Raw genomic sequence first — 57,671 nt, 5'->3', positions numbered from 1 at the left:
TCAGCACGACCGAGCCGATCCGGTCCAGCCGGACGCTCTCCGTCGAGGTCGTCGCGAACGGCACCGCGGGGCTGCCCGCGTCACCGGACTGCTCGTCGGTGTGGCTCACCACGAACCGGGTCGGGGTCAGCACCAGCACCGTCACGTGCCGGCGCACCTCGTTGGAGTCGAAGGTCGTCTCCTGGTGCACCAGGTAGGAGCTGATCGGCTCCGGGCCCACCGCGGACTCCACCGCCTCGGACACCAGGGCCGGGTAGTAGCCGCTGCGCTCGATCGCCGAACGCAGGTCCTGAGTGGTGGTGGTACCGGTCTTCGCCATAACTCCATCCTGGCATGGTCCGCCGACGAAGCGGGCGGCACGGCGCCGAGCTTCGGACATCAGCGCCAACGGGCAGGCGCAACCAAGGAAGGTTACAGCGTGCTCATCGCGCGCGGGCCCAGATCGCTGCGGACGGGCAGCGGTGCGACCCGAACCCGTGCCCCCAGGATCGCCAGCCCGTGCGGGGCGACGACCACCGGTTCGAGGTCCACCGAGGCGATCTCCGGGACGTCGTCCACCAGCTGCGAGACCCGCAGCAGCAGTTCCTCCAGCGCGTCGGTGTCCACCGCCTCGGCACCGCGCCAGCCGAACAGCAGCGGCGCCGCCCGCACCTCGCGGATCAGCCCGGCGACGTCCTGGTCGGTCGCCGGGACGAGCCGGTGGGCCACGTCGCCGAGCAGTTCGGCAGGGGCTCCGGCCAGGCCGAAGGACAGGATCGCGCCGACGGCCGGGTCGACCGTGGCGCCGATCACGGTGTCCACGCCGCGCGGGGCCAGTTGCTGCACCACCAGTTCGGCCCCGGCCGCGCCGCCGAGCAGGGCGTCCAGCTCGCGGTGGGCACGGCGCAGGCCCGGCTCGCCGGTGAGGTCCAACCGGACGCTGCCCAGGTCGGGGCGGTGGCGCAGGTGCGGGGCGGTCGCCTTCAGGGCCACCGGGTAGCCGAGCTGATCGGCGGCCCGGACCGCGGCCTCCTCGTCCGGGGCGGGCAGCGTGGGCGAGACGTCGATGCCGTAGCGGGCCAGCAGCGCCCGGGCCTCGGCGTCCGGCAGGGTGATCCGGGCGCCGCCCGGCTGGGTGCGCGCGGCTGTCGCGGCCCTGGTGCTCAGCGCCGCCTCCACCAGGGCGCGGGCGCCGGGCTCGTCGATCCGGTCCAGCTCCGGGACGCGCGCCGTCTCCTCCGCCTCGGCGGTACGGCGGCGCCACTGCGCGTAGTGCACGGCGTGCGCGAGGGCGCGCACGGCGCGCTCGGGCGCCGCGTAGGCCGGGATACCGCCGGGGCGCAGCCTGGTCGGCAGGTCGGTCAGGGCCAGGTGGGCCAGCACCAGGGGCTTGCCCAACTCCCGTGCACGCTCTCCCGCTTCGAGCAGGGCGGTGGCGATCTCCGGGTCGTCCGAGCCCATCTCCGGGTCGTCCGGGCCGGCCAGTCGGCCGCCCATGAAGGCGTGGGCGGAGGTGCCGATCGGGGGGATGGCGACGGCGATCACCGCGTCCACGGCGGGGTCGCTGAGCGCGACGTCCAGTGCGATCCGGAAGTTCTCGCCAGTGGCGGCGGTGGTGAGGTCGACGGGCGTGCACGGGCGCAGCCCGGCACTCAGGCAGGCGTCGTAGGTGAGCAGGCCGAGCGAGTCGGAGTTGCCGACCACCGCGACCCGGTCGCCGGGCGGCAGCGGCTGCTGGGCGAGCAGCTCCCCGGTGTCGAACAGCTCGGTGATGGTCGCCACTCTGGTCACCCCGGCCTGTTCGAACAGCGCGTCCACGGTGGCGTCGCGCAGACCGGTGGCGGTGGCCGGAACGGCGTGGCCGGGCGGCAGACTGCCGGTGTGCCGGGCTCCCTTGACCACCACCACCGGCTTGGCGGCGGCCAGGCGGCGGGCGATCCGGGTGAACTTGCGGGGGTTGCCGAAGGATTCCAGGTAGAGCAGCACCACCTCGGTGGCGTCGTCCTCGGCCCAGTACTGCAGGAAGTCGTTTCCGGAGACGTCCGAGCGGTTGCCGACCGAGGCGAAGGAGGAGACGCCGAGGCCGCGCCGGTGGGCGGCCTCCAGCAGGGCCACGCCGATCGCGCCGGACTGGCAGAAGATCCCGAAGCCGCCGCGGTCGGGCAGGTGGGGGGCGAGCGAGGCGTTCAGCGGGCGGTCGGGGTCGGTGTTGATCAGGCCGAAGGCGTTCGGGCCGATCACCCGCATCCCCGCCGCGCGGGCCTGGCGGACCAGGGCGCGCTGGCGGCCGCGGCCCTCCGGTCCGGTCTCCGCGTAGCCGGCGGTGACCACCACCAGACCCTGCACGCCGTGCGCGCCGCACTCGGCGACGGCCGCCGGGACGGCGCTCTCGGGAACGGCGATCACCGCGAGATCGACCGGCCCGGGAATGTCCAGAATCGAACGGTGGACCGGCACGCCGTCCAGCTCGGTGCCGGGCGGGGCGCCGCGGTTCACCGCGTAGACGGCGCGCGGGGCGTGCTCGGGCTCGTACCGGCTCGCGAACTCGGTGTCGAAGCTGCCGAGCAGGTCGCGCAGGAGGGCCCGGCCCACGGTCTGCGGGTTGCGGGAGACACCGATCACGGCCACCGAGCGCGGGGTCAGCAGCCGCTGCACCGAGCGGGCCTCGGCGCGGTGCTCGCGGGCGCGCATCACGGCGAGCGAGCGGTCGGTCTGCTCGAGGTCGAACTCCAGGTGCACCACGCCGTCGGTGAAGCTGCGGCGCTGGGTGTAACCGGCGTCGGTGAAGACCTTCACCATCTTGCGGTTCTCCGGCAGCACCTCGGCCTGGAAGCGGCGGATGCCGCGTTCCTGGGCCACCGCGGCGATGTGCTCCAGCAGGGCGGAGGCGACCCCCCGCCCCTGGTGGGCGTCCTGGACCAGGAATGCGACCTCGGCGTCCGTGCCGTGCTCGGAGGGACGGCCCTCGGCGTCGATCCGGTCATAGCGGACGGTGGCGATGAAGTGGTCCCGGACCACCACGGCGAGACCGACCCGGTTCACGAAGTCGTGGTGGGTGAAGCGGCGGACGTCCTTGTCGGACAGCCGCGGATAGGGGGCGAAGAAGCGGAAGTACTTGGACTGGTCCGAGACCTGCTCGTAGAACTCGACCAGTCGCCCGGCGTCGTCGGGAGTGATGGGCCGGATCCGGGCCGTGCCGCCGTCACGCAGCAGGACGTCGGCTTCCCAGTGCTGCGGATAGTCGGGTTGCGCGGGGTTCGCCACCGCGGGGTCTTCCACATTCGTCAGGTTATCCGGCGGCGGGCCGAATGGCGCCGGGCGCGTGCTCACGGCAGGGTGGACAGGACCACTGGCCGGGCCTTATGCCCCGAAAAGAAACAATCACAACTCCCGAACGCCACGCCTCGGAGGGGTTGCCTGCGTGCAACACTGGTCTAGACAACACGGTCGTTTCCCCCGCTCCCCCGAGCACGGCCGTGACCAGCTTCACCGGAAAGGCACGTCTCATGGCTGAGCGCCGCGTCACCATCGGTTGGGCCGAGGGCCTGCACGCCCGTCCCGCCTCCATCTTCGTCCGGGCCGTCACGGCCACCGGCGTGCCGATCACCATCGCCAAGCCGGGCGGCAACCCGGTCAACGCCGCCTCCATGCTCGGCCTCCTCGGCCTGGGCGCCCAGGGCGGCGAGGAGGTCATCCTGGCCTCCGACGCCCCGGGCGCCGACGAAGCCCTCGACCGCCTCGCCAAGCTGGTCTCCGAAGGCCTCGACGAGCTCCCCGCCGCCTGAGCCTCACAGCTGCCCGATCAGGGTGCCGCCACATCGTGGCGGCAGCCCGATCTGCTCTTCGGGCCCCGGACTCAGCCCTTGACGCAGACCACCTGCTTGAGGTGCGCGACCACCTCGACGAGGTCCTTCTGCTGGTCGATGACCTTCTCGATGTTCTTGTAGGCGCCCGGGATCTCGTCCACGACACCGCTGTCCTTGCGGCACTCCACGCCCGCGGTCTGCTCGGCCAGGTCACGTGTGGTGAACCGCTTCTTGGCGGCGTTGCGGCTCATCTTGCGGCCCGCGCCGTGCGAGGCGGAGTTGAACGAAGCCGCGTTGCCCAGGCCGCGGACGATGTAGGAACCCGTCCCCATCGAGCCCGGGATGATCCCGAGGTCGCCGGAGCCGGCCCGGATCGCGCCCTTGCGGGTCACCAGCAGGTCGACGCCGTCGTACCGCTCCTCCGCCACGTAGTTGTGGTGGCAGCTGATCACCTCGTCGAAGGTGACGTCCGCCTTGGCGAACTCACGCCGGACGACGTCCTGGAAGAGCGCCATCATGACCGCGCGGTTGTGCTTCGCGTACTCCTGCGCCCAGAAGAGGTCCTGGCGGTAGGCGGCCATCTCCGGGGTCTTCGCGAGGAACACCGCCAGGTCCTGGTCGACCAGGCCCTGGTTGTGCGAAAGCGATCGGGCGACGCCCATGTGGTGCTCCGCCAGCTCCTTGCCGATGTTCCGGGAGCCGGAGTGCAGCATCAGCCACACCGAACCGGACGTATCGATGCAGACCTCGCAGAAGTGGTTGCCGGCCCCGAGCGTTCCCATCTGCTGCATCGCCCGCTCGCGGCGCCACTTGACCTCCTCCGCGACCCCGTCGAAGCGCTGCCAGAAGTCGTCCCAGCCCGCCGCGCGGAAGCCGTGCAGCTTGGCCGGGTCGACCGGGTCGGTGTGGAGGCCCCGGCCGACCGGGATGGCCTGCTCGATCTTGGAGCGCAGGCCGGAGAGGCCGTCCGGGAGGTCCTCGGCGGTGAGGGAGGTCTTCACCGCGCTCATCCCGCAGCCGATGTCGACGCCGACCGCCGCCGGGCAGACCGCGCCCTTCATGGCGATGACGGAACCGACGGTCGCGCCCTTGCCCAGGTGGACGTCCGGCATCACGGCGAGGCCGTGCAGCCAGGGCAGGGAGCTGATGTTGCGCAGCTGCTGCAGGGCCGCTCCCTCGACCGTCGCCGGGTCGGTCCACATCCGGATCGGCACCCGGATTCCGGGCACCTCGGTGTACGTCATGGTTGAACGACCTCCAGCGGTCGGTGAGTTCAGAGGAAAGGGAATGCCGCGCGAATGCCGATCCCGGCGTGGCTCGGGGAAGTTCGGGGAAGGGCTGCGCTCAGGCAGCCGGAGCGGAACAGGGGAGGTACGGCCTTGGGGAGCGTCGTATGGTTCGCTCGACCCGCATGGTGACCGCCTCCCTTCGTTCCTCGCAGTTCGCACGTGCTGTGCGTCGTGGAACATCTATCCACGGAACCGGACACGGCCGCAAGGGATTTAAAAACGCGTCCGGCCCGGCGGAGCGAAAGCGCTCCACCGGGCCGAACGAGAAGCAACCGCAGGCGTCAGCTGATGACGGTGACCTCGCCGATCCCGAGCGCCCGCACGTCCGCCTCGATCTCGGCGGCGTCGCCGACCAGGACGGTGACCAGGCGGTCCGGCGGGAAGGCCGCGACCACGGCCTCGGTGGCCGCGGCGGTGGGCAGTTCGGCCAGCTGCCGGTAGACCTCGGCCTGGTAGTCGTCCGGGAGGTTCTGCTCGACCTGGTCGGCCAGGGTGCCGGCGACCGAGCCCGCGGTCTCGTACTTCAGCGGTGCGACGCCGACCAGGAACTGCACGGCCTCGTCGCGCTCGGCGTCGGTGAGGCCCTCGGCGGCGAGGTCGCGCAGGATGGTCCAGGTGTCGGCGAGCGCGGGGGCGGTGGAGGCGGTGTCCACCGAGCCGCTGATGGCGAGCAGCGAGCGCCCGCTGCCGTCCGCGGCGGAGCGCAGCGGCTGGGCGAAGGCGCGGACGCCGTAGGTGTAGCCCTTCTCCTCGCGCAGGACGCGGTCGAGGCGGGAGGTGAGGGTGCCGCCGAGGCAGTAGGTGCCGAGGATCTGGGCGGCCCAGACCGGGTCGTGGCGGTCGGGGCCGATCCGGCCGATCAGCAGCTGGGTCTGGACGGAGCCGGGCCGGTCGACGATGACGACGCGGCCGCGGTCGTCGCCGGTGACCGGGGCGTGGACGGAGGGTTCGGCGGCGGAGCCGGTCCAGGCGCCGAGGGTGCTCTCCAGCAGGGCGGGCAGGTCGACGCCGGTGAGGTCGCCGACCACCACGACGGTGGTGGTGGCGGGGCGCACGTGGGCGTCGTAGAAGGCCTTGACGGCGGCGCGGTCGATCGACTTGACGGTGTCGGCGGTGCCGCTGCGGGGCCGGGAGAGGCGGTCCGCGGCGTCGAAGAGCTCGGCGTAGAGGGCCTTGGCGGCGCGCCGGGCGGGGTTGGCCTGCTCGTGGACGATCTCGTCGAGGCGGTTGGCGACGAGGCGCTCGATCTCCTCGGCGGGGAGGGCGGGGGCGCGCAGGGCGTCGGCGAGCAGGGTGAGGCCGCGCTGGAGCCGGGAGGCGGGGACCTCCAGGGCGACCCGGATGCACGGGTGGTCGGCGTGGGCGTCGAGGGTGGCACCGGCGCGTTCGAGCTCGCCGGCGAACTCCTCGGCGCTGAGGGTGTCGGTGCCCTCGCTGAGGGCCCGGGCGAGGATGGCGGCGATGCCGTCGAGGCCCTCGGGCTCGGCGGCGAGCGGGGCGTCGAGGAGGACCTCGACGGCGACCAGCTGCTGGCCGGGCCGGTGGCAGTGCAGGACGGTGATGCCGTTGCCGAGGGCGGCGCGCTCGGGGGCGGGGAACGCCCACGGGCTGGGGGTGCCGGGCGTGGGCTGGGGGTGGAAGGTCATCGCGGGGACGTAGTCGGTGCTCATACGGCGGCACCCTCCTCTTCGGAAGCGGCGTCGGAAGCGTCGGCGGCGGTCGCGGTCGGCTCGTAGACGAGGACGGCCCGGTTTTCGGGGTGGAGTCGGGCCTCGGCGACGGCCTTGACCTCTTCGGCGGTGACGTCGAGCACCTTGGGGAGGGCCTCGTTCAGCAGCTTGGGGTCGCCGAACAGGACGGCGTAGCGGCAGAGTTCGTCGGCGCGGCCGGCGACGGTGGTGAGCCGGTCGAGCCACTCGCGCTCGATCTGGGCCTGGGCGCGCTCGAGTTCCTCGGCGGTGGGGCCCTCGGCGGCGAAGCGGGCGAGTTCCTCGTCGACGGCGGCGTCGATCTGCGCGATGGTGGCGTCGCCGGAGGTCTTGACGTCGAGCCAGCCGAGGCTGGGGGCGCCGGCGAGGCGCAGCAGGCCGAAGCCGGCGGCGACCGCGGTGCGGTCGCGGCGGACGAGCCGGTTGTAGAGGCGGCTGGACTCGCCGCTGCCGAGGATGGTGAGGGCGAGGTCGGCGGCGTCGGCCTCGCGGGTGCCGTCCTGGGGCAGGCGGTAGGCGGCCATCAGGGCGCGGGAGGGGACGTCCTCGGTGAGGTTCTGCCGGAGTTCGCGGCCGATGGTGTCGGGGAGTTCGCCGGAGCGCGGGGGCTGTTTGCCGTCGTGGGCGGGGATGGAGCCGAAGTACTTCTCGACCCAGGCGATGGTCTGCTCGGGGTCGATGTCGCCGACGATGGACAGCACCGCGTTGTTGGGCGCGTAGTAGGTGCGGAAGAACGCGCGGGCGTCGTCGAGGGTGGCGGCGTCGAGGTCGGCCATGGAGCCGATGGGGGTGTGGTGGTACGGGTGGCCGTCGGGGAAGGAGAGCGCGGTGAGCTTCTCGAAGGCGGTGCCGTACGGGACGTTGTCGTAGCGCTGGCGGCGTTCGTTCTTGACGACGGCGCGCTGGTTCTCCATGGACGTCTCGTCGAGGGCGGCGAGCAGGGAGCCCATCCGGTCGGCCTCCAGCCAGAGGGCGAGCTCCAGCTGGTGGGCGGGCATGGTCTCGTAGTAGTTGGTGCGCTCGAAGCTGGTGGTGCCGTTGAGCGAGCCGCCGGCGCCCTGGACGAGTTCGAAGTGCCCGTTGTTGGAGACGTTCGCGGAGCCCTGGAACATCAGGTGCTCGAAGAGGTGGGCCAGGCCGGTGCGGCCCTTGACCTCGTGGCGGGAGCCCACGTCGTACCAGAGGCAGACGGCGGCGACCGGGGTGAGGCGGTCCTCGGAGAGGACGACGCGCAGGCCGTTGGCCAGGCGGTGCTCGGTGATGGCGATGCCTCGGCTGGAGGCGGGGGCCGGGTTGGCCATGCGCTCGGGTCCTTCCCGTCGTCGATGTCGGGGTTCGTGTGGCGTCCCCCATTGTGGTGCAACGCGCGTGGGGCGTGTTCGTGCCCGCGCGGAAGTGGCGTTCGCCAGGGGCGGAAGAGGGCCGCTGACCGGGAGTGTCGGCGCGAGGGTCCACAATGGGGGCGCCGCGCCCTGTTGACCGCGCCCGGTTGACGGGTCCCGGAGGCAGGACGGCGAAGCGGACGGCTACGTCCGTCCGAGGATTTGACCGGCGGCCGACGACCGGCCGACGACCCAGCCAGTGACACGTAAGGGAGCCCCGCCGCGATGGCCCGCCGCAGTTCGCAGACCCCGCCGCCCGGAGACTTCGAGGAGCGGATCCTTGACGTCGACGTCGTGGACGAGATGCAGGGCTCCTTCCTGGAGTACGCCTACTCGGTGATCTACTCGCGTGCGCTGCCTGACGCGCGGGACGGTCTGAAGCCGGTGCACCGCCGGATCCTGTACCAGGCCAACGAGATGGGCCTGCGCCCGGACCGCGCGCACGTGAAGTGCGCCCGGGTGGTGGGCGAGGTGATGGGTCGGCTGCACCCGCACGGTGACGCGTCGATCTACGACTCCGTGGTGCGCATGGCGCAGCCGTTCTCGATGCGGCTGCCGCTGATCGACGGGCACGGCAACTTCGGTTCGCTGGGCAACGACGATCCGCCGGCGGCGATGCGCTACACCGAGTCGCGGCTGACCGCGGCCTCGATGGCGATGGTGGAGTCGATCCACGAGGACACCGTCGACTTCGGGCCGAACTACGACGGCAGCGAGCAGGAGCCGCTGGCGCTGCCGGCCGCGTTCCCGAACCTGCTGGTGAACGGCGCGACGGGCATCGCGGTGGGCATGGCGACGAACATGCCGCCGCACAACCTGTCCGAGGTGGTGGCGGCGGCCCGGCACCTGATCAAGCACCCGAGCGCGGACCTGGACACGCTGATGCGCTTCGTGCCCGGTCCCGACCTGCCGACGGGCGGGCGGATCGTGGGCCTGTCGGGGATCCGGGACGCGTACGAGTCGGGCCGCGGCACGTTCAAGATCCGGGCCACCGCGACGGTGGAGTCGGTGACGGCGCGCCGCAAGGGCATCGTGGTGACCGAGCTGCCGTACAACGTCGGCCCGGAGAAGGTCATCTCGAAGATCAAGGACCTGGTCAACGCGAAGAAGCTGCAGGGGATCGCGGACGTCAAGGACCTGACCGACCGCGAGCACGGGCTGCGGCTCGTGATCGAGGTGAAGAACGGCTTCGTGCCGGAGGCGCTGCTGGAGCAGCTCTACAAGCTGACGCCGATGGAGGAGACCTTCGGCATCAACAACGTGGCGCTGGTGGACGGGCAGCCGCTGACGCTGGGCCTGAAGGAGCTGCTGGAGGTCTACGTCGACCACCGGTTCACGGTGGTGCGCCGGCGCAGCGACTTCCGGCGCCGCAAGCGCGAGGAGCGGCTGCACCTGGTCGAGGGTCTGCTGGTGGCCCTGGTCGACATCGACGAGGTCATCGCGATCATCCGGTCGAGTGACAACGCCCAGCAGGCGAAGGAGCGCCTGATGGAGCGCTTCTCGCTGTCGGAGACGCAGACCGGGTACATCCTGGACACCCCGCTGCGCCGGCTGACCAGGTTCGACCGGGTGGAGCTGGAGCAGGAGAAGGCGAAGCTGACCTCGGAGATCGCCGAGCTGACCGAGATCCTGGAGTCGGACAGCAAGCTGCGCAGCGTGGTGTCGTCCGAACTGGGTGCGGTGTCCAAGCAGTTCGGCACGGAGCGGCGGACGGTGCTGCTGGAGGCGGGGGCGGCTCCGTCGGCGGCGCTGTCGGTGCCACTGGAGGTCGCGGACGACCCGTGCCGGGTGCTGCTGTCGTCGACGGGGCTGCTGGCGCGGACGGCGGACGGCGAGCCGTTCGAGCTGTCGGAGAAGCGGGCGAAGCACGACGTGATCGTCTCGGCGGTGCCAGCGACGGCCCGGGCGGACGTGGGTGTGGTGACGTCGGCGGGCCGGGTGCTGCGGCTGCCGGTGATCGACCTGCCGGCGCTGCCGCCGACGCCTTCGCCGACGCTGGCGGGCGGCGCCGCGGTGGGCGAGTTCCTGCGGCTGGAGGCCGGGGAGCGGGTGCTGGCGCTGACCACGCTGGACGAGTCCTCGCCGGGGCTGGCACTGGGCACCGTGCAGGGTGTGGTGAAGCGGGTGGTGCCGGAGTGGCCGGCGAACAAGGACGAGTTCGAGGTGATCGCCCTCAAGGACGGTGACGAGCTGGTGGGTGCGGTCGAACTGCGCACCGGCGAGGAGGACTTGGTCTTCGTCACCTCGGACGCCCAGTTGCTGCGCTTCCCGGCGGGCCAGGTCCGTCCGCAGGGCCGCCCGGCGGGTGGCATGGCGGGCATCAAGCTGGCGGACGGCGCCAGGGTGCTGTCGTTCACGGCGGTGGATCCGGCCGCGGACGCGGTGGTGGTCTCGGTGGCGGCGGCTTCGGGCACGCTGTCCGGTGACGAGCAGACGTCCTGGAAGGTCACCCCGTTCGAGCAGTACCCGCGCAAGGGCCGGGCGACCGGCGGCGTGCGCTGCCAGCGCTTCCTGCGCGGGGAGGACGGCCTGGCGTTCGCCTGGGTCGGTGCCGCCCCGGCCAGGGCCGCCACCGCCAAGGGTGCGCCGGTCGACCTTCCGGAGCGCGATCCGCGCCGGGACGGTTCGGGCACCCCGGTGACGACTCCGATCGCGGTGGTCGCCGGCCCGGCGTAGCCGGGGTTCAGGAGGGCGGGGTGCTCGTGGGCGCCCCGCCCTCCGGCGTGGTCGGAGGCCCCGCTCCGGTGCGTCCGGGGGTTCCCTCCGGGGTGCCCGCTCCGGGTGCGTCCGGGGTGCCCGCTCCGGTGCGTCCGGGCCCCTCGCAGGCGGCCGGGCCGGGCTGAACCGCTGAGGGTAGCCTTGCCTAGATGAGCACCTGTACGACCGTTTCGTGTGAACTTGCGGAGCCGCTGGCCGCGACCGCCGCGGTGGCGACCACCTGGCTGCTGGTGGAGCAGAACGGCCCGTGGGGCGCGAAGGCACTGGGCGAGAGCCACCTCGACCGGGCGACCGGGCGGGCCCTGGAGGCCGCCGCCGCCGGTACGGGCGTGCGGGTGGCGCTGATCCGGCGGCCGGGCCGGCACGCGGACTGCCCGCCGACGACGCGGCACGGGGTGGTCGTCGCACACACGGTGCCGGGCCGCGGCTGGGTGCGCCGGGCACAGGTGGTGGACCCGGCGGAGCTGCTGGAGCTGGACTTCGCGGCGCTGGGCGCCGGCGACCACACGGGTTTCGGCGCGGAGCACGTCGGCGGCCCGATGGCGCTGGTGTGCACCAACGGCCGCCGGGACCGCTGCTGCGCGCTGCTGGGCCGGCCGCTCGCGGCGGAGCTGGCGGCGGCCGGGCACAGCGAGGTGTGGGAGGTGACCCACCTTGGCGGGCACCGCTTCGCCCCCACGATGCTGGTGCTGCCGTACGGCTACGCGTACGGGCGGCTGACGCCGGAGAGCGCCAAGGACGTGCTGGCGGCGACCGCGGCCGGGCACATGGTGCCGGAGTGGTCGCGGGGCTGCTCGGGCTGGGAGCGCCCGGGGCAGGCGGCCGAGCACGCGGTGCGGCTGGCGACCGGCGAGACCGGGGCGGACGCGCTGACCGTGGCGCAGCGGCCGGACGGCGAGGGGCGCTGGCTGGTGCGCGTGGTGCACCGGGACGGCCGGGCCTGGGAGGTGGACGTGATCGAGACGGTGAGCGAGCCGCCGCGTCCGGAGAGCTGCGGCAAGGCGGCGGGGACGCCGTCGCGGATGGACGTGCTGTCGGTCCGGGGCGTGTAGCGGCCCCGCGCCCGTGGGGGTGAGCGCGGGACCGCGACGCCGGACGGGCCCGATCAGGCCCGATCAGGTCCGCTCAGGCCGGATCAGCCGGTGGCCTTGCCGACGAACTCCGTGGTGTACGTCCGGGACAGGTCGATCGTCCCCTCCTTGCCCTGGACGTCCGGGTGGAAGGCGGCGAGCACCGCGAGCACGGTCCTGGGCCCGTCGGCGGGCATCACCCCGTCGGTGGTGAACATCGGCAGGGTGGACTTGATCGCCGCCGCGTACTGCGCGGGGCCGCCCTGGGCGTAGTCGGCGGGCATCTGCGCGGCGATCTCCTCCGGGCTGTGGGTGGACATCCACTTGAGGGTCTTCACGAAGGCGTTGGCGAGCTTCTGGGTGGTGTCCTTGTTCTTCTCCACCCACTCGGTGCTCATGTACAGCGAGGACGACGGGTACAGCCCGCCGAGCGCCTGGCGCGAGCCCTCGGGGGTGCGCATGTCGTAGAGGACCTTGCCGAGGCCCTTGTCGAGGACGTTGGCGACGGTCGGGTCGGTGGTCATCCCGGCGTCGATGCTGCCCTGCTGGAGGGCGGCGACGAAGGTCTGGCCCGCGCCGACGGCGATCGGGCTGAAGTCGCTGACGGAGGCGCCGTTCTTGACCGCGAGGTACTTGGTGAGGAAGTCGGTGGAGGAGCCGATGCTGGTGACGCCGAGCTTCCTGCCCTTGAACTCGGCGCCGGACTTGATGGCGTCGGCCTGCTTGGTGGAGACCAGTTCGACCTCGCCGGGGGCCTGGGCGAACTGCACCACGGACTCGACGTGCTTGCCCTTGGCCTGCAGGTCGATGGTGTGGTCGTAGAAGCCGACGGCGCCCTGGACGTCCCCCGCCAGCAGCGCGGTGGTGGCGTTGACGCCGGCCGGCTCGGTCAGCAGCTCGACGTTGACCCCGGCGTCGGCGAAGTAGCCGAGCCGCTGGGTGAGCATCGCGGGCAGGTAGATGACCTTGTCCAGGCCGCCGACCATGATCTTGACCTTGGGGCCGTCGACCTGCCTGCCGGCCGGGGCGGCGGCGCCGTGGGCGGAGGTGGCGGCGTCGTTGGCGCAGGCGGAGAGCGGGAGGAGCAGGACGGCGGCGAGGGCGGCGACGGCTGATCTGCGCATCACGGGGGGAGCCTCTCTTCTTACGGGCAGGGGGAGTTCAGTGGCCTTGCGGGCGGGTCGGGGGCAGCGGCCGTACGGGCCGGAGGGCGTTCAGCGGCCGTCGCCCGCGTCGGCGGGCTTCCAGCGGAACAGCTTCTTCTCGGCGAGGGTCAGCAGCCCCTCGGTGACCAGGGCGACGACCGCGAGGATGGTCATGGCGGCGTACACCCCGGCCGCGTTGAAGGTGCCCTGGGCGGCGGCGACCAGCAGGCCCAGGCCCTTGGTGGCGCCGATGTACTCGCCGACGATCGCGCCGATCAGCGCGAAGCCGAAGCTGACGTGCAGGCTGGTGAAGATCCAGGTGGTGGCGGCGGGGATGACCACCTGGAGGGTGACCCTGCGGTTGTCGGCGCCCAGGATGCGGGCGTTGGCGACCAGGTTGCGGTCGACCTCGCGGGCGCCCTGGAAGGCGTTGAAGAACACCGGGAAGAACACCAGCACCACCGCGGAGGCGACCTTGGAGGCCGGGCCGAGGCCGAACCAGATCAGGAAGATCGGGGCGAGCACGATGCGCGGGATGGCGTTGAGCACCTTGATGTACGGCCCGAACACCTCGGCCAGGAAGCGGATCCGGCCGAGCGCGATGCCCAGCAGCACACCGCAGACCACGCCGATCACCCAGCCGCTGAGGGCCTCGTACAGGGTGTAGCCGATCTGCTCGCCGAGCGAGCCCTGGGCGGTGCCGTGGGTGACCCACTGCCAGATCTGGTCCCAGATCCTGGACGGCTGCGAGAAGTTGAACGGGTCGACGACCTCGGTCCGGGCGCCCACCTCCCACAGTCCGAGGAAGGCGACCAGCACCCCGACCCGAGCCGCGTAGACGGTCAACTTCCGGTTGCGGGCGGCCCGTTCACGGGCCTCGGTCCGCGTGCCGGCGGCCGGGGGCTTCCCGGCCGCGGTCGCGGCGGTCTCGGACGCGGCGGTCTCGGACGCGGTCTCAAGCGGCACGACCCGCTCCTCTCTCCCGGGTGATGCGCACCTCTTCGCCGAGCGAGGCCCAGATCTCGCGGTACAGCTCGACGAACCTCGGTTCCAGCCGGACGGCCTCCACGGTGCGCGGTCGCGGCAGGTCGACGGTGAAGATCTCCTTGACGGTGGCCGGCCCGGCCGTCATCACGACGACCCGGTCGGCGAGCGCGATGGCCTCGTCCAGGTCGTGGGTGACGAAGACGACCGAGGCTGCGTTCTCGGAAGAACTCGTGCCGGCCCACAGCTCCAGCAACTGGTCGGACATCAGGGCGCGGGTCTGCACGTCCAGCGCCGAGAACGGCTCGTCCATCAGCAGGATGGCCGGGTCGTTGACGAAGGTCTGGGCGAGCGCGACGCGCTTGCGCATGCCGCCGGACAGCTGGTGCGGGTAGCGGTCCTCGAAGGCGGCCAGGCCGACCCGGCCCAGCCAGTCCCTGGCCCGTTCCTTCGCCTCGGCGGCCGGCACGCCGCGGAAGCGCGGCCCTGCCATGACGTTGGACAGCACGGTGCGCCAGGGGAAGACGGCGTCCTGCTGGAAGACGAACCCGACCTGGGGGTCGATCCCGCGCACGGGCTCTCCGTACACCCGGACCTCGCCCTCGGTGGGCTCCTCCAGACCGCTGACCAGGGTCAGCGTGGTGGACTTGCCGCAGCCGGTGGGGCCGACGACGGCGACGAACTCGCCCTGGGCGACGGTCAGATCGAGATCGCGGACGGCGGTGTGCAGTGCCCCGGAGGGGGTGCGGAAGCGTTTCGTCGCGCCGGTCAGCTCGATCGCCGGGGTGCTCATTCCCCACCTCGCTTCGCTCGGCGGGTGCTTCGCACCAGTGGCATCTCTCGGTGGTTCACTCGCTGCGCTCGCTCGCGCATTCGTTCCTCCCGGGTCAGTGCTTGCCCCGGAAAGGTAGGAGCGGGCCGGGCCCGGGCGGGAGCCTTCTCCGCGTAGTGCGACTTCTCCGCGTTGAGGGGTGTTCTGCTCGTTTTGCTTCCGCTACAACTGCGGGGACGCGGGCTGACAGAAACACGCCGGAAACATAGGGTGTCCCGACCCCTGGTACCCCCGCCCGCACCACCCCGAGAGGAGGCCCGGATGAAGCTCCCCCACTGGCCCCGCCGGGTCTTCGCCCAGCTCCTGCTGAGCCAGACCGTCGTCACCTTCGGTGTCGCCGCCGTGACCGCCGGGCTGTTCCTGGCCCCGGTCAGCAGCGAACTCGACCACGACGCGATGCAGCGGGCGCTGTCCATCGCCCAGGCCACCGCCACCGACGAGACGATCGCCCGGGCCGCCGACACCCGCGACGTCGTCACCGCGCAGCGCAACGCCGAACAGATCCGGCTGGCCACCGGCGCCAGCTTCGTCGTGGTCACCGACCTGGACGGCATCCGCCTCTCGCACACCGACCCGGGCCGGATCGGCCACCGGGTCAGCACCGACCCCGAGCCGGCGCTGGGCGGCCGCAGCGTCACCGCGATCCAGCAGGGCACCCTGGGCCGCACCGCCCGCGGCAAGGTGCCGCTGCGGACGGCGGACGGCCGGATCGTCGGCGAGGTGTCGGTCGGCATCAGCGACGACTCGATCCGCCGCCGACTGCTGAAGATGCTCACCGGCATCCTGCTGTGCGCCGGCGCGGGCCTGGCCGCCGGGACGGCCGCCACCCTCCTCCTGGCCCGCCGGCTCAAGCGCCGCACCCACAACATCGCGCTGGCCGACATCTCCGCGCTGCTGGCCGAGCGCGAGGCGATGCTGCACGGCATCCGCGAGGGCATGGTGGCGCTGGACGAGCGCGGCCGGATCCGGCTGGCCAACGACGAGGCCGTCCGGCTGCTCGGCCTGCCCGGGGACTGCACCGGCCGGCCGATCGCCGAGGTGCTGCCGCCGGGCCGGCTGACCGACGTGCTGACCGGGCGGATCACCGGCGCCGACCTGCCCGCCGTACGGGACGACCGGGTGCTGGTGGTCAACCGGATGGCCACCACGGAGGGCGCGGTGGTGACACTGCGCGACCGCACCGAACTGGAGTCGCTGGTCCGCGAGCTGGACACCACCCGCAGCCTGACCGAGGCGCTGCGCGCCCAGGACCACGAGCACGCCAACCGAATGCACACCCTGCTCGGCCTGCTCGAACTCGGCCGCCACGAACAGGCGGTGGCCTTCATCTCGGCGCAGTCCGGCTCGCACGCCGTGGTCGCCGCCCGGATCGCCGAGCAGGTGCAGGACCCGCACGTGGCGGCTCTGCTGGCGGGCAAGACGGCGGTGGCCGGCGAGCGCGGGGTGCGGCTGGTGCTGGCCCCGGCGGCGCACCTGCCGGACGCGGTGGTGGACGCCCGGGCGCTGGTGACGGTGCTCGGCAACCTGATCGACAACGCGGTGGACGCGCTGGCACCGGGCGGAGGCGGGCGGCTGGAGGTGACGCTGGCGGCGGCCGGCGCAACCCTGCTGCTGCAGGTCGCGGACAGCGGCCCGGGGGTACCGGAGGAGTTGCGCGAGCAGGTCTTCGAGGAGGGGTGGACCAGCAAGGACGCGCCCGCGCACCGTCCGCGCGGGCTGGGCCTGGCGATGGTGCGGCGGCTGGTCGAACGGACCGGCGGCCGGATCGTGCTCGACACCGGCCCGCTCGGCGGCGCCCGGTTCACCGTCGAGCTGCCCGAGGCCCTGCTCACCGCTCAGCTCGTGGAGGCGTGATGATCGACGTACTCGTGGTGGACGACGACTTCCGGGTCGCGGACGTGCACGCCGCGTACGTGGCCAGGGTGCCGGGCTTCCGGGTCACCGGCACCGCCCACTCGGCCGGGGAGGCGCTGGCCGCGCTGGAGCGCTGTCCCGTCGACCTGCTGCTGCTCGACCACCACCTGCCGGACGAGACCGGTCTGGCCCTTGTGCGCCGGCTGCGGGAACATCAGGTGGCCTGCGACGTCATGATGGTGACCGCCGCCCGGGACGTCTCCACGGTGCACGCCGCGATGCAGCACGGCGCGCTGCAGTACCTGGTGAAGCCGTTCACCTTCGCCGGGCTGCGGGACAAGCTGGTCTCGTACGCCCAGCTGCGGCACGCGCTGGCGACGCCCGCCCGGGAGGCCGGCCAGGACGAGGTGGACCGGCTGTTCGCGACCCTGCGCAGCGCCTGCGCGCCCGCCGGGTCGCTGCCGAAGGGCCACTCGGCGCCCACCACCGACCTGGTGCTGGGCGTGCTGCAGCGGGCCGGGCGGCCGCTGTCCGCCCAGGAGGTCGCCGACGCCACCGGCCTGAGCCGCTCGACGGCCCAGCGCTACCTCAAGCAGCTCGAACGGGACAGCCGGCTGCGGCTGACCCTGCGCTACGGCGACACCGGCCGCCCCGAGCACCGCTACGGGCTGGCCGCCAGGAGCGCGTAGCGCGTTTGCGACCCGCCCCGGACGCAGGGGAACCCCGGCGGCCCCAAGCCCGCCGGGGTTCCCGGGACACGGCCGCTAGGCCGCGCCCGCACCGGTGAGGGCGCGCACCTCCAGCTCGGCGAAGCGGTCCGCGTCGGCGGGCTCGGGCGAGGTGAGCGTCCCGATCCAGCCGGCCAGGAAGCCGAGCGGGATGGAGACGATGCCGGGGTTCTCCAGCGGGAACCAGTGGAAGTCGACGCCGGGGAACAGCGCCATCTTGGAGCCGGAGACCACCGGCGAGAACAACACCAGCACGATCGCCGGGACCAGTCCGCCGTACACCGACCAGACCGCTCCGCGGACGGTGAACCGCGACCAGAACAGGCTGTAGAGCAGCACCGGCAGGTTCGCGGAGGCGGCCACCGCGAAGGCCAGGCCGACCAGGAAGGCGACGTTCAGCTGCTGGGCGTAGAGGCTGATCACGATCGCCGCCGCGCCGATCCCGGCGGCGGCGAAGCGCGCGACCACCACCTCCTGCTGCTCGCTGGGCTTCTCGCCGACCTCTCCCCCCCGGCGTCGGCGCGGGCCGCCGCGCCAGGCGCCGGCCCAGATGTCGTGGGCGAAGGCCGCGGAGGACGCCAGGGTCAGCCCGGCGACCACGGCGAGGATGGTGGCGAAGGCGATCGCCGAGATCAGTGCGAACAGCACCACCCCGCCGGTGCTGCCGTTGCCGCCGCCGAGCACCAGGGCGAGCAGCGGGACGGCGGTGTTCCCGGCCGCGTTGGCGTGCCGCACCTCGGCCGAGCCGATCAGCGCGGTGGCACCCAGGCCGAGCGCGATGGCCATCAGGTAGAAGCCGCCGACCAGGCCGATCGCCCACATCGTGGAGCGGCGGGCGGCCCGGGCGGTGGGCACGGTGTAGAAGCGGGACAGGATGTGCGGCAGGCCGGCCGTGCCGAGCACCAGGGCCAGGCCGAGGCTGAAGAAGTCCAGCCGGCTGGTGAAGGACGCGCCGTACTTGAGCCCGGGTTCGAGGTAGCGGTGCCCGGAACCGCTGTGCTGGGCGGCCCGGCGCATCAGCTCGAAGAGGTCGCCGTGGAAGCGCACCACCAGCAGCACGGTGAGCAGCAACGAGCCCGCGATCAGCAGGAAGGCCTTGACGATCTGGATCCAGGTGGTGGCCCGCATGCCGCCGATCGTGACGTAGACGATCATCAGGGCGCCGACCGCGATGATGGTCCAGGTCCGTGCCTGGGCGCTGTCGGTGCCGAGCAGCAGGGCGACCAGCGAGCCCGCGCCGACCATCTGGGCGACCAGGTAGAGCAGGGTGACCACGACGCTGGCGCCGCCGGCCGCCGCCCGCACCCGGCGGCGGCGCAGCCGCAGCGCGAGCACGTCGGCGAGGGTGTACCGGCCGGCGTTGCGGACGAGTTCGGCGACCAGCATCAGCACGACCAGCCAGGCGACCAGGAAGCCGATGCTGTAGAGCACGCCGTCGTAGCCGTACAGGGCGATCAGCCCGGCGACGCCGAGGAAGGAGGCGGCGGAGAGATAGTCGCCAGAGAGGGCGAAGCCGTTCTGCAGCGGGGTGAAGCCGCGCCCGCCCGCGTAGAAGTCCTCGGCGGCGTTGCCCTGGCGGCCGACCCAGAGGGTGATGCCGAGGGTGACCAGGACGACGACGGCGAACAGCACGACCGCCAGGCCGTGGTGCTGGCCGGTGGGGGCGACGGGGGGCGGAGTGGCGGTGGTCATCACGCCGGTGGTCGCCGTCATCGCAGCTGGTCCTGGGTGTCCCAGCGCAGGCCCAGGGCGGCGCGGTCGCGCTTGGTCCGGGCGTTGCGGGCGTAGAGCCAGGTGAGCAGGAAGGTGGAGGCGAACTGCAGCAGGCCCAGTAGCCAGGCCACGTTGAGCGGGCCGGCCACCGGGCTGCGCATCGCGCCCGGTGCGACGGCCTCGGCGGCGACGTACAGCAGGTACCAGCCGAGGAAGGCGCCGCAGGCCGGGAAGACGAACGTCCGGTAGCTGCGCCGGATGTCCTGGAAGGCCGGGCTGGCCTGGACGCTCCGGTAGACCTGGGTGCTGTCGGGGGTGTCGGCCTGCGCGGTCGGCTCCTGCGCCACGGCGGCCGGGGCGACGGCGGCCGGGGCGACAGTGGGCACCGGCGGTACCGCCGGTGCGACGGACGGGGCGAACGGCGGTGCCGGCGGGACGGGCGGTGCCGGCGGGGCGGCCACCGGCTCGGCGGCGGCCGACTGGGCGTCGGCCGTGCGGGCGGGCCCCGGCTGGGCCGGTACCGCCGTTCGGCGGGGTGCGGCAGCCGACTCGGAAGCGGTGGCGGCGGCCTGAGCGGCCCACCAGTCGAATCGCTGCCCCTGGCCGGGACTGCTGGTCTGCTGCTGTGGCACTGCTGCTCCTGGGCCGGGCCGGCGTTCTGACCCGAACCATCATGGAGGCCGCCGGACACCGCCCCTGACCATCGCAGATACCTTCACTCAATGAGGTGATCGATCATCTGACGGACGCTCATCCGACTACTGCTGCATACCGGTGATTCCGTGCCGGAAGGCGTACGCGACCGCCTGCGCGCGGTCCCGCACCGCGGTCTTGGCGAACAGGTTGTTGATGTGCGTCTTCACGGTGGCCTGGCTCACGAACAGCCGCTGGGCGATCTCGGCGTTGGAGAGCCCCTCGGCGATCAGCGCGAGCACCTCCGCCTCCCGCACGGTCAGCCCGTCCGGCAGCTCCCCGGCCCGGGCGGCGCCCGGCGCGGCCGGTGCGCCCGAACCGCCCGGCGCACTCGGACCGCCCGCCGCACTCGGACCGCCCGGACCGCTCGGCACGCTCGGCGCGGACTTCGGCGAAGCCTCCGAAAGCCTCTCCAGCAGCCGGAGTTGAACCTGCGGGGAGAGCCCGGCCGCACCCGAGCGGACGTCCGCGATGGCCTTGGCGATCTCCTCGCCGCCGGCGTCCTTGGTGAGGTAACCGCGCGCCCCGGCCTGCAGCGCCGGGAACAGCGACTCGTCGTCGGCGTAGGTGGTGAGCACCACGACCTCGGTTCCCGGGTGCGCGGACCGGATCCGCCGGGTCGCCTCGACGCCGTCGACGCGCGGCATCCGCAGGTCCATCAGCACCACGTCCGGGTGTTGGCGCTCCACCAGGGCGACGGCCTCCTCCCCGTCCGCCGCCGCGCCGACCACCTCGATGCCGGGCAGCAGCCCCAACAGCATCACGATGCCCTCGCGCACCACCGTCTGGTCGTCCGCCACCAGCACCCTGGTGACCGCATCCGTCATGCCGGCACCCGCAGCAACACGCGCCACCCTCCGTCCTCCGGGCCCGCCAGCAGGGTGCCGCCGAGCAGTTCCGCGCGTTCGCGCATCCCCAGCAGACCGTACCCGCTGCCGCTGTCGGCCAGTTCACGGGAGGACGACCCGTCGGAGGACGGTCCACCGGGCTCGCCCGCGGACTGGCCGCGCGGTGCCCGGGCGTTGCGCACCTCCAGCTCCACCGCGTCGTCCAGGTAGCGCAGTTCGACCGAGCAGCGGGCGCCCGGCGCGTGCTTGCGCACGTTGGTCACCGCCTCCTGCGCCGTGCGCCGCACCGCCAGACCGGCCTCGGCGGCCAGCGGCCGGGGCGTGCCGGTGACGGTGAACGGGGCCCGCTCCCGCTCGGTCAGCTCCACCAGGAACTCCCCGACCGGTGTGAACTCCCCGCGCAGCGCGGACAGCGCCTGCCGGGTCTCGGCCAGCCCGTCCTGCGCCATCCGCCGTGCGGCGACGACTCGTTCGCGGACCTGTTCGCGGTCCGTCCCGGCGTCCAGCATCAGCCGGGCCGCCTCCAGGTGGACCAGCTGCGCGGAGAGGCTGTGGGCGAGCACGTCGTGGATCTCCCGGGCGATCCTGGCCCGTTCGGCGAGTGCCGCGCTCTCCGCCTCGGCGGCCCGGGCGGCGCGCTCCTGGACCAGCAGCCGGCGGGCGGTACCGCGCGCCTCGATGTCCAGCCGCAGCAGGAAGCCGAGCAGGGCGACGCCGCCGATGGTGGCGACGATGCTGAGCCAACTCGCCCAGCTGGCCGCGGTGTACGAGCCCAGCGCGGCCGTGCCGACGGCCAGTGCGGGCGCTGGCGGCAGCCGGACCAGCGCGACCACGGCCAGTCCCACCCAGATCAGGTCGGCGAGCGCGTAGGCCCGCCCCCAGTTCGCCAGCCAGGCCGCCCCGACCAGGGCGGCGGCCAGCAGGTAGGAGGCGGCCGGGCGCTGTTCCCGGCTGGCCTGGAGGAACGCCGCGCAGAGGGCGGCGGCCGCCGCCAGCCCGGCCGCCGCGGCCGCCGCCGCCCAGCCGGTGTACTTGCCGTCGGCGAAGGTCCCCCAGCCGACGACGGCCAGCACGACGATCCGGCCCAGCACGGTGAGGACCCGCCGCGGTCCGCTCTCGGCGTCGCGCTCCATCCCCTCCCGGGACGGCCAGCGGGTCCAGTACCACCCGGCCACGGGTGCCTCCTCGGTGCTCACTGCGGTGGATCAGTGCAGTACGGCGGTCGCCTGCGCGGGCTCCAGCGTCCGGGCCCTCCAGTTGACCACGAGCGAGCGGACCAGCAGCAGGACCGCCATGCCGAGCATCAGCGAGCTGCCCGCCTGGTGGACGCCCAGGGCCGAGCCGATCGCGTACAGGCCGATCCGGATGGCCAGCATCCCGCCCCAGGCGGCCAGGGTGGCCTTGGTTCCCTTGACCAGGACCTTGCCGTCGGCGGCCCGCCAGATCCGCACGGTCCAGCCCCAGACCGTTCCCATCGCGAGCACGGTGAGCAGCCCCGCGACGAGCAGGGTGGCCGACAGTGCGGCGTGGTGGTGGTCGATGATCTGCGGATCGCGCAGCGCGAGCACACCCAGGATCAGCGGCAGCAGCCAGAAGCGGCGCTCGGTGTCCAGGCGCTGGACGCGCATCTGGCGCTGGACCACCAGGACCACCACCGCGGCGGTCACGAGGAGGTTGACTACGGCAGTCATGGGGGGTTCTCCGTCCCAGGGAGAGGCTTTCGCTGACCTCTCCGACGCTACGGATCCGCCGCTCCCCGCTGATCGGCGCCGGGGTGGAGCCCGGGTGGAACCGGCAGCGCGAGGGCCCTCCACCCACGGGTGGAGGGCCCCGGCCGGGCGCGTCAGGCGTCGATACGGGAGCGGTCCAGGGTGGCCGCCGAGTCCACGATGAACTCCTTGCGCGGGGCGACGTCGTTGCCCATCAGCAGGTCGAAGATCTTCTCGGCCTGCTCCAGGTCACCCAGGTTGATCCTGCGCAGGGTGCGGTGGCGCGGGTCCATGGTGGTCTCGGCCAGCTGGTCGGCGTCCATCTCGCCCAGGCCCTTGTACCGCTGCACCGGCTCCTTCCAGCGCTGCCCCTTGCGCTGGAACTCCAGCAGGGTGGAGCGCAGTTCGGCGTCGGAGTAGGTGTAGTGGTACTTCTCCTGGCCGCGCTTGGGGTTGGTGAGCTCGATCCGGTGCAGCGGCGGGACGGCGGCGAAGACCCGGCCCTGCTCGACCATCGGCCGCATGTAGCGGTGGAAGAGGGTCAGCAGCAGGGTACGGATGTGCGAACCGTCCACGTCGGCGTCGGCCATGAAGATCACCCGGCCGTAGCGGGCCTGGTCGATGTCGAAGGTGCGGCCCGAACCTGCCCCTATCACCTGGATGATCGCGGCGCACTCGGCGTTCTTGAGCATGTCGCTCACCGAGGCCTTCTGGACGTTGAGGATCTTGCCGCGGATCGGCAGCAGCGCCTGGAACTCGGAGTTGCGGGCGAGCTTGGCGGTGCCGAGGGCGGAGTCCCCCTCGACGATGAACAGTTCGCTGCGCTCGACGTCGTCGCTGCGGCAGTCGGCCAGCTTGGCGGGCAGCGAGCTGGTCTCCAGCGCGGTCTTGCGGCGCTGCGCCTCCTTGTGCTGCCGGGCGGCGACCCGGGTGCGGGCGGCGGCGACGACCTTCTCCAGCACGGCGCGGGCCTGCTGCTTCTGGTCCTTCTTGGCCGAGGTGAGGAAGGCCTTGAGTTCCTTGGCGACGACGGCCGCGACGATCCGGTTGGCCGCCGAGGTGCCCAGCACCTCCTTGGTCTGGCCCTCGAACTGCGGCTCGGCGAGCCGGACGGTGACCACGGCGGTGAGGCCCTCGGTGGCGTCGTCCTTGGTGATGTCGTCCTCGGCGACGCGCAGCAGCTTGCTGGAGCGCAGCACCTCGTTGACGGTCTTGGCCAGCGAGCGCTCGAAGCCGGTGACGTGGGTACCGCCCTTGGGGGTGGCGATGATGTTGACGAAGGAGCGCAGCGTGGTGTCGTAGCCGGTGCCCCAGCGCAGCGCGATGTCCACTCCGAGGTGGCGGGTGACCTCCGTCGGGGTCATGTGGCCGAGGTCGTCCAGGACCGGCACGGTCTCCTTGAAGGTGCCCTCGCCGCGCAGCCGCAGCACGTCGCTGACCGGCTTGTCGGGGGCCAGGAACTCGCAGAACTCGGCGATGCCGCCGTCGTAGTGGAAGACCGACTCCTCGACCTGCTCGCTCTCGGTGAGCCGCTCGTCACGCACGACGATGGTAAGTCCGGGGACGAGGAAGGCGGTCTGCCGGGCGCGGTTGTGCAGGTTCTCCAGGGACAGCTTGGCGTCCTTGAGGAAGATCTGCCGGTCGGCCCAGTAGCGGATCCGGGTGCCGGTGCGGGTCTTGGGCACCTTGCGGGTCCGGGTGAGGCCGTTGGCGGGCTCGAAGGGCGCGTCCGGGGTGGCCTCGGTGAAGATGCCAGGGGTCCCGCGGCGGAAGCTGATCGCGTGGGTGTGGCCGTTGCGGTCGACCTCGACGTCCAGCCGCGCGGAGAGCGCGTTGACGACCGAGGCGCCGACGCCGTGCAGACCGCCGGAGGCCGCGTACGAGCCGCCGCCGAACTTGCCGCCCGCGTGCAGCTTGGTCATCACGACCTCGACGCCCGACAGTCCGGTCTTGGGCTCGACGTCGACCGGGATGCCGCGGCCGTTGTCGCGGACCTCGACCGAGGAGTCCGGGTGCAGCAAGACCTCGATGCGGTCGCAGTAGCCGCCCAGCGCCTCGTCGACCGAGTTGTCGATGATCTCCCAGAGGCAGTGCATCAGACCACGGCTGTCGGTGGAACCGATGTACATGCCGGGGCGCTTGCGGACGGCCTCCAGGCCCTCCAGGACGAGCAGGTGCCGCGCGGTGTAGTTGGAACCGTCGTCGCCGGCCAGCAGCGCGGACGGCACGGTCGTTTCGGCACTCACGCGGCACTCTCCTCGGTGAAGTTCTGTCTCATCGGTCACATCCGGACGCATCCGGACCATCCGCCAGTGCAGCACGCCGCACCGACAGTCGTCGCTCCCTGTGCTCGCACCCCTGCGACGGGTGCACAGCACGGCGGGCCGGCCCGGCGCAGCTTGTACGCGCTGCGCGAACAAGGACCGCCCTCGGGTGTGGGCCCCGGGGGCGCCATCTCCTCCCGCTACCACCGGTCCTGGCGGAACGTGGGGTCGGGAAGGGGCTCCGGAACTGCCGTTATGCAGGCTACCGGGGCCCGGGACGGGGCTTATGCTCCAACCCGGCAGAGGATTATGCTACGCGGACCTCGACACCGGTCCCGATCGGACGTTCGAGCGATGGGCGGATCCCGGGATTCGGCACGCATGAACCACCGGCCCCCGGGGCACGTCCTCATCAACACAGCAGAATCCTCAGAGAAGAAAAGCCACGAGCGGGAACGTTTTCGGCCTGGTTGGATGTTGACCCTGGTACGACAGCTCGTCGAGCTAGAGAAGAGGCGACGTGACTACTGTTCTGACACCTGCGAGCCCGCTGACCGCGGCTGACCGCTGCGACCGCTGCGGCGCCCAGGCCTACCTGCGCGTCGTACTCGCCAGCGGCGGAGAGCTGCTCTTCTGCGCCCACCACGGCCGGAAGTTCGAGCCCGAGCTCAAGAAGATCGCCGTGGAGATACAGGACGAGAGCGGCCGTCTCACCACCAGCACCACCGCGACGGCCGTCGACGACGAGCGCTGATCAAAGGCGCCCCATCCAGCCGGCATGAGCTGTGTCCGGTCGCGCACGGTGCGCGACCGGGGAGCCGGGTGGTCAACCCCTTCGGGGGCCGACCACCCGGCTTCGCTGTTCCCGAACGCTTCTCCGGACGGTTCTCGCCGCGTTCTCCCGCATGGGCCCGCGTTCGCCCGCCCGGGACCGCGCCGGCGCCCCATCGGACCCGAAAACGGCGTCAGAACGTCACCGCACCATCACCCGCAGCGATGCTCAGAGCGCCGAGTGCACCGCGTCCGTGACAGATGACACCCTGGTGTAGACCCCCGGGTGGGCCGCCTCGGCGCAGCCCGTCCCCCAGGACACCAGTCCGGCCAGCCGGCCGGCCACGATCAGCGGACCGCCGCTGTCCCCCTGGCAGGCGTCCTTGCCGCCCTTCTCCTCGCCCGCGCAGACCATGCCCCGGGCGTCGAACTTGCTCTCCGGCCCGCCCGGGTAGGCGTGCGCGCAGGTCTGGTCCGGGACGATGTGCACGTCCACCCCGCGCAGCACCGGCGAGTAGTCGCCCCGGCCACTGGTGTCGCCCCAGCCGTAGACCTGCGCGCCGGTCCCGGCCGCGTACGGCCCGCTCTCGCCCTGGCCGACCAGGCCGACCACCGGCCGGGCGCCCTGGGACTCGGCGAGGGTGAGCACCGCCACGTCGTTCATGTTCGCCGCGAAGTCGTAGTCGGGGTGGATCCAGACCTGCTGGACGGCCACCTCGTGGCCGGTCGAGCCGCGCATGTCGTCCCGGCCGACGATCACCTTGAGGCCGGGCCGGTCCACCCGCCCCTTGGACTCGTCGTAGAAGCAGTGCGCGGCCGTCACCACCTTGGTCGGGGTGACCAGCGCGCCGCCGCAGAACTGGCCGGAACGTCCGCTGCCGAACTGCTGGCGGCTGGACAGCGCCACGATCCACGGGTGGTCCGCGGTGCTCACCGTCTCACCCCCGACCACCCGCCGCTGCGCCTCGGCCGGGGCGGCCGCACCGAGGGCGACCAGCGGCACCGGGACGGCGGCGAGCAGCGCCAGCAGGGCGCCCCGCCGACGGCGGCCGGTCCGGTCGGCCCTCGGGGCCGCAGGCGCAACGGTGGCACGGACGGCCGTCGGGGCGGCCCGGCACGGGGCGGGGGTCGGCAGGTCGGCTCGATCCGGGTCGGTCAGCACCGTGACTCCACAAGGCTCGGCAGCAGGCAACCGGCACAGCGTAGGTGCTCAACTACACTGCGCGACCCGATCCCGGTACGCCGCCACCCGGACGAGCGACAAGCGCCGCCCGGACGCTGACGCACCGCCCCCGAACGGCCCGAAGGCCCGGAACCGCACGGTTCCGGGCCTTCGTCGCGTACTGCCGTCGATCAGTCGAGGTAGTCGCGCAGCACCTGGGAACGCGACGGGTGGCGCAGCTTCGACATGGTCTTCGACTCGATCTGGCGGATGCGCTCACGGGTGACCCCGTACACCTTGCCGATCTCGTCGAGCGTCTTCGGCTGACCGTCCGTCAGTCCGAAGCGCATCGAGACCACGCCGGCCTCGCGCTCGGACAGGGTGTCCAGCACCGAGTGCAGCTGCTCCTGGAGCAGGGTGAAGGAGACCGCGTCGGCCGGGACGACCGCCTCGGAGTCCTCGATCAGGTCACCGAACTCGCTGTCGCCGTCCTCGCCCAGCGGGGTGTGCAGCGAGATCGGCTCGCGGCCGTACTTCTGGACCTCGATGACCTTCTCGGGGGTCATGTCGAGTTCCTTGGCCAGCTCCTCCGGGGTGGGCTCGCGGCCCAGGTCCTGGAGCATCTGGCGCTGGACGCGGGCCAGCTTGTTGATGACCTCGACCATGTGCACCGGGATGCGGATGGTGCGGGCCTGGTCGGCCATGGCGCGGGTGATCGCCTGACGGATCCACCAGGTCGCGTAGGTCGAGAACTTGTAGCCCTTGGTGTAGTCGAACTTCTCGACCGCACGGATCAGACCGAGGTTGCCCTCCTGGATCAGGTCCAGGAACAGCATGCCGCGACCGGTGTAGCGCTTGGCCAGCGAGACCACCAGGCGGAGGTTGGCCTCCAGCAGGTGGTTCTTGGCCCGGCGGCCGTCCTCGGCGATGATCTCCAGCTCGCGCTTGAGCTTCGGGGCGAGCTTGTCGGCGGCCGAGAGCTTGTCCTCGGCGAACAGGCCGGCCTCGATGCGCTTGGCGAGCTCGACCTCCTGCTCGGCGTTGAGCAGCGGGACCTTGCCGATCTGCTTCAGGTAGTCCTTGACCGGGTCTGCGGTGGCACCGGCGACGGCGACCTGCTGGGCCGGCGCGTCGTCCTCGTCGTCGTCGGAGAGGACGAAGCCCTCCGACTCCTCCTCCGGACCGGCCTCGGCCTCGGCCTTGTCACCGGGCAGCGCGACGTCTTCCAGCAGCTCCTCGTCGCCGAGCAGCTCCTCGTCGCCACCCTTGCCGGCCTTGGCGGCGGTGGTCTTCTTGGCGGCGGTCTTCTTGGCGGGCGCGGCGGTCTTCTTGGCCGCGGCCTTCTTGGCCGGGGCGGCCTTCTTCGCCGCGACCGACTTCGCCTCGGCGACGACGCTGGTCGTCCCCTCGACGGTGATCTCGGCGGAGACGGTGGGGGCGGGCGCCGCGGCGGCGGCCGCGACGGCCGGAGCCGCGACGGGCGCGCCGGGGGCGATCCGCACGGGCGGCTTGGTCGGGGCCGACGGAGCGGCCGGAGTCCGGGTGGTGACAGCCTTGGTGGCGGTGCGCTTGGTGGGGCTCTTGGCAGCAACGCTCTTGCGCTTGGCGCCGGCCGGCTCGGCCGCGCTGACCATGAGGTCCACCCCCTCCTCAATCAGCACCTGGTTGAGGCTGCGCATGACGTTCTTCCACTTGGTGACCGGGATCTGGTCCGCCTCGAACGCCTGGCGCACGTCGTCACCGGCGATCTGCCCCTGGGCCTTGCCCCGCTCGATGAGCGCCAGCAGAGCCGCGGACTCGGCGATCTCGGGGGGAAGCGAACGGGATGTGCTGGCCGACACGAACAACCTCTCGGACGATGAGTGGACTCGAACCCGTACCGGCCGCCCGAGCGGGCGGGGAAGGAGATCGCGCGCCGGGCGCGCGGTGTCGATTCCGACCGACTCGGGCTTGAGGACTGGGTTTGCAGGACGGCAGCAGCGCCGCGGACCAACACAGCATTCTGACATGTTGGAGTATTCCGGAGCTGCTTCCGCTCAGGACACATCGCTGCTACTCGTCAAGTGTTACGCATGGCCTTGGTGTCGCGGGTCACACCGCTCGGCGCCCGCGGCCCCGGGGCCGGGATCCATCATCGCGCACTCTCGGCCGAGTTGATTGTCATGGAATTGTCATCCCATCGAGGGGGCGGGGGCGTGCTCGGCTTCCGCGGCTCGGCCTCGCGGCCGCCGTCGGCCGGGGTCGGCGCTCTCCGCCGCGCAGAGGCCCTCCGGCTGCGCCGCGCGGTGCGGCCGGAGGGCCCTGGAGGAGCGGACCGCCTCCGGTGCGTCCGCTCGCCGAGAACAGCCCGCTCAGTGCTCCCGGGGCGCTGGGACGGAGGGCTCGATCTCGGGGTGGACGGTGAGCAGCGCACGCATCGCGACCTCGCCCGCGGTGCCGTCGCCCGTGCCCAGCGCGTCCACCAGCCGGGCGTGCAGGCTGACCGAGGACTCGGACGGCCGCTCGCAGGAGATCGCCGGACCGCCCGAGACCTGCAGCGCGCAGGAGACGATCCCCGACAGGTGCTCCAGCATCCGGTTGCCGGCCATCTGCAGGACCAGGGCGTGCAGCTCGGCATCGGCGCGGGTGTACGTGGACAGGTCGGCCTGGGCGGCGGTGTGGCCCATGATCTCGACCAGCTCGACCAGCCGCTGCTGGACGTCCTCCCGACCGTGACCGGCGGCGAGGCGGGCGGCCAGGGGTTCGATCGCCCAGCGGAGCTCGAACAGCTCCCGACGCTGCTCGTCCCGCTGCGGGCCGAAGGCGCGCCACTCGATGATGTCCGGGTCCAGCAGGTTCCAGTCGCCCACCGGGCGGACCCGGGTGCCGACGTTCGGACGGGCGCTGACCAGGCCCTTGGCCTCCAGCACGCGCAGCGACTCGCGGACGACGGTCCGGGAGACCTCGAACCGCTGGCCGATCTCCTCCGGCACGAGCGGACGGTCGGCACCGAGGTCGCCGGAGACGATCATCTGGCCGAGCTGCTGGACCAGCTGGCCGTGCAGGCCGCGCCCGCGGCTGCTGGTGGTCTTGCGGCCGACCCGGCCGATGTCGGACTCGGCGCCCTCCCAGCGGGGCGCCGGCGGGGTCGGCCGGTCGGCGTACGAGAAGCGGTCCAGATCGCCGGGACCGTGGATGGGCCCTTCGGCGGAACGGGCGGGGGTCATGGTGGGGTGCGCAAGGGTACTCACGCCTCCTTTGTCGGCGATCAGCAGGCGCAGCTTGAGAATTCTCGTGAAAAGCACACGAAAGGGTGATCGACCGTGACTGGATAATTGACTTCTTATCAGGAAGAACCGCTCATTACGGTCACCGATGGTCGATCTTGCTGCTTCGGGGCTCCGCGCGGTGCCGGGGCGGGACGGTCGGGGCCCGCCGTGAGACGCGACGGGCCCCGGTGCGAGGTGCGGCGACTCCAGGCGGGTCCGGGGGACTCCAGGCGGGTCCGGGCGGGTGCGGGCGGATCCGGGCGGGCCCGGACGGGCCGGGGAGGTCCGGACGGGTCTACAGCGAGCGGCGGCGGACCTGGACGAGCAGGGCGGCCAGCATCAGGGCCACCGCAGGGACCGCGACCGCGGCCAGCAGCGCCGGGTCCGTCAACGCCGCGCTCCCCGCCGCGGCCTCGCGCGCCCCGCCGTACACCCAGCCGTAGGCCCACTCGATCCCGGACTGGAAGGGCAGCAGCTCCGCCGCCCTGGTCGGCCAGGGACGGCCGGTCCGGCGCAGCAGAAGGGCGACGCCGGACTCCAGCAGCGGCGGCAGCGCGCACAGCAGCAGCACGCCGGCTGCGGCGCTGCGGGTCAGCGAGGCGGTCAGGACGCCGGTCCAGGCGGCCACCACGGTCAGCAGGACGAAGGCCAGCAGTGCGGCCGGAACCCCGTGGCCCACCACCAGCGCCACCGGGGCGAACACGCCCGGCAGGTCGGCCGGCCCGCCCAGCCCGACGGCGCCCAGCGCCTCGGACACCCGGTCTGACAACGCCTCGGGGTCCGTCCAGGCCGGCACCGTCACCCCGGCCGGCAGCGCGAGGTGCACGGCCACCGTGTCGAGCAGCACGGTCACCAGCGCCAGCAGCGCCGCCACCGGGCCGACCACCAGCAGCTTGGCCAGCAGCAGCCGCACCCGCCGGAAGTACGTCACCTGCGAGGCCGCCAACCCGGGGTGGCGCACCTCGTGCCCGTACGAGAGCGCGCCCAGCAGCCCGGCTCCGAGCGCCGCGAAGGGCAGCGGGATCAACGGGACGGCGGCGGTCAGCAGCCGGACACCGGCCGGGGCGGCCAGCGGGCCGGCCGGGGCCTGGCCCGCCAGGACGGCGGCCACGACGACGTCACAGAGCAGGACGGCGGCCAGCAGCAGCCAGGTGGAACGCAGGCCGCGCAGGCGGCGCAGCTCGTAGGCCAGGTCACGCACGGTTCACTCGCTCCGGTGGTCGTCGGGGGTGGCGGGAGTCTTGCCGGCGGTGACCCGGCCGAGGCGGACGGTGTCGTCACTGAGCAGGTCGGCAGCGCTCTCGCGGTACTGCGAGGGCTGGGTGGGGGCGGCATCGGAGCGGACGGGCTCGGTGCGGGCGGGCTCGGTGCGCGCGGGCTCGGGGGCCGGGGTGGGGCGGGCGGCGGGGGTCAGCTGGTTGCGGAGGAGCCGGTCGACGGCGGGTGCGTGGTCCGCCTGCGGGGCCGCGGTGAGGGCGGGCAGGACGGCCGTCACTGCAGCGACAGGCAACGCTCGGGTGGGCCGGACCGCCGCGTCGTCCCGGGCTCGGCCCTCCGTGGCTGGCTCCGGGACGGTCGGGACGGCGGAGGCGGGGCGGTCGGGGAGCGTGGGCAGAGGTGCCGGGGTGGCACTCGGCTCCGGGGTCGGCGGCGTGGCCTCGGTGACGGAGGTGTGGGCCGACGCGTGCGCCATCTCCTGTGCGGTCTCGTGTGCTGCCTCGGAATCCCGCTGGAGGCCGAGGTGCCCGGAGTTTCCCGAGGTCACCGGCGGGGCGGCGCGGGGCACCGGCTGCTCGACCACCCGGTCGGCCAGTTCGTGCAGCAGGATCCCGTTGCGATAGGCGAGTTCACCGATCTCGGTGCGGTCGATGCCCGCCACCGCGAGGCCCGCGCCGCCGTCCGGGCGCACCCGGGCGCCCTGGTTGACCAGCATGTCGGCCAGCCGGGCCATCTGCGGCCCCCGGACGGCCACCTCGGGGCTGAGCCTGGTCCGGCAGAACTCCGCGACCGGCTGGTCGGCCACCAGACGGCCGCGGTCCAGAGTGACCACCCGGTCCGCGAGCTGCGCGGCCTCCCGCGGGGTCCGGGTGGTCACCAGCACCGTTCCGCCCGCGACGGCGAAGGAGCGTAGGAAGGAGTGGAACCACTCGACGTTGCGCGGGGACAGGCCTTCGGTGGGCGCGTCCAGCAGGAGTGTGCCGGGGTCGCCGAGCAGTGCGGCGGCAAGCGAGAGTCGGCGGTGCATGCCCGGTGAGAAGGTGCGCAGCCGCTGCTCGGCGACGGCGGACAACCGGGTCTGCTCCAGCAGCTCGTCGGCCCGCCGGACGGGGACGCCGACGGCCGCGGCCAGCATCCGCAGGTGGCCGCGCGCCTTGCGCCCAGGGTTTCCGGCCACCGCGGTGGCGCCGTCCCCCGGCCCGGACAGCAGCACACCGATCTGACGCTCGGGACGCCGGATCCGGCGGTAGGGGCGGCCGTCGAAGAGCGTGACGCCCTGGCCGCGTTCGAGTTCGAGCATCAGCCGTAGCGCGGTGGACTTGCCGGCGCCCTCGTCGCCGAGCAGCACGGTCACCATGCCGGGCCGGGCGTCGAAGGTCACATCGAGCACGATGGGCGGTGCGCCCTTGTGACGGACCTTGGTCAGTCCGGTGATCTGGATCATCGCTGGCTGCTCCCATGCCCTCGGCCTACCTGCTCGACGCCAGCACATTAGGGGTCGACAACGCCGATTCCGGGCATTACCGAAACGCCACGGGCCCGCCGCCCGCCTGCCTCACCCGATCAGGGGACAATCCGATCCTGCGATTCACGCGGCGGGGGTGACCGGGGGCCGTCCGTGTTCCGCCGGTCCGGGGTCGGCGGATCGGTCAGCAGAACTCCGCGGCACCGGGCGGGAGGGTTTGACCGACGCACTCTCCCTGGAACTCCTCGACGGCGGCCTTGCCCGCGGCGGCCATCTCGGCGAGCTGCTCCTCCTCGGCGCTCAGGGTCTCCTGCACGGAGGCGATCGTGGCCGGGTCGGCGTGCGGCTCGGCCTTCAGGGCGGCCAGCTGCCTCGCGGTCCTGGTGGCGGTCGCGCTGAGGTTCTTGAAGTCCGCCACCTGGCTCTCGATGAGGCTCCGCTGCCCGGCGCGGTTGTCGTTGGTGGTCATCACGGGGCTCCCGCCGTGCGAAGGCCTTCGGTCCGGTGACCGAAGCGTCCAACGCCACTGTGCGTCGGGTCCGTCGTCGTGGCCCACGGGCCGGGGCCGTTCGGCCGGTCCCGGCGGCGCCGGGTGCGGAGCGGGGACTGTAGGGGGCCTCGGGTGCGCAGGGGGCGGGGTGCGCAGGAGCCGGAATGCTCAGGAGCCGGGATGCGCGGAGGGCCGGGGTGTTCAGGAGTCGGGGCGGAGCATGGGCGGGTTGAGGACGGTCGCGCCACCGGCGGTGAAGAGCTGGGCCGGGCGTCCGCCCTGACGGGTGGTCGTGCCGCCGGAAGGGAGGAGGAACCCGGGGGTGCCGGTGACCTTGCGGTGGAAGTTGCGCGGGTCGAGGGCGACGCCCCAGACGGCCTCGTAGACGCGACGCAGCTCGCCCACCGTGAACTCGGGCGGGCAGAAGGCCGTCGCCAGGGAGGAGTACTCGATCTTGGAGCGGGCGCGCTCCACGCCGTCGGCGAGGATCAGCCCGTGGTCGAAGGCGAGCGGGACTCCGTCGGCCGGGCTCTCGCCGAGGAGTTCGCTGACCGGGGCCCAGCGGGCGCTGCTGGCGTCGCCGCCGGCCCTGGGGGTCGGGAGGTCGGGGGCGAGCACCAGGTAGGCGACGCTGACCACGCGCATCCGGGGGTCGCGCTGCGGGTGGCCGTAGGTGGCGAGCTGCTCCAGATGGGCGCCGGCCGCGCCGGGGCCTACCGCCTCGTGGCCAGGGGCGGAGTGGGCGCGCAGGCCGGTCTCCTCGGCCAGCTCACGGGAGGCCGCCTCGGCCAGGCCCTCGTCCGGGCGCACGAAGCCGCCAGGCAGCGCCCAGTACCCCTGGTAGGGCGGCTCGCCCCGTCTGACCAGCAGGGCGCAGAGCGAGTGGTCGCGCACCGTCAGAACCACCAGGTCAACCGTGACAGCGAACGGGGGGAAGGCCGACGGATCGTAGCGCGACATGGCGACGATCATAGTCGTCTCTCTGACGATAAGCACAGGCCCGTGCGCGGAGCGCGCAGTGCCGGTGACCGTGGCGGCCCGGCACGGTTCGCGCACGGGCGGCCGCGGACCGCGCGGCGCGCACCATGGGCGCCTTCAGCCGGCCCGGGGCGTGTCCGACGGTTCACGCCGGGCGCGCGGCACCGGGGCGCGCCCTGGTGTCAGCGGGCGACCAGCTGCAGTTCGGCGGACGCCTCCTCCACCATCGCGACCCCGATCCGGCTCACCCGGACCGAGAAGGGCTCGCCCGCCACCCGCAGGCCGGTCAGCTCGAGTTCGCCGAGCGGGGCGGTGCTGGCCGGGCGGACCAGCACACGGCCGCCCGGGACGTCGGGCCGGACGCCGGCGAGCGCGAACACCGCGTGAACGGCTCCGGCCGCGGAGACAGCTGCCGGGCGGCAGGCGGCCGGGTGCGGCACCGGTGGGCAGCCGGGGGCGCGCTGCTCCCCCGCGTACATCTCCGGCAGCCGTCCCTCGAAGTGGGCGGAGGCGGCGAGCAGGCCCTCCAGCAGGGCGCCAGCCTCGTTCTCGTGACCGGCCTCGGCGAGTCCGGCGATCGCCAGCGCCGTCTCGTGGATCCGCACCGCGCCACCGCGGTGGCCCAGCGGGTTGAAGCGGGGGGACTTCGCGGTGAGCGTGCGCAGGCCCCAGCCGCTGTCCAGTTCGGGCGCGACCAGGCGCTGGGCGAACAGCCGGGTCTGTTCGCGGTCCAGCAGGCTCTCGTGCCGGTCGCCGTCGACGGCGAGCCCGGTGTCGAGCAGGTGCACCAGGGAGCCGGCGAGGGCCGGCAACGGGTGGCCGCCCGGGGCCAGTCCGGCGGCGGGGCGGCCGCCGGAGAGGTCGTCGATCCAGAACCGCTCGCGGAAGCGCCCGCGCAGCCCGGCGGCCCAGCTCCGCCACTCCTCGGCTCCCGGCCTGCCGAAGGCCTCCAGGAGTTCGGCGCCGTGCAGCGCGGCGCGATGGGCCTGCGCCTGGACCTCGGCGCGGGCGGCCACCGGGTGGGCGGCCCGCTCCTGCGCCGGACGGCTCAGGTCGGTGACGAAGCCGTCGACCAGGCCCTCGCGCAGCGCGGCCAGCACCCGCTCGGCGGCCGGGAGCAGTTCGGCGACCTCCATCCGGGGCATCCCCCAACGCCAGGCCTCGGCCAGCACGGTGACGAACAGCAGGGTGGCCTCGGTGGCCGTGCAGGTGGGCGGCAGTTCGGGGCCGCCGTGCCGCAGGGCGCCGGGCAGCAGACCCTCGGTGCGGCCCGGGGCGGGGGTGAGCTGCTGGCGGCGGGCCAGCGCGCGCAGGGTGCCGGCCGCGAGCCGGGTGCCGAGCGGAAGGGTCAGCCGGGCGGCCCAGAGCGCGTCGGCCGGAGCGAGGCCGAAGCGCCAGGGCGCGCCGGCCGCCGGATAGAGGTCGGTCAGGCGGTCCGGGTCGGCGAACAGCAGTCCACTGAGGGCGTCCAGGGAACGGTCGACCAGCAGGGCAGCACGCGGATCGTCGCTGCGCACCTCCGGTTCGGCCCAGGGCAGCGGGACGCCGGTGCCGCGCCCGGCGGGCGGCCGCGGGCCGCCGGGGGCACTCTCGAGCTCGGCGCGCAGCTCGACCGACCAGCGGGCGCCGGGCTGGACCTCCAGGTCCCAGCGGAGCACCCCGGCCCCGGCCAGGACGGCGTGCGGGGAGGGCTTGGCGCTGACCACGGCACTGTGCACCGGGCCGGACCAGCGCAGCCCGGCGGACTGCACCTGCCCGGGCAGGTCGGGCGGCCGGTGTCCGGCGGCGATCTCGCCGACCGGGCCGAGGTCGGTGCCGAGGGCGATCTCCAGCGGCAGCCGGGCGGGCCGGGCACCGGTGTTGCGCACGGTCACGGTCTCCACGCCGTCCGCGTGGCGCAGCCGCTCGACGGTGAGCGCCGGATCCGGGTCGAGGTCGCCGGGGACGCGGACGGCGCCGAGGAAGCGGGCCTGGGCGGCGCTGGTCAGGGTGCCCTGGAGCGGCAGCGGTTCCATGCCGCCCAGCCGCAGTTCCATCCGGGCCAGCACCCGGACGCCGTTGCGGTAGAAGCCGTGCAGGCCGTGGCCGCGCAGCTGGCCGTCCGGGCCGGAGGCGGCCATCGCGGGGGCGTTGACGCAGAGCAGCGCGTGGTGGACGGCCGGGGGCTGGGGGCGCGGCGGGGCCATGGGCCGTCCGGGGCCGACGGCTGCGCCTGCGGGCCCGGCCGCCGGTCCCTGGTCGGGACGGCCGGCCGGTCTGGGCGCGCCGACCACGCTCTCGGTCGGCATGGCCTGCAGTGGCCTCATGGCGGTCACCGGACTCTCCTCCCCTCGGCGGTCCGGTGGCTGGTCAGGCCGGTGGGCCGCGAGCATGCTCGGTCGCGTGCTGACATTGCCCGGCCGACGGGGCTCGCCCCGTCGGCGGGTGTGCCGTGTCTGGCCGTACCCGGCGGTGGGCCGTGCCATGCGGTGTGCGGTACCGGTCCGGTACCGCGCGCCGCGCCTTCGCGTCGGGCACGTCGTCGCGCCCGGTGCCCCGTCAGGTCCGACGCCGCAGCCCGCCGGTGACGCCCTGTACGTGGCGACCTGCCCGTGGCGACCTGCGCTCGCGGCCCGCGCCCGCCGCGGGTCCGCACCGCCGGGCGGCCACTCCGACCCGGGCTGTGGTCGGACACCGTCCGGGCGTAGGGTCCCCCGGGTGAACGCCGCGCACCGCCGCCAGGTCACGCCCGGCACGGCCACCGCTGGTCGTGCCCGCCCCACCGGGAGGTCGTGCCACCTCCGTCGGACCGTCGCGGAAGGGTCCCGTCACCACCGGCCGGCCGGTTCGGCGGACGAGGACGGTCGAACCGGTGCTCGACCGCGCCAGGATACGGTGCGGGGGTCGCGGCGCCCCTACCCGGTGATCCCGTGGACCGCGACGCAACCGCTGTGACCAGCAGAGACCGAGGAGTTGCATGTCCACCGTCAGCCGACTGCCCGGGATTGTCACGACCGACCACGTCTTCCAGGTCCCGCTCGACCACGCCTCCCCCGAGGGGGAGCAGATCGAGGTGTACGCCCGCGAGGTGGTGGCCTCCGGCCGCGAGCGGGACGACCTGCCCTGGCTGCTCTTCCTCCAGGGCGGCCCCGGCGGCAAGGCCGCCCGCCCGCTCGGCCGGGACACCTGGCTGGATCGCGCCCTGGACGACTACCGGGTCCTGCTGCTCGACCAGCGCGGCACCGGGCGGTCCACGCCGGCGACCCGGCAGACCCTCGCCCGTCGCGGCGGCCCGCAGGAACAGGCGGACTACCTGGCCCACTTCCGCGCGGACTCGATCGTCCGGGACGCCGAGCTGATCCGCCACCGGCTGCTCGGCGCCGGGAAGCGCTGGAGCGTGCTCGGCCAGAGCTTCGGCGGCTTCTGCACCCTCACCTACCTCTCGTTCGCCCCCGAGGGCCTGACCGAGGCCTTCATCACCGGCGGCCTGGCCGGCCTCCGCAGCTCGGCCGACGACGTCTACCGCGCCGCCTACCCGCGCGTTGTCCGCAAGAACGAGGAGCACTACCGCCGCTTCCCGCAGGACGTCGAGGCCGTGCGGCGGATCGTCGCCCACCTCGCCGACTCCCCCGCCACCCTGCCGGACGGCGGGCTGCTCACCGTCGAGGCCTTCCAGGTGCTCGGAATGATGTTCGTCGGCGGCAGTGGCTCCGGCGCCCTGCACTACCTGTTGGAGGAGGCCTGGGTGGAGGGCCCGGCCGGGCCCGAACTCTCCGACACCTTCCTGGCCGGTGTCCAGGCCCGGCTCTCCTTCGCCGAGGGACCGCTGTACGCCGTGCTGCACGAGTCGATCTACGGCCAGCGCTCGGTGGACCCGGGCAGCACGGCCTGGTCGGCCGAGCGGGTCCGCAAGGAGTTCCCGGAGTTCGACGCCCGCACGGCGCTGGAGACCGGCGCTCCGGTGCTGTTCACCGGGGAGATGATCTACCCCTGGATGTTCGACGCCGACCCGGCGCTGCGCCCGCTGAAGGAGACCGCGGAGCTGCTCGCCGCCCGCACCGACTGGCCCGACCTCTACGACCCGGCGCGCCTGGCCGCCAACACCGTGCCCGTCGTGGCGACGGTGTACCACGACGACATGTGCGTGGACACCGCCGACTCGCTGGAGACCGCCCGCGCGGTGCGCGGCCTGCGGACCTGGATCACCAACGAATGGGAGCACGACGGCCTGCGGGTGAGCGGCGGCAAGGTGCTGGACCGGCTGATCAAGATGGCGCACGGCGAGGCCTAGCGGCCTTCCGACCGGTGGGGCGGCGAGCGGTTCACCGGGCACGGTGGGCTCCTCTTGCCGCCTGCCGTCCGGTCCGGCATCGGTGGAGCCCGGTGCCGGACCGGAGGGCGGCCACGGCACAGGCCCCCGCCCGGCCCAGCCGCACGCCCCGGGCCGGCCGCGCCCCGGTCACCGGACCGCACCCGGGGGCCGGGAGCAGGGCGACCGGCCCGGAACCGCTCCCCTCCGGCCGTGACTCGCCGGAGCCGGAGGGAGCGCCGGGGCTGCCGGAGCTCCGTTCGGCCGGGCCCACGGCCGTGGGCCCGGCCTTCCGCCGACCGCCCCGCCGCCGTCGGCGACCGCCGCCCGGGGGATGGCCGGGCCCCTGCGGCCCCGGCCCGCGGCCCGTGGCAGGCCCGGGATCCGGTTCCGGCCCGGACTGCGCCGTGGCCGCGCGCTCCTCGCGCCGTCGCCGCTGGGCCTCGACGGCGGCCAGCAGCGCCCCGGGCGTCATGCCGTCGTTCATCGACTCGTAGAGCAGCTCGGCCAGCAGGTAGTCCGGGGCGAGCCGCAGGACGTGGGCGAGCACCACCCGGGCGGTGGCCGTGTCCCCGGCGACCCAGGACGCCCAGGCCAGCAGGGTGAGCGGGGCCACCGCACAGCCCTCGTACGGCGGCACGGCGCGCCGGGCGAGGAAGCGCCAGAGGCGCTCGGCGGGGGCGAGCTCGACGGGCCGGACGTACTCGACGCCGCGGTCCCGGATGAGGCGGTCCCGCAGGGCGAACAGCAGCCGGGCCGTCCGCTGCTCGTCGAGTTCCCTGGCCCCGGCCGCGAACTCCGCGAAGGCCTGCTCCAGCAGTTCGAGGCCCCGCTCCCGGGAGACACCCGCCGCCAGGGACTCGGCCCGCACGAGCGCCTCGCGCTGCGGGGCGTCCTCCGGCGGGCCGAGCGGGGCCAGCGCGCCGACGATCGCTTTCCGGCTGCCGCGCGGCACCAGTCCGGCCACCGTCGCGGCAGCGGCCGCCGGGCCCGGATCGGGCCCGCGCCGCACCGGATAGCCCGCCGGATCGCAGCACCCCTCGCGGCGGCAGAGGAAGGACCACCAGCGATCGTCCGAGACGCACAGCGACTCCTTGACCGCCACTCCCCTGCGCCCGAAGGCCCCGCGCAGGTCGTCGGCCAACGGCCGCAGGCGCTCCACCGGCGGCGGTGCGTGCGCCGTGACCGGATCCTGGCAGAGGTAGAGGAGCACCTGGAGCGGCCGGCCGCCGTGCCGCTCGGAGAGTGCGACCAGCAGAGCGGCCGTCTCCTCCGCCGCGGCGGGCCACTCCGCGGGCGAGACCGGGAGGTCCGCCCGGATGACCCCGCCCTGGTGCAGGTCGGGGCCCTGGAGGCCGACCGCGACGATGCTGTCGTCGGGGTAGAACCCCAGGAAGTAGGGCAACAGTTCGGCCATGTCGGCCGGACCGCGCATGACGACCGGCCGCTGCCCGGAAGCGGGGCCGAGGGACAGGATGACGTGTTCGTTGTTCATCGCGTTCATGGCCGCAAGAGTGCGCGCCATCCGACGACGACCCCGGAATTTTCTCCTTTCCTGTGGATAACTCGGCCCCTGAATTTTCCTTCGCCCATTCGGAGCACACGACACTCGCCCCGAAGAGTGGATTTTGGCAGCCGTTCAGCTGATCTCCGGATGAAATGCACTCCGTCTTCCCCCGCAGCGTCCCGCCCGCATTCGCTCCTTGTCGGCGGCATGGGGTTACATCGACGCCATGAAGCAGCCCGACACCCACACCACCGCCACCGCCGACCGCGCCGAGGTCCGGGCGCGGGCCGAGGCCGTCCTGCGCGAGCTGGCCGGCCCCGCCGCCGGCCTGCGCGAGGACCAGTGGACGGCCATCGAGGCCCTCGTGGTCGACCACCGCCGCGCCCTGGTCGTCCAGCGCACCGGCTGGGGGAAGTCCGCGGTCTACTTCATCGCCACGGCCCTGCTCCGCGCCCGCGGCGCCGGGCCGACGGTGATCGTCTCCCCGCTGCTCGCCCTGATGCGCAACCAGGTCGAGTCGGCGGCCCGGGCCGGCATCCACGCCCGCACCATCAACTCGGCCAACACCGAGGAGTGGGAGGAGATCCAGTCCGAGGTCGCCGCCGGCAAGGTCGACATCCTGCTGGTCAGCCCAGAGCGGCTGAACAACCCGGACTTCCGCGACCAGGTGCTGCCGAAGCTCGCCGCCTCCACCGGCCTGCTGGTGGTCGACGAGGCCCACTGCATCTCCGACTGGGGCCACGACTTCCGCCCCGACTACCGCCGGCTGCGCACCATGCTCGCCGACCTGCCGCCCGGTGTCCCGGTGCTCGCCACCACCGCCACCGCCAACGCCCGGGTCACCGCGGACGTCGCCGAGCAGCTCGGCACCGGCACCACCGACGAGCACGCTCTGGTGCTGCGCGGTCCGCTCGACCGGGAGAGCCTCACCCTGGGTGTGTTCGCCCTGCCCGACCCGGCGCACCGGCTCGCCTGGCTGGCCGACCACCTCGACCGGCTCCCCGGCTCGGGCATCGTCTACACCCTGACGGTGGCCGCCGCCGAGGAGGTGACGGCATTCCTGCGCGAGCGCGGCTTCCCGGTGGCCTCCTACTCCGGCCGCACCGAGGACGCCGAGCGCCGCACCGCCGAGGCCGACCTGCTGGCCAACCGGGTCAAGGCGCTGGTCGCCACCTCCGCGCTCGGCATGGGCTTCGACAAGCCCGACCTCGGCTTCGTCGTCCACCTGGGCTCGCCCAGTTCGCCGATCGCCTACTACCAGCAGGTCGGCCGGGCCGGGCGCGGTGTGGACCGGGCCGAGGTGCTGCTGCTGCCCGGGCGCGAGGACGAGGCGATCTGGCGCTACTTCGCCTCGCTCGCCTTCCCGCCGGAGGAACAGGTGCGCCGCACCATCGACGCGCTCGCCGAGGCGGGCCGCCCGCTCTCCACCGCCGCCCTGGAGCCCAGGGTGGACCTGCGCCGCGCCCGGCTGGAGACCATGCTCAAGGTGCTGGACGTGGACGGCGCCGTCCGCCGGGTCAAGGGCGGTTGGACGGCCACCGGGCAGAGCTGGGAGTACGACACCGCCCGCTACGCCAAGGTCGCCGCCTCCCGGGAGGCGGAGCAGCGGGCGATGCGCGACTACGCCGCGACCACCGGCTGCCGGATGGAGTTCCTGCGCCGCCAGCTGGACGACGAACAGGCCGCGCCGTGCGGGCGGTGCGACAACTGCGCGGGGCCGCTGCACACCCCGGAGGTGTCCGACGGAACGCTGGCCGCGGCCCGGGCCGCGCTCGGCCGCCCGGGCGTGAGCTTCGAGCCGCGCCGCCTCTGGCCCACCGGGATGGACGCGCTCGGGGTGCCGCTGAAGGGCCGGATCCCGGCGGCCGAGCAGGCGGAGACCGGCCGGGCGCTCGGCCGGCTGTCCGACATCGGCTGGGGCAACCGGCTGCGCACCCTGCTCGCCGAGCAGGCGCCGGACGCGCCGGTGCCCGGTGAGGCGGTGGACGCGCTGGTGGCGGTGCTCGCCGACTGGGCGCGCGGCCCGGGAGGCTGGGCAGGGCCCGCGACGGCGGAGGGCACCCGGCTGGACCGGCCGGTCGGCGTGGTGACCATGGCCTCCTCGACCCGCCCCCAGCTTGTCGGCAGCCTCGGCGCGCGGATCGCCGAGATCGGGCGGCTGCCGCTGCTCGGCCGGATCGAGTACGCCGGCGGGCGGCCCCCGCAGGGGGCCCGCAGCAACAGCGCCCAGCGGCTCCACTCGCTGGCCGGGGCGCTGGTCCTGCCGCCGGAGCTGGAGCAGGCGGTGGCGGCCGCCGCCGGGCCGGTGCTGCTGGTCGACGACCTCGTGGACTCGGGGTGGACGGTCACCGTGGCCGCCCGGCTGCTGCGCCGGGCGGGGGCCGGAGCGGTGCTGCCGCTGGTCCTGGCCGTACAGGGGTGATGACGGGGCGGCGGCCCGGCCGTCGCCGCAGGACCGCCGCCCACACTCGAATGGCCTAACGGAAAGGAGCCGGCAGGGCGATTTCGATCACATCGGAGACCCGGCCCGAGAAAGGAGTGCCCACCATGCCGACGGCGGTTCGCCATGCCCTTCACGCAGTGTGGATCAAGGCTGGTCGGCACCTGAAGCGCGCTCGGGTCGCCGCGGAACATATCCGGCAGAACATGGGCTATCGGATGGCGTTCGTCATTTCATCATTGCCGCCCCGGCCCCGTTACCCCGAGAATTGGGAGGTACCCGAAACCCGGCCCCCTGGACCCGCCGTTCGGCGTACCCAGGCGCCCGCCTGCCCACGGGCCAGGAAGGAGGATCGTGATCAACGGTATCGGCCGAGGTCAGCATCCCCTCTCCGGGAGTTCCGCGCCCAGACGGCTGCTGGACCTGGAGACCTGGACCGCCTCGGGGATACCGTTGCTGCGCGATCCGCGCGAGTTCGTCCTGGAACTGCACCAGCGTCACCTGCCCCAGCCGGGCACGGTCGTGGTCGCCGTTCTGGACGCGCTCCACCACCTCGCCGCCTCGGCCTCGTTCACGCCCTGGCCACACGACACCGACGGCTGGCAGCACCGGAACGCCCTGCTGACGCACCTGCGCCGGGTCACCCCGCACGACCTGCGACTGCCCTCGCCGACCCGGACGGCCGTGCTGCTGCGCTGCCGCGACGGCGCGCCCGGCTGGACGGAGCAGGACGGCGCCTGGATGTGGGCGCTCCGGGACGCGGCCGGGCTGCACGGGCTGCGCTGCGGCTCCTACATCGGGCTCACACCGGCGGGCTGGCAGATTCTCGGCGACGGACGGAGCGGGCGCAATCCGCATGCGGGTTCGTGGGCGGACGGTCCGGTGCATACCGTGACGGAACTGCCACCACGGTCGGCGCTCGACGACGCCGCGCGCAGCCAGCGCGCCCGGCAGCAGGCGGCCGAACAGACCAAGCGGGTCGACGCGACTTCGCGTTCCCAGCAGTCCGAGCCCCCGTGGATCCCCGCGCGGGTCACCGCCGTGGAACCGGAACGCCGTACCGGCACGCGCTGAGCGGGCCGCGATCAGCGGAACGGAACGCGCCCCCCGGAGGAGCGGTACGGTCACCGGACGCCCGACGCCGGCCGCGGATTCCGGAACGGGCACCGTGCCACTGCCACTGCGGCACTGCGGACGGACTCCGGGCCCGGCACCGTACGGCGCCGGGCCCGGAGCGAGGACGACTGCCGAACGGCGTCCGGTCAGGCCTTGACCGGACGCCCCGGTGCGGCACCGGCCGCCGCCGCGACAGCCGGACCGGCCTCGCCGCAGACCACCAGCAGCGCGGTCGCCCGGCCGAGCGCCGCGCCGTACGCCTCGGCGGCCCGGGCGGCCGAACCGCCGTTGACCACCAGGACGACCACCTCGCGGCGGACCGGCCGGGTCAGCGCGGCGTCGGCGTAGAACACATCGCCGCCCTCGGTGAGCTGCGCCCAGTAGCGCTCCTCACCGAAGGAGAGCTCGTGCTGCTGCCAGGGGTGCGCCTCACCGACGGTCAGCACCAGGACGTCGCCCGGGTTGCGGCCCGAGTCCAGCAGGCGGTCGACCGCGTCATCGGCGCGCTCCAACGCCTGGGCCGGGGTGGCGGCGATGCGCTGGACCTCGACCTGCGGTGTGGCGGGGGCCGGGCGGCGCGGTGCCGGACCGGGCTTGGGGATCAGGCGCGGCGGGCCCTGGCGGTCGGCACGCGGCGGTGCAGCACGCGGGGGCGCCGGACGCGGGCCGGGCACCGGGAGCGGTGCGGCGGCGGTGGTGGATGCGGTGGCGGGTGCGCCGCCGGTGGCAGGCGCGTGGAGGGCTTGTGCGTCCGACTCGCGGGGGAAGGGAACGCCGGGGCCCGGGAGGCTCTCGTGAATCTCCGGCTCCTCGGGGAAGACAGGCATACCCGGATATCTATCAAATGCCGGTCGAACGCGCACGGGCGCCCCACCCATTGGGCACCGGGCATCCCGACCCCCGCCCGGGGCAATTCAGACGGACTGTCAGAAACCGAGCGTCAACTGTTCGTCGGCGGATCCCTCGGCGGCGCCCACGACGTCCCGACCGCGCTTCAGGTGGCGCCACTTCGGCAGTGCGTCCAAGTACGCCCAGGAGAGCCGGTGGTGGTCGGTGGGGCCGAACTCCTCCAGCGCGGCGCGGTGCACCGGGGAGGGATATCCGGCGTTGTCCGCGAAGCCGTACTCCGGGCAGGTCCCGCCCAGTTCGGCCATCAGCCCGTCGCGGTGGACCTTGGCGAGCACCGAGGCGGCGGAGACGCAGATGCAGGACTGGTCGCCCTTGATCACCGTGCGCACCCGCCAGGGGCCGCCGAGGTAGTCGTGCTTGCCGTCCAGGATGATCGCGTCGGGCTCGACCGGCAGCGCCTCCAGCGCGCGGACGGCGGCCAGCCGCAGGGCTGCCGTCATGCCGAGTTCGTCGCACTCCTGCGGCGAGGCGTGACCGAACGCGTACGCGGTGACCCAATCGGCGAGCACCGGCGCGAGGGCCCGGCGGCGCAACTCGGTGAGCAGCTTGGAGTCGGTGAGCCCCTCCGGTGCCCTGCGCAGGCCGGTGACGGCCGCGCCGACGGTGACCGGTCCGGCCCAGGCGCCGCGCCCGACTTCGTCGAGCCCGACCACGACCTTGGCACCCGCCCGGCGCAGCGAGCGTTCGACGGAGTGCGTCGGCGGGACGATGGGCATCACGGACTCCGTTCGGCAAAGCAGCCCCGTCGGGCAGGACAGCCCGGTTCGGGCGAGGCAGCCCGCTCCAGTGGGGCAGTCTCCAGCCTAAGCCCGCTCACGGACGCTCCCGACCGCTCGGGGGCCGGCGTCGGCTTCTGCTGCGGCTACGGCTACGGCTACGGCTACGGCTGCCGGACCATCGGAACCAGCACGTCGTCCACCAGCCGGACCGCGAAGTCGGGTGCCAGTCCCCCGTCGAAGAGCTTGACCTGGAACATCAGCATCGCCGGGACGACGTCGGCGACCAGCGGCGAGACCGCATCGGGCCGGACCTCTCCGCGAGCGACGCCGCGACGGAGGATGTCCAGGATGGTGTCCTTGGTCGGCCCGATCACCCGCCGCACGATGAAGTCCTTGAACACCTCGGCCTGTTGCTGGGAGAGCTCGGCCATCAGCGCATGCAGGGCGGCGCCCGAGCGGGAGCAGATCGCGTCCGTGAACAGCTCGATGAGCTGCAGCAACTCGGCACGGGCGGACCCGAGATCGGGGACTCCGTGTGGGCGTGGCAGAGTGGAGTCCAGGGCGTCGATGACGAGTTCGACCTTGGACGCCCAGCGCCGGTAGAGCGCGGCCTTCCCGGTCCGCGCCGCAGCGGCGACGCCTTCCATCGTCAGTCGCGCGTAACCGCCGGAGGTGAGCTGGTCGAGCGCGGCTTCGAAGATCGCGTTCTCCAGTTCCTTCCCCCGCCGCCGCACCGGCCGCGCCAACGCCTCCCGGGCGGCCCGCACCGAGCAGCGGGGTTCGACTTCCGGTGGCACGGCGGGGTCCGCGGGCGCCGCACGCACCACAGGCCCCCCGGGCACCCCGGGGGACACCCCCGGCACGTCGGACACCCCCGACTCCACAGGTTCCACCGGCGCCGGGAACGGCGGACACGCGTCCTCCGCAGGTCGGGCGGCCGCCCGACCGGACGCCCGGTCCGCCGACAGACGCCGTATCAACCGATCCATTGCCACCTCCGTAAGGAACGCTTGCGTTCACTATCGAGTCCAGGTTATCGTCAAGATTAGTGAACGGCACCGTTCCTTCCTAGGCTGCGCCATCGCGCAGCAGCACGTTCGGGCCAGCGGATCCGCGGCAGACCAACCACCTGAAGCATCCAGAGCACCTGAAGCGCCCAAAGCACCCGAGCGCCAAGCACCCAAGCACGTAGCCAGCAGCCAGCAGGGGGCACATTCGTGGCTATCTCCGACACGCTCAGCAAGAAGTCACCACCGAAGGCCGGCCAGAGCCGGGGGAAGGGCATCACCCTGGCCGTCATCGCGGCGACCCAGCTCATGGTGGTGCTCGACGCGACCATCGTGAACATCGCGCTGCCGCACATCAAGGACGCGCTGAACTTCTCCACCACCGACCTGTCGTGGGTCATCAACGCCTACACGCTGACCTTCGGCGGACTGCTGCTGCTCGGTGGTCGGGCGGGCGACATCCTCGGCCGCCGCCGGGTGTTCATCTTCGGCACCCTGCTGTTCGGCCTGGCCTCACTGCTGGGCGGCTTCGCGCAGGACAGCACGCTGCTGCTGGCCGCCCGCGCGCTCCAGGGCATCGGTGGCGCAATCTGTTCGCCGACCGCCTTCGCCCTGATCGCCACCAACTTCGAGGAGGGCCCGGAACGCAACAAGGCGTTCGGCGTCTTCTCGGCGGTGGCCGGTTCGGGAGCCGCGATCGGCCTGCTGGCCGGCGGACTGCTCACCGAGTACCTCGACTGGCGCTGGGTGTTCTTCGTCAACGTGCCGATCTCCGTGCTGATCGCGATCGCCGCGCCGCGCTACATCGCCGAGTCCGAGCGCCACCCGGGCCGCTTCGACCTCCCCGGCGCCTTCACCTCGACGCTCGGCCTGGTCGGCCTGGTCTACGGCTTCATCCGGGCCGCCAACCCGGACTACGGCTGGTCGGACGGCCTGACGATCGGCTCCTTCGTCGGCGGCGCGATCCTGCTGGCCGCATTCTTCGTGATCGAGCGGCGCACCGCCCAGCCGATCACCCCGCTGCACCTGTTCTCCAACCGCAACCGCACCGGCGGCCTGGTGATGATGCTCTGCCTGGCCGCGGCCATGTTCGGCATCTTCTTCTACGTCGTCCTGTTCGTGCAGGGACCACTCGGGTACAGCCCGCTCAAGGCGGGCGTCTCGTTCCTGCCGATCAGCGTGTCGATCATCATCGCCGCGCAGATCGCGTCGAGCCTGCAGGCCAAGTACGGCCCCAAGCCGTTCATGGCGGGCGGCGCGCTGCTGGTCACCATCGGCCTCACCTGGCTGACCCAGATCCACAAGGACAGCGGCTACCTGGACGGCGTGCTCGCCCCCACGGTGATCTTCGGCTTCGGCATGGGCCTGATCTTCGTCCCGGTGATGCTGCTCTCGGTCGCGGGCGTGCCGGGCGAGGAGACCGGCGCCGCCTCCGGCCTGCTCAACTCGATGCAGCAGATCGGGGGTTCGCTCGGCCTCTCGATCCTGACCACGGTCTTCGCGCACTACGCCGTGCCGGAGTTCAAGGCGCAGGCGCCCAAGTTCCTGCAGACGGCCCCGCCGGAGCAGCTGGCCTACTTCCAGCAGAGGGGCGACTTCCCGCCGGGTTCCGACGCCGCGAACTCGGTGCTCGCCCAGGGCATTTCGCACGGCTTCATCGTCGGCGCGGCGCTCGCCGGGATCGCACTGCTGGTCGCGGTGTTCGCCATCAAGGCGAAGCCCGGCGACCTGCCGAGCGGTGACAGCGCGGGCATCGCGATGCACTGATCCCCCCCGGACCGCCAGCGGCCGAACCGCAGGCAGCCGAACCGCAGGCAGCCGGACCACTACGGGCCGGCCGGGAGCAGCACCCTCCCGGCCGGCCTGCCTGTTTTCCCCCCGACCCCGAACCAGCGCTACCGCTACCGCTACCAGCGCCCCTCGGACAGCAACCCCGCCTGCTCGCAGGGGCCGCGCCCCCGCGCCGGCCCCTGCACCAGTGGCCGCTCGGCCAGGATCCCCCGGGCCCGAGGGGCGGACGCGCCGGCCGCGTACCAGGGCCGGACGTCCTGGTCCAGGTCGACCCGGATCAGTTGCAGCGCGCAGGTCCGCTGCGGTTCGGGCAGCCGGTCGAGGGCGGGCACCGCGTCCGCCGACAGTTCACGGACGTTGCGCAGGTCGATCTGCTGCGAGCGCTCGTACCGGGCAACGTTCTGCTCCGCGACGATCGCGTCCGGCCCCATCAGGCCGTAGACCGCGACGGTGAGCATGCCGCTGAGGACGACGGCGCGCGGGAGCCAGCCGGTGCCGCGGGTGAGCCCGGCGGTGATCAGCAGTAGGAAGACGACGCCCAGCCAGATCTCGACCACCAGCACCCACAGCCGCAGCCGGGTGAGCCCGGAGGCGTCCACGTAGAACCACATCCGGCCGAGCGCCGAGGCGACCACCACCAGTGCGAGCAGGCAGAGCAGTCCGAGCAGGATCCGCGCCAGCCGGCGGTCGCCGGGAGTGGTGCGCGGAGCCCAGCGCTTGGCGACGGCCACCACGACCAAGGTCAGCACGGTGATCACGCTCAGCTGCCAGAAGCCCTGCCGGGCGTACTCGGAGCGGCTCATGCCGGTGTTGCTCAGCAGGGCGTCGGCGCCGCCGAGCACCACCACGGCCTGGATCACCGCGAAGGCGCCGAACATCAGGTTGAGCGCGACGAGGGGCAGTGCCCACTCCAGCCGTCGGCGCTCCCGCCCCGGGCGGACCGCCAGCCGGTCCCAGCGGCGCGGGCCGGCCGCGATGTGCGCGAAGCCCAGGGCGGTGAGCGTCCCGAGGGCGAACAGCAACCCACGCAGGGGGAGTTGGTGGACGTCGATGCTGGGCCTCAGGCCGGCCAGCAGGTCCGCCATACCGGCGTCGGCACTCGCGAACAGCAGGCCGAAGACGGTCAGCAGGACGGCGGCGACCGCGAGCGCCTTGAGCACAGGGACGATCCGGCCGCGGCCGGGCAGCGGCCGGCCCTCCATGGCGTCCCAGATCCAGCCCACGCCCGGAACCAGCTGCCAGAGCAGGGCGGGCAGCGCGAGCAGCACACCCGACCAGCGGCGGCCGCCGTGGAGGGCGAGCGAGGCCAGGCCCAGCGCGCAGCCGGAGGCCAGCAGCGCGGGCCAGCCCGCGTCCCAGCAGGCGGGAACGGCGAGCAGGGCGAGGGCCAGCAGGCTCCAGACGACCGTCCAGGGCCGGATCCGACGGCCGGCCGCGCGGGCGACGACCCCGGCGACGGCGGCCGCGGCCGCGCCGCAGATCAACAGGTTGGCGCCCACCCCGTCGTACAGCAGCCAGGCCGTCAGCAGGCCGGTGAGCAGGGCGAACAGGAGGACCCGGGGTGTGGCCGCCGCCCGCCGCTCGGGGTCGGTGACGTGCAGCCGGTCCCCGAAGGTCGGCCCGGACGCTTCGGGCGAGCCGTACCGCCCCCGCGGCGCGTACGGCCCGCGCGCGGCGTAGGGCCCGTGCGGAGCGTCCGCCGAGTACGGCCCGTGGGAAGCAGCCGACGCGTAGGGCGCATAAGGGTCCCCGGACGCGTACGGCGCGTACGGGTCCCCCGACGCCTGCGAGTCGGACGTGGACCGCGGATCGGTCGGGGCAGGCGTGGACGGGCCTGTCATGAGTCCCCCTCGGTGGTCTACGGGCAGGCGGAAGCCGCCCTCCGGGCGGTCCGCGGGCCGGCGCGCCAACGCCCCGGCCGCTGCTGACTGTAGACCATTCTGAACAAGTTCAAAAGTTGCTTCTGAACATGTTCAGAACGACCTGACCGCGCACGCTCCCCCTCCACAGCCGTCCACGCGTCCACGCCGGCCCACGCCCGCCCGAGCCCCGCCCGCGCTACCCCTTCACCGATCCGGCCAGCAGCCCCCTGACGAAGTACCGCTGCAGGCTGAAGAAAACGATCAGGGGCACGATGATCGACAGGAACGCCCCGGCCGTGAGCAGTTCCCAGCGGCCGCCCAGCGAACCCGCCTGCTGCGCCAGCCGGACCGTCATCGGCGCCACCTCTGGCGTGCCGCCGGCGAAGGTGAGGGCGACCAGCAGGTCGTTCCATACCCACAGGAACTGGAAGATCGCGAAGGAGGCCAGGGCCGGCGCGCACAGCGGCAGCACGATCGAGCGGAAGATCTTGAAGTGCGAGGCGCCGTCCACCACCGCCGCCTCCATCAGGTCGCGCGGTAGCTGGGCGATGAAGTTGTGCAGCAGGAACACCGCCAGCGGCATCGCGAACATGGTGTGCGCCAGCCAGACCGGCGCGTAGCTCCCCTTCAGGTCCACCGCCGGGATCAGCGTCAGCGAGCCCAGGTGGGCGCCGCTGGAGAACAGCCGCAGCAGCGGGATCAGCGCCATCTGGAGCGGGACCACCTGGAGCGCGAACACCGTGAAGAACACCGCGTCGCTCCCCCGGAACCGCACCCAGGCCAGCGCGTACGCCGCCATCGCCGCGAGCACCAGCGGGAAGAGGGTGGCCGGGATGCTGATCGCCAGCGAGTTGACCAGGAAGGGCATCAGCCCGGTGGAGCCGCCGGAACCGCCCTCGAACAGCACCGCGTGGTAGTTGCCGAGGCCGAAGTCCGGGTGGATCAGGGCGTTCCACCAGCCGTCGGTGGTCACGTCCTGCTTGGGGCGTAGCGAGGTCACCAGCAGCCCGAGGGTCGGGGCCGTCCAGAGCACCGTCATCGCGATCACGAACGCCGAGGCCAGCGGGCTGCTGAAGGACTTCCGGACCGGATTCCGGTGACGACCGGTCATCGCGTCACTCACCGCGCTCCGACCACCCGCTTCTCCTCGATCACTCACCGCACCTCACGCTCCCTCCGCAGCTGGACGATGTTGTAGGCCACCAACGGCAGCACCGCGAGGAACAGCAGCACCGCGAGGGCGCCGCCCCGCCCGTCGTCGAACTGCACGAAGGACTGCGAGTACATCTCGTTGGCCAGCACCTGGGTGCCGAAGTTGCCGCCGGTCATGGTGCGGACGATGTCGAAGGCCTTCAGGGTGATGATCATGACGGTGGTCAGCACGACCATCACCGTGGTGCGGATCATCGGCACGGTGACGTGCCAGAACAGCCGCACCCCGGTCGCGCCGTCCAGCCGGGCGGCCTCCACCACCTCGTCCGGGATCGCCTTGATCGCCGCCGACAGCACCACCATCGCGAACCCGGTCTGCACCCAGACCATCACGGCCATCAGCAGGAAGGTGTTCAGCGGCTGGGTGAGCAGCCAGTTCGGCGGATCCGACCAGCCCACCGCATGGGCGAGTTGGCTGAGCAGGCCGATCTGCGGCTGGTCCTTCCCTCGCGCCTCGTAGACGAACTTGAAGATGATCGAGGCGCCGACCAGCGAGATCGCCATCGGCATGAAGATCAGCGACTTGTACACCGCCTGGCCGCGCATCCGGTCCACCAGCAGCGCCAGCACCAGCCCGAGGCCGGTCGCCGCCAGCGGTGCGACCACCAGCCACAACAGGGTGTTGATCAGCACCTTCTGCACCGAGTCGGTGGTGAAGGCCCAGCCGAAGTTCTCGCCGCCGACGAACTTGCTGCCGTCCGCGTTGTGCACGCTCAGGTAGACGGTGCGGATCAGCGGCGCCACCAGGCCGACCACCAGCAGCAGTACGGCCGGGCCGAGGAACACCAGCACGGCCAGGGGTCGGGCCAGTCGGCCCCGGGCCCGGCCGGCCACCAGGAACACCACCAGCAGGATGCCGAGGAAACCCGCCATCGCGCCGACACTGTTGCCGAACTTGATCAGCGCGTCACCCCAGGCGCCGGCGGCCAGCGGGCCGGCGGTCAGCGGGGATCCGGATACGGACATGGCTGTACGTCCCTTCGGGTCCGGTGGGAAGGGAATGGGGAGGGGGCGGGCGGTGCGGGTGGGTGGCCCCGCACCGCCCTCGACAGGTGGTCCCGAGTCGGGCACCCTGACCTCGCGGGCGCCCTGACCTCGACGACGGGCCCCGGGCGGGCCCGGTTACTTCGGCCAGGCGGCGTCGATGTCGCCCGCGACCTTCTGGACCGACTGCCCCTCCGCGAACCAGGCGGTGAGCGACTTCCACTCCTGCCCGGAGCCGATCGCCGCCGGCATCATGTCGGAGGCGTCGAAGCGGAAGGTCGCGCTCGGGTCGGTCAGCGCCTCCGCCGAGAGCTTGTCGATCGGGTCGGTGTACAGGCTCTTGTCCACGCCCTGGTTGGCCGAGACCCAGCCGCTCGCGGTCCTCACCCGGCTGCTCGCCCAGTCCGAGCTGGACAGGTAGTTCTGCACCGCCTGCACCTCGGGCCTGCCGGAGAACGCGGCCAGGAACTCGCCGCCGCCCTCGACCGGGTTGGCGATCGCCGGGTTGACCGCGGGCAGGTGGAAGGCGAAGACGTCGCCGTCCGGGGCGACCTTGGTGCCCTTGGGCCACTGCGCCTCGTAGAAGGAGGCCTGCTGGAGCATCGCGCACTTGCCGGTGAGGATCGGCGCGCCCGCGTCCTGGAAGGTGGTGGTGGCGATCGACTTGACGTCGCCGTAACCGCCGTTCACCCAGGCGGGGTTGAGCATCCAGTCGGCAACGGTCTGCATCGCCGTGGTGATCTTCTGGTCGGAGAACTTCACCTGGTGGCCGACCCACTGGTCGTAGACGTCGCCGCCGTACGTGCCCAGCACCACCTCCTCCAGCCAGTCGGTGGCCGGCCAGCCGGTGGCGGTGCCGGAGGCGATGCCGCCGCACCAGGGCTTGGGCCCGCCCGCCTTGGCGATCCGGTCGCTGAGCGCCATCAGGTCCGCCCAGGTCTTGGGCACCTCGTAGCCGGCCGCCGCGAAGGTCTTCGGCGAGTACCAGACCAGCGACTTCATGTTGGCGCTCATCGGGGCCGCGTAGAAGGTGCCGTCGACCGAGCCGTAGGTCTTCCAGACCGGGCTCCACTTGTCCTGGTTGGTGACGGTCTGGGCGGGCGGCTTGACCACCTTGCCGCTCTTGACCATCTGGGCCAGCAGGCCGGGCTGCGGGATGATCGCGAAGTCCGGGGCGTTGCCGCCGGCCACCCGGACCGGCAGCTGGGACTCGAAGTCGTTGGAGCCCTCGTAGCTGATCTTGATCCCGGTGCACTTGCTGAACTCGGCCCAGGACTTCTCCAGGTTGTCCGACTCCGGGCTCAGGATGGAGGCGAACATCGTCACCGTGGTGCCCGAATGGCCGGCGTACGGCTGGTACTTGGCGCAGTCACCGGTCAGTGTCTGGGCGGTTCCACCGCCGCCACCCGAACCGCCGGAGCTGTTCGAGCAGGCCGCGGTCAGGGCCAGCGCCGCCAGCAGGGCGGGTACGGCGACCGGTCGGCGGCGGGAACTCGGGGACGGCGCGGTCGGGTTGAGGGTCAATGCGGTCCTCCTCGCCAGGGCGTGCTGCCTGGGGTTGGCTGAACGACATTGCGCTGTACCGGAGATGGGCGGGCAGGGGTCGTCGGGAGATCGGTCGGCCGAACCGATTGGACGACGTTAACGCAGCTGTCGGCCGCCGCCAAGGTCCATGGTCGACCTTCTCCGCCCGGAATCCGACAACACCTCTTGACGCGACGTCACCAGAGCCGGACGGGCAGCTCCAGCAGGCTGTTCACCACCAGCGACGGGCTCGGCCGCAGCTCGCCGTCCGGCACTGCCAGCGACAGCCCCGGGAAGCGCTCGAACAGCGCCGGCAGCGCGACCCCCGCCTCCAGCCGGGCCAGCGGCGAACCCGGGCAGACGTGCGGACCGTGCCCGAAGGACAGGTGCCGGGTCGCCCGGGTGATGTCGAACAGCTCCGCCGTCACCCCGTGCTGCAGCGGGTCCCGGCCGATCGCGTTGTACGAGACCAGCACCGGCTCGCCCGCCGGGATGACCAGCTCGCCGACCTCGATGTCCTCGGCCGTGAAGCGGAACAGGAAGTTGCTGGTCGGCGGCGTCCAGCGGAGCGACTCCTCGACCACCGCGTCCCAGGACACCTGGCTCGAACGCACCAGCTCCAGCTGGTCCGGGTGCGCCAGCAGCGCCCGCACCGCGTTGCCGATCAGGTTCACCGTGGTCTCGTGGCCGGCCGCGATGATCACCCGCAGGGTTGCCGCCGCCTCCGCGTCGGTGAGCGCCCCGCCCTCGGTGTCCGCCGCCAGCAGCACGCTCGCCAGGTCCTCGCCCGGCTCCGAACGACGCTGCGCCACCAGCCCGTTGACGAAGGCGTTCAGGCCGGCGACGGTCGCCTGGATGCCCTCCGGGTCGGGCTTGATCCCGAAGAACCGCTCGTACAGGTCGCGCAGCAGGCCGTGATCCGACTCCGGGACGCCCAGCAGCGAGCAGATCACCGTCATCGGCAGCGGGAAGGCGAAGGCGGTCTTGAGGTCGACCACCGGCTCCCCGGCCGCCAGGGTGTCCAGCAGCGCGTGGGTGGTCTCCTCCACGCGTGGACGCATCAGCTCGACCCGGCGCGGGGTGAACGCCTGGGCGACCAGCGCCCGCAGCCGGCGGTGCTCGGCGCCGTCCGTGGTCACCATGCTCGGGCCGGGCACCGCCAGGCCGATCAGCGGCCAGGTCTTCGGCACCTCGCCGCGCTGGTAGGCCGCCCAGTGCCGGGCGTCCTTCACCAGCCGGGCGTCGGTGAGCAGGTCGCGTGCGGCCGTGTGCCGGGTCACCGCCCAGGCGGCGACCCCGCCGGGCAGCACCACCGGCACCGCCGGGCCGGCGGCCCGCAGCAGGGCGCCCTCGGCGGCGTTGTCGCGGGCCAGCGGGTCGAGGGCGATCGGGGCCGGGGCAGCGGTCATCGGCGGCAACTCTCCTTCGGTGACGGGAAACATGAGGTCGACTCGGGCTGTCGTGCGGGGGCGCCTGGCGTCAATGACCCGGGGTGAACGAGACCGGCAGCGCGACCAGCCCGCGCACCCAGGCCGAGGGCCGCCACACCAGGGCGTGCTCGGCCACCGCCAGCCGCAGGTCCGGCAGCCGGTCCAGCAGTACCTCGATCGCGGTGGTGGCGATCACCTCGGCCGCCTCCTGGGCCGGGAAGGGGCAGCCGTGCTCGCCGTACGAGTAGCTCATGTGCGCACGGTTCCCCTCGGCCGGGCGGCCGTCGGGCTGGCGCACCGACGGGTCCGCGTTGGCCCCGGCGAAGCCGAGCAGCAGCATGTCCCCCTCGCCGATCCGCTGACCGCCGAGCTGGGTGTCCCGCACCGCCCAGCGACCGGCGAAGATCTGGACCGGCGTGTCCTCCCAGAGCGCCTCGTTGAGCGCCTGGCTGATGCTGCGCCGCCCGCCCGCCAGCGACGCGGAGAACCGCTCGTCGGTGAGCATCAGCCGCAAGGCGTTGGAGATCCAGTACGAGCTCGGCTGGTGACCGGAGATCAACAACACCCTCAGGTCGCGCATGATCTCGTCGTGGTCCAGGCCCGCGGGGTGGGCCAGCATCCGCGAGGCCACGTCCCCGCCCGGGTGCTCGGCCTTCGCCCGGACCACTTCGAGCATCAGCTCCAGCAGCCGCTGGGCGGAGGCCGGCGCGCCCGGACCGCCGTCCAGCATGGTGAGCACCGCGTCGACCAGCTCCGGCGCCCGCTCCTCGTCCAGGCCGAACACCCGGCAGAGCACGAGCAACGGCATCAGGTGGGCGTACTCGGCGACCAGATCGGCCTCGCCGCGCCCGGCGAACCCGTCGATCAGCCGGTCGGCGATCTCCTCGGAGTGCTTGCGCAGTTCGTACGGGTCGATCCCGGCCAGCGCGTCGGTGACCGCGCGGGAGCGGCGGACGTGTTCCTCGCCTTCCGTGTACAGCATCGACGGCACCGGGGCCATCATCGGCTTCAGCGGCCAGTCGGCGGGCAGGGTGTCCCAGGCGTGCCAGCGGCTGGAGTCCCGGCCGAACAGCTGCGGCTGGCCGGTGACCTGCTGCAGTTCCCGGTAGCCGATGACCAGCCAGGCGGGCACGCCGCCGGCCAGCTCGACCGGGGCGACCGGGCCGTGGGCGGCCCGGAGCTCGCGATAGAGCTGGGCCGGGTCGGTCTGGAAGCGCGGCCCGTACAGCGGCGTGGCGCCGGCGTGCGCCGGGCAGCCCGGGGGCGGGGTGGCGGCGGGCTCGGTCACTGGGTGCTCTCCTCGTACGTCAGCGGGGCCCCGGCCAGGGCGGCCAGGTGGTGGACCAGTTCGATCAGCACCCGCTTGCCGGACTCGCGGTCGCGGGCGTCGCAGTCCACCAGCGGGACCTCGGGCGGCAGGTCCAGGGCCTCGCGGACCTGCTCCAGGGTGTGGCCGGGCTCGCCGAAGTTGTTGCGGGCGACGATGAACGGGGTGCCGTGGTGCTCCAGCCGGTCGATCGCGTACCAGGAGTCCTCCAGCCGCCGGGTGTCGACCAGGACGACCGCCCCCAGGGCGCCGCTGAACAGCCGGTCCCAGAGGAACCAGAAACGTTCCTGCCCGGGCGCGCCGAACAGGTACAGCACCTGCCGCTCCGACAGGGTGATCCGGCCGAAGTCGAAGGCGACCGTGGTGGAGCGCTTGCCCCAGCTGCCGGCCGGGTCGATGCCCTCCCCGGCCCGGGTCATCACCTCCTCGGTGTTCAGCGGACGGATCTCGCTGACCGAGCCGACCAGGGTGGTCTTGCCCACCCCGAAGCCGCCGACCACGACGATCTTCAGCGCGTTGTCGGCGGTCGCCCGCAGCGGGGTGCGCCCCGTCGGCGGGGCGTCAGAGCCGTTGGAGGCCATGCAGCACCTGCTTCAGCGTGTCGAGATCGGGCAGCCGGGCCTTGTTCGGCGCGAACCTGGGGTGGCGGGCGGTGACCGCCCCGGACTCCAGCAGGTCGCCGAGCAGGATCTTCGCCACCGAGACGGGCAGCGACAGCTCCGCCGCCACCTCCACCACGGCGGTCGGGGCCTCGCACATCCGCAGGATCCGGGCGTGCTCCGACTGCATCCCCGGCGTCGGCTGCCGCTCGGCGACGATCAGTGTGACCAGGTCGAAGGCGTTCTCCGGGGCGCGGCTGCGGCCCCCGGTGATGGTGTAGAGGCGGTCCGGGTCGTCGTCCCGTCCCGGCAGCGCCGGCCCGCCGGTCACATCCCGGCGCTCTCTTGCGCGGCGGCCTCGCCGGAATCCGAGCCCCGGGCCGGTGCGCTGAGGTGGATGCCGATCTGCTCGATCAGGCCGTGCATGTTGTGGCCGACCACGCCCACGTCCGCGTCGTCGTCCGTGACCACCGCGAGGTGGGCGCCCTCACCGGCCGCCACGATGCACAGGATGCCGCCGTGGAACTCGGTCATCGACTGCCGCACGCCGCCGCTGCCGTCGCCGAACTCGATCGAGGCGCCGTGCGCCAGGCTCTGCAGACCGGAGGCGATCGCGGACAGCTGGTCGGCCTGGTCAGCACTCAGCCCGGCGGTGTGGCAGAGCTTGAGGCCGTCGGCGGAGAGCACCAGGGCGTGCCGGGTGCCGGGGGTTGCCGCCAGCAGGTTTTCCAACAGCCAGTCGAGGTCGCGGTCGGGGGCGCTGCTCATCAGGTGTCCTTCTCGGTGACGGGGGAAGCGTCGGGCGTGGTGTCGGTGTCCGCGGTCGGTGCCGCCCCGGAGGCGGTCGGTGCCGCCCCGGAGGCGGTGGGCGCCGCCCCGGAGGCGGGCAGCGCCGGCTGGG

The 57,671-nt window shown here is 73.1% G+C and carries 45 protein-coding genes (1 of these 45 running past the window's edge); 10 read left to right on the top strand and 35 right to left on the bottom strand.

Annotated features, from left to right (window positions below):
- Together HS99_RS24950 and HS99_RS24945 are read right to left on the bottom strand one after the other, a co-directional pair.
- Positions 1-319: the 5' portion of a DUF5998 family protein gene (locus HS99_RS24950; RefSeq protein WP_030285446.1), read on the bottom strand. It extends 281 nt beyond the left edge of the window; only the first 319 of its 600 coding nucleotides appear in the window; the start codon lies at positions 317-319; its stop codon lies off the left edge, out of view.
- A gap of 92 nt (positions 320-411) precedes the next feature.
- Positions 412-3,258, bottom strand: a complete 2,847-nt coding sequence (locus tag HS99_RS24945; RefSeq protein WP_232543227.1) for a bifunctional acetate--CoA ligase family protein/GNAT family N-acetyltransferase — start codon at positions 3,256-3,258, stop codon at positions 412-414.
- 227 nt (positions 3,259-3,485) lie between these two features.
- On the opposite strand from HS99_RS24945, the gene HS99_RS24940 reads away from it, so the two are divergent.
- Positions 3,486-3,764: an HPr family phosphocarrier protein gene (locus HS99_RS24940; protein WP_030285442.1), complete on the top strand. Its 279-nt coding sequence runs from the start codon at positions 3,486-3,488 to the stop codon at positions 3,762-3,764.
- Between the two features lie 71 nt (positions 3,765-3,835).
- On the opposite strand, the gene HS99_RS24935 is transcribed toward HS99_RS24940, so the two are convergent.
- The 3 genes from HS99_RS24935 to HS99_RS24925 form a co-directional block, all read right to left on the bottom strand.
- Positions 3,836-5,029: an RtcB family protein gene (locus HS99_RS24935; protein ID WP_030285440.1), complete on the bottom strand. Its 1,194-nt coding sequence runs from the start codon at positions 5,027-5,029 to the stop codon at positions 3,836-3,838.
- A gap of 326 nt (positions 5,030-5,355) precedes the next feature.
- Entirely contained in the window at positions 5,356-6,720 is a 1,365-nt protein-coding gene (locus HS99_RS24930; RefSeq protein ID WP_043388764.1) for a M16 family metallopeptidase, read from the bottom strand.
- A 20-nt stretch (positions 6,721-6,740) separates the two neighbouring features.
- Positions 6,741-8,084, bottom strand: coding sequence for a M16 family metallopeptidase (locus HS99_RS24925; protein ID WP_030285436.1), 1,344 nt, complete (start codon positions 8,082-8,084; stop codon positions 6,741-6,743).
- Positions 8,085-8,390: 306 nt separating this feature from the next.
- Here HS99_RS24925 and HS99_RS24920 point away from each other — a divergent pair, with 306 nt between their 5' ends.
- Both HS99_RS24920 and HS99_RS24915 read left to right on the top strand, forming a co-directional pair.
- On the top strand, positions 8,391-10,841 hold the full coding sequence (locus tag HS99_RS24920) for a DNA gyrase/topoisomerase IV subunit A (protein ID WP_030285434.1): 2,451 nt from the start codon (positions 8,391-8,393) through the stop codon (positions 10,839-10,841).
- 191 nt (positions 10,842-11,032) lie between these two features.
- Positions 11,033-11,935: a ferredoxin family protein gene (locus HS99_RS24915; protein ID WP_030285431.1), complete on the top strand. Its 903-nt coding sequence runs from the start codon at positions 11,033-11,035 to the stop codon at positions 11,933-11,935.
- Positions 11,936-12,018: 83 nt separating this feature from the next.
- Here HS99_RS24915 and HS99_RS24910 read toward each other — a convergent pair whose 3' ends face one another.
- From HS99_RS24910 to HS99_RS24900, 3 genes are all read right to left on the bottom strand, one after another.
- Positions 12,019-13,077 (bottom strand): ABC transporter substrate-binding protein, encoded by a 1,059-nt coding sequence (locus HS99_RS24910; RefSeq protein ID WP_030554053.1) that lies wholly within the window; start codon positions 13,075-13,077, stop codon positions 12,019-12,021.
- A 90-nt stretch (positions 13,078-13,167) separates the two neighbouring features.
- Positions 13,168-14,064: an ABC transporter permease gene (locus tag HS99_RS24905; protein WP_030285427.1), complete on the bottom strand. Its 897-nt coding sequence runs from the start codon at positions 14,062-14,064 to the stop codon at positions 13,168-13,170.
- Positions 14,054-14,875 carry an ABC transporter ATP-binding protein gene (locus HS99_RS24900; RefSeq protein WP_030285425.1) on the bottom strand — a complete coding sequence of 274 codons (822 nt, stop codon included), beginning with the start codon at positions 14,873-14,875 and terminating at the stop codon, positions 14,054-14,056. The genes HS99_RS24905 and HS99_RS24900 overlap by 11 nt, the downstream gene beginning before the upstream one ends.
- A gap of 300 nt (positions 14,876-15,175) precedes the next feature.
- On the opposite strand from HS99_RS24900, the gene HS99_RS47890 reads away from it, so the two are divergent.
- On the top strand, positions 15,176-16,768 hold the full coding sequence (locus tag HS99_RS47890) for a sensor histidine kinase (protein WP_030554051.1): 1,593 nt from the start codon (positions 15,176-15,178) through the stop codon (positions 16,766-16,768).
- The gene (locus tag HS99_RS24890; RefSeq protein ID WP_030554049.1) at positions 16,768-17,457 is read left to right on the top strand and encodes a response regulator; all 690 of its coding nucleotides are present in this window, start codon (positions 16,768-16,770) and stop codon (positions 17,455-17,457) included. The genes HS99_RS47890 and HS99_RS24890 overlap by 1 nt, the downstream gene beginning before the upstream one ends.
- Before the next feature lie 75 nt (positions 17,458-17,532).
- Here the strand turns inward: HS99_RS24890 and HS99_RS24885 are convergent, their stop codons facing one another.
- From HS99_RS24885 to HS99_RS24860, 6 genes are all read right to left on the bottom strand, one after another.
- A complete protein-coding gene (locus HS99_RS24885) occupies positions 17,533-19,209 on the bottom strand; it encodes a monocarboxylic acid transporter (RefSeq protein ID WP_370863294.1) in 1,677 nt (558 codons plus the stop codon).
- Positions 19,206-19,841 (bottom strand): DUF485 domain-containing protein, encoded by a 636-nt coding sequence (locus tag HS99_RS24880; protein ID WP_232790699.1) that lies wholly within the window; start codon positions 19,839-19,841, stop codon positions 19,206-19,208. The genes HS99_RS24885 and HS99_RS24880 overlap by 4 nt, the downstream gene beginning before the upstream one ends.
- 126 nt (positions 19,842-19,967) lie before the next feature.
- Complete coding sequence (locus HS99_RS24875; RefSeq protein WP_030554045.1) at positions 19,968-20,729, bottom strand: response regulator transcription factor; 762 nt, start codon at positions 20,727-20,729, stop codon at positions 19,968-19,970.
- Positions 20,726-21,883, bottom strand: coding sequence for a sensor histidine kinase (locus HS99_RS24870; protein WP_046386377.1), 1,158 nt, complete (start codon positions 21,881-21,883; stop codon positions 20,726-20,728). Before HS99_RS24870 ends, HS99_RS24875 begins: the two co-directional genes overlap by 4 nt.
- 72 nt (positions 21,884-21,955) lie before the next feature.
- Positions 21,956-22,441, bottom strand: a complete 486-nt coding sequence (locus HS99_RS24865; protein ID WP_037829947.1) for a CcdC protein domain-containing protein — start codon at positions 22,439-22,441, stop codon at positions 21,956-21,958.
- Between the two features lie 152 nt (positions 22,442-22,593).
- The gene (locus tag HS99_RS24860; RefSeq protein ID WP_030285406.1) at positions 22,594-24,705 is read right to left on the bottom strand and encodes a DNA gyrase/topoisomerase IV subunit B; all 2,112 of its coding nucleotides are present in this window, start codon (positions 24,703-24,705) and stop codon (positions 22,594-22,596) included.
- 538 nt (positions 24,706-25,243) lie between these two features.
- On the opposite strand from HS99_RS24860, the gene HS99_RS24855 reads away from it, so the two are divergent.
- A complete protein-coding gene (locus HS99_RS24855; RefSeq protein WP_030285403.1) occupies positions 25,244-25,477 on the top strand; it encodes a DUF7455 domain-containing protein in 234 nt (77 codons plus the stop codon).
- A 246-nt stretch (positions 25,478-25,723) separates the two neighbouring features.
- Here HS99_RS24855 and HS99_RS24850 read toward each other — a convergent pair whose 3' ends face one another.
- The 8 genes from HS99_RS24850 to HS99_RS24815 form a co-directional block, all read right to left on the bottom strand.
- Entirely contained in the window at positions 25,724-26,524 is an 801-nt protein-coding gene (locus HS99_RS24850) for a S1 family peptidase (protein WP_030285401.1), read from the bottom strand.
- Positions 26,525-26,847: 323 nt separating this feature from the next.
- Positions 26,848-28,503: an RNA polymerase sigma factor gene (locus HS99_RS24845; RefSeq protein ID WP_043388755.1), complete on the bottom strand. Its 1,656-nt coding sequence runs from the start codon at positions 28,501-28,503 to the stop codon at positions 26,848-26,850.
- A 504-nt stretch (positions 28,504-29,007) separates the two neighbouring features.
- Positions 29,008-29,940, bottom strand: a complete 933-nt coding sequence (locus HS99_RS24840; protein WP_037829944.1) for a FadR/GntR family transcriptional regulator — start codon at positions 29,938-29,940, stop codon at positions 29,008-29,010.
- 259 nt (positions 29,941-30,199) lie between these two features.
- Positions 30,200-31,105, bottom strand: coding sequence for a hypothetical protein (locus HS99_RS24835; RefSeq protein WP_030598167.1), 906 nt, complete (start codon positions 31,103-31,105; stop codon positions 30,200-30,202).
- 3 nt (positions 31,106-31,108) lie between these two features.
- Complete coding sequence (locus tag HS99_RS24830; RefSeq protein WP_050366556.1) at positions 31,109-32,566, bottom strand: ATP-binding cassette domain-containing protein; 1,458 nt, start codon at positions 32,564-32,566, stop codon at positions 31,109-31,111.
- Between the two features lie 205 nt (positions 32,567-32,771).
- Complete coding sequence (locus HS99_RS24825) at positions 32,772-33,056, bottom strand: hypothetical protein (RefSeq protein ID WP_030285391.1); 285 nt, start codon at positions 33,054-33,056, stop codon at positions 32,772-32,774.
- A gap of 222 nt (positions 33,057-33,278) precedes the next feature.
- Positions 33,279-34,037, bottom strand: coding sequence for an NUDIX hydrolase (locus HS99_RS24820; protein ID WP_030285389.1), 759 nt, complete (start codon positions 34,035-34,037; stop codon positions 33,279-33,281).
- 200 nt (positions 34,038-34,237) lie between these two features.
- Entirely contained in the window at positions 34,238-36,361 is a 2,124-nt protein-coding gene (locus HS99_RS24815; protein ID WP_232543231.1) for an amylo-alpha-1,6-glucosidase, read from the bottom strand.
- Between the two features lie 650 nt (positions 36,362-37,011).
- On the opposite strand from HS99_RS24815, the gene HS99_RS24810 reads away from it, so the two are divergent.
- Positions 37,012-38,325, top strand: coding sequence for an alpha/beta fold hydrolase (locus HS99_RS24810; RefSeq protein ID WP_030285385.1), 1,314 nt, complete (start codon positions 37,012-37,014; stop codon positions 38,323-38,325).
- A gap of 31 nt (positions 38,326-38,356) precedes the next feature.
- On the opposite strand, the gene HS99_RS24805 is transcribed toward HS99_RS24810, so the two are convergent.
- The gene (locus HS99_RS24805) at positions 38,357-39,847 is read right to left on the bottom strand and encodes a DUF4192 domain-containing protein (protein WP_052743485.1); all 1,491 of its coding nucleotides are present in this window, start codon (positions 39,845-39,847) and stop codon (positions 38,357-38,359) included.
- Positions 39,848-40,076: 229 nt separating this feature from the next.
- Here HS99_RS24805 and HS99_RS24800 point away from each other — a divergent pair, with 229 nt between their 5' ends.
- Both HS99_RS24800 and HS99_RS24795 read left to right on the top strand, forming a co-directional pair.
- A complete protein-coding gene (locus tag HS99_RS24800) occupies positions 40,077-42,272 on the top strand; it encodes a RecQ family ATP-dependent DNA helicase (protein ID WP_030554031.1) in 2,196 nt (731 codons plus the stop codon).
- Between the two features lie 372 nt (positions 42,273-42,644).
- Positions 42,645-43,364 carry a hypothetical protein gene (locus HS99_RS24795; RefSeq protein ID WP_232543225.1) on the top strand — a complete coding sequence of 240 codons (720 nt, stop codon included), beginning with the start codon at positions 42,645-42,647 and terminating at the stop codon, positions 43,362-43,364.
- 188 nt (positions 43,365-43,552) lie between these two features.
- Here HS99_RS24795 and HS99_RS24790 read toward each other — a convergent pair whose 3' ends face one another.
- The 3 genes from HS99_RS24790 to HS99_RS24780 all read right to left on the bottom strand — a co-directional run bounded on the left by HS99_RS24790 (position 43,553) and on the right by HS99_RS24780 (position 45,831).
- Complete coding sequence (locus HS99_RS24790; protein ID WP_030285377.1) at positions 43,553-44,233, bottom strand: hypothetical protein; 681 nt, start codon at positions 44,231-44,233, stop codon at positions 43,553-43,555.
- A gap of 99 nt (positions 44,234-44,332) precedes the next feature.
- A complete protein-coding gene (rnhB, locus tag HS99_RS24785; RefSeq protein ID WP_030554028.1) occupies positions 44,333-45,031 on the bottom strand; it encodes a ribonuclease HII in 699 nt (232 codons plus the stop codon).
- Between the two features lie 164 nt (positions 45,032-45,195).
- Positions 45,196-45,831: a TetR-like C-terminal domain-containing protein gene (locus HS99_RS24780; protein WP_158876529.1), complete on the bottom strand. Its 636-nt coding sequence runs from the start codon at positions 45,829-45,831 to the stop codon at positions 45,196-45,198.
- Positions 45,832-46,251: 420 nt separating this feature from the next.
- Here HS99_RS24780 and HS99_RS24775 point away from each other — a divergent pair, with 420 nt between their 5' ends.
- Entirely contained in the window at positions 46,252-47,808 is a 1,557-nt protein-coding gene (locus tag HS99_RS24775; RefSeq protein ID WP_223885962.1) for an MFS transporter, read from the top strand.
- A 140-nt stretch (positions 47,809-47,948) separates the two neighbouring features.
- Here the strand turns inward: HS99_RS24775 and HS99_RS24770 are convergent, their stop codons facing one another.
- The 9 genes from HS99_RS24770 to HS99_RS24730 all read right to left on the bottom strand — a co-directional run bounded on the left by HS99_RS24770 (position 47,949) and on the right by HS99_RS24730 (position 57,538).
- Positions 47,949-49,673 carry a DUF4153 domain-containing protein gene (locus tag HS99_RS24770; RefSeq protein ID WP_046386514.1) on the bottom strand — a complete coding sequence of 575 codons (1,725 nt, stop codon included), beginning with the start codon at positions 49,671-49,673 and terminating at the stop codon, positions 47,949-47,951.
- Between the two features lie 217 nt (positions 49,674-49,890).
- Positions 49,891-50,805, bottom strand: coding sequence for a carbohydrate ABC transporter permease (locus tag HS99_RS24765; protein ID WP_030554021.1), 915 nt, complete (start codon positions 50,803-50,805; stop codon positions 49,891-49,893).
- Between the two features lie 44 nt (positions 50,806-50,849).
- Positions 50,850-51,872, bottom strand: coding sequence for a carbohydrate ABC transporter permease (locus HS99_RS47885; RefSeq protein ID WP_030554018.1), 1,023 nt, complete (start codon positions 51,870-51,872; stop codon positions 50,850-50,852).
- 156 nt (positions 51,873-52,028) lie between these two features.
- Positions 52,029-53,414 carry an ABC transporter substrate-binding protein gene (locus tag HS99_RS24755; protein WP_030285361.1) on the bottom strand — a complete coding sequence of 462 codons (1,386 nt, stop codon included), beginning with the start codon at positions 53,412-53,414 and terminating at the stop codon, positions 52,029-52,031.
- Positions 53,415-53,611: 197 nt separating this feature from the next.
- Entirely contained in the window at positions 53,612-54,823 is a 1,212-nt protein-coding gene (locus HS99_RS24750) for a cytochrome P450 family protein (RefSeq protein ID WP_030554016.1), read from the bottom strand.
- A gap of 70 nt (positions 54,824-54,893) precedes the next feature.
- A complete protein-coding gene (locus tag HS99_RS24745) occupies positions 54,894-56,132 on the bottom strand; it encodes a cytochrome P450 (RefSeq protein ID WP_030285358.1) in 1,239 nt (412 codons plus the stop codon).
- Positions 56,129-56,752 carry a GTP-binding protein gene (locus HS99_RS24740; protein WP_030285357.1) on the bottom strand — a complete coding sequence of 208 codons (624 nt, stop codon included), beginning with the start codon at positions 56,750-56,752 and terminating at the stop codon, positions 56,129-56,131. The genes HS99_RS24745 and HS99_RS24740 overlap by 4 nt, the downstream gene beginning before the upstream one ends.
- A complete protein-coding gene (locus tag HS99_RS24735) occupies positions 56,733-57,101 on the bottom strand; it encodes a DUF742 domain-containing protein (RefSeq protein WP_030285356.1) in 369 nt (122 codons plus the stop codon). Before HS99_RS24735 ends, HS99_RS24740 begins: the two co-directional genes overlap by 20 nt.
- Positions 57,098-57,538 (bottom strand): roadblock/LC7 domain-containing protein, encoded by a 441-nt coding sequence (locus HS99_RS24730; protein ID WP_030554010.1) that lies wholly within the window; start codon positions 57,536-57,538, stop codon positions 57,098-57,100. Before HS99_RS24730 ends, HS99_RS24735 begins: the two co-directional genes overlap by 4 nt.
- Between the last annotated feature and the right edge of the window lie 133 nt (positions 57,539-57,671).

Source organism: Kitasatospora aureofaciens (assembly GCF_001188955.3).
Classification (GTDB): domain Bacteria; phylum Actinomycetota; class Actinomycetes; order Streptomycetales; family Streptomycetaceae; genus Kitasatospora; species Kitasatospora aureofaciens.
The sequence above is the reverse complement of the archived record's forward strand: the minus strand, read 5'-3'. Positions and strand labels throughout refer to the sequence as shown.

Bases quoted from the DNA above. Each gene is read 5' to 3' on its own strand.
- HS99_RS24940 (WP_030285442.1), top strand. From the start codon at position 3,486: ATGGCTGAGCGCCGCGTCACCATCGGTTGGGCCGAGGGCCTGCACGCC.
- HS99_RS24935 (WP_030285440.1), bottom strand. From the start codon at position 5,029: ATGACGTACACCGAGGTGCCCGGAATCCGGGTGCCGATCCGGATGTGG.
- HS99_RS24930 (WP_043388764.1), bottom strand. From the start codon at position 6,720: ATGACCTTCCACCCCCAGCCCACGCCCGGCACCCCCAGCCCGTGGGCG.
- HS99_RS24925 (WP_030285436.1), bottom strand. From the start codon at position 8,084: ATGGCCAACCCGGCCCCCGCCTCCAGCCGAGGCATCGCCATCACCGAG.
- HS99_RS24920 (WP_030285434.1), top strand. From the start codon at position 8,391: ATGGCCCGCCGCAGTTCGCAGACCCCGCCGCCCGGAGACTTCGAGGAG.
- HS99_RS24915 (WP_030285431.1), top strand. From the start codon at position 11,033: ATGAGCACCTGTACGACCGTTTCGTGTGAACTTGCGGAGCCGCTGGCC.
- HS99_RS24910 (WP_030554053.1), bottom strand. From the start codon at position 13,077: ATGCGCAGATCAGCCGTCGCCGCCCTCGCCGCCGTCCTGCTCCTCCCG.
- HS99_RS24900 (WP_030285425.1), bottom strand. From the start codon at position 14,875: ATGAGCACCCCGGCGATCGAGCTGACCGGCGCGACGAAACGCTTCCGC.
- HS99_RS47890 (WP_030554051.1), top strand. From the start codon at position 15,176: ATGAAGCTCCCCCACTGGCCCCGCCGGGTCTTCGCCCAGCTCCTGCTG.
- HS99_RS24890 (WP_030554049.1), top strand. From the start codon at position 16,768: ATGATCGACGTACTCGTGGTGGACGACGACTTCCGGGTCGCGGACGTG.
- HS99_RS24885 (WP_370863294.1), bottom strand. From the start codon at position 19,209: ATGACGGCGACCACCGGCGTGATGACCACCGCCACTCCGCCCCCCGTC.
- HS99_RS24875 (WP_030554045.1), bottom strand. From the start codon at position 20,729: ATGACGGATGCGGTCACCAGGGTGCTGGTGGCGGACGACCAGACGGTG.
- HS99_RS24870 (WP_046386377.1), bottom strand. From the start codon at position 21,883: ATGGAGCGCGACGCCGAGAGCGGACCGCGGCGGGTCCTCACCGTGCTG.
- HS99_RS24865 (WP_037829947.1), bottom strand. From the start codon at position 22,441: ATGACTGCCGTAGTCAACCTCCTCGTGACCGCCGCGGTGGTGGTCCTG.
- HS99_RS24830 (WP_050366556.1), bottom strand. From the start codon at position 32,566: ATGATCCAGATCACCGGACTGACCAAGGTCCGTCACAAGGGCGCACCG.
- HS99_RS24825 (WP_030285391.1), bottom strand. From the start codon at position 33,056: ATGACCACCAACGACAACCGCGCCGGGCAGCGGAGCCTCATCGAGAGC.
- HS99_RS24820 (WP_030285389.1), bottom strand. From the start codon at position 34,037: ATGTCGCGCTACGATCCGTCGGCCTTCCCCCCGTTCGCTGTCACGGTT.
- HS99_RS24815 (WP_232543231.1), bottom strand. From the start codon at position 36,361: ATGAGGCCACTGCAGGCCATGCCGACCGAGAGCGTGGTCGGCGCGCCC.
- HS99_RS24810 (WP_030285385.1), top strand. From the start codon at position 37,012: ATGTCCACCGTCAGCCGACTGCCCGGGATTGTCACGACCGACCACGTC.
- HS99_RS24805 (WP_052743485.1), bottom strand. From the start codon at position 39,847: ATGAACGCGATGAACAACGAACACGTCATCCTGTCCCTCGGCCCCGCT.
- HS99_RS24800 (WP_030554031.1), top strand. From the start codon at position 40,077: ATGAAGCAGCCCGACACCCACACCACCGCCACCGCCGACCGCGCCGAG.
- HS99_RS24790 (WP_030285377.1), bottom strand. From the start codon at position 44,233: ATGCCTGTCTTCCCCGAGGAGCCGGAGATTCACGAGAGCCTCCCGGGC.
- rnhB (WP_030554028.1), bottom strand. From the start codon at position 45,031: ATGCCCATCGTCCCGCCGACGCACTCCGTCGAACGCTCGCTGCGCCGG.
- HS99_RS24770 (WP_046386514.1), bottom strand. From the start codon at position 49,673: ATGACAGGCCCGTCCACGCCTGCCCCGACCGATCCGCGGTCCACGTCC.
- HS99_RS24765 (WP_030554021.1), bottom strand. From the start codon at position 50,805: ATGACCGGTCGTCACCGGAATCCGGTCCGGAAGTCCTTCAGCAGCCCG.
- HS99_RS47885 (WP_030554018.1), bottom strand. From the start codon at position 51,872: ATGTCCGTATCCGGATCCCCGCTGACCGCCGGCCCGCTGGCCGCCGGC.
- HS99_RS24750 (WP_030554016.1), bottom strand. From the start codon at position 54,823: ATGACCGCTGCCCCGGCCCCGATCGCCCTCGACCCGCTGGCCCGCGAC.
- HS99_RS24740 (WP_030285357.1), bottom strand. From the start codon at position 56,752: ATGGCCTCCAACGGCTCTGACGCCCCGCCGACGGGGCGCACCCCGCTG.
- HS99_RS24730 (WP_030554010.1), bottom strand. From the start codon at position 57,538: ATGAGCAGCGCCCCCGACCGCGACCTCGACTGGCTGTTGGAAAACCTG.